The sequence below is a fragment of the Terriglobia bacterium genome (assembly GCA_036496425.1).
Lineage (GTDB): Bacteria > Acidobacteriota > Terriglobia > 20CM-2-55-15 > 20CM-2-55-15 > 20CM-2-55-15.
The window spans coordinates 1-57,671 of record DASXLG010000271.1 but is presented as its reverse complement, the minus strand read 5'-3'; the positions used below and the strand labels follow the sequence as shown (position 1 = coordinate 57,671).

Annotated in this window: 52 protein-coding genes and 1 tRNA gene (1 of these 53 running past the window's edge); 31 read left to right on the top strand and 22 right to left on the bottom strand. The window is 57.9% G+C overall.

Going from position 1 to position 57,671, the window contains the following annotated elements; all coding sequences use genetic code 11:
- Nucleotides 1-601 carry the 5' portion of a bifunctional DNA-formamidopyrimidine glycosylase/DNA-(apurinic or apyrimidinic site) lyase gene (mutM, locus tag VGK48_19820; protein ID HEY2383429.1) on the bottom strand. It extends 275 nt beyond the left edge of the window, so 601 of the gene's 876 nt are visible here — the first part of the coding sequence; its start codon is at nt 599-601; its stop codon lies beyond the left edge, outside the window.
- 208 nt (nt 602-809) lie between these two features.
- Here mutM and VGK48_19815 point away from each other — a divergent pair, with 208 nt between their 5' ends.
- The 8 genes from VGK48_19815 to VGK48_19780 all read left to right on the top strand — a co-directional run bounded on the left by VGK48_19815 (nt 810) and on the right by VGK48_19780 (nt 12,912).
- Nucleotides 810-1,331, top strand: coding sequence for a DUF2760 domain-containing protein (locus VGK48_19815; GenBank protein ID HEY2383428.1), 522 nt, complete (start codon nt 810-812; stop codon nt 1,329-1,331).
- Nucleotides 1,328-3,094, top strand: a complete 1,767-nt coding sequence (locus VGK48_19810; protein ID HEY2383427.1) for an Hsp70 family protein — start codon at nt 1,328-1,330, stop codon at nt 3,092-3,094. The genes VGK48_19815 and VGK48_19810 overlap by 4 nt, the downstream gene beginning before the upstream one ends.
- Entirely contained in the window at nt 3,084-5,792 is a 2,709-nt protein-coding gene (locus VGK48_19805; GenBank protein ID HEY2383426.1) for an Hsp70 family protein, read from the top strand. The genes VGK48_19810 and VGK48_19805 overlap by 11 nt, the downstream gene beginning before the upstream one ends.
- Before the next feature lie 108 nt (nt 5,793-5,900).
- A complete protein-coding gene (locus VGK48_19800; GenBank protein ID HEY2383425.1) occupies nt 5,901-7,103 on the top strand; it encodes an HlyD family efflux transporter periplasmic adaptor subunit in 1,203 nt (400 codons plus the stop codon).
- Nucleotides 7,100-9,052, top strand: a complete 1,953-nt coding sequence (locus tag VGK48_19795) for an ATP-binding cassette domain-containing protein (GenBank protein HEY2383424.1) — start codon at nt 7,100-7,102, stop codon at nt 9,050-9,052. Before VGK48_19800 ends, VGK48_19795 begins: the two co-directional genes overlap by 4 nt.
- A 12-nt stretch (nt 9,053-9,064) precedes the next feature.
- Nucleotides 9,065-10,171, top strand: a complete 1,107-nt coding sequence (locus tag VGK48_19790; protein HEY2383423.1) for an ABC transporter permease — start codon at nt 9,065-9,067, stop codon at nt 10,169-10,171.
- Nucleotides 10,172-10,179: 8 nt separating this feature from the next.
- Nucleotides 10,180-11,349, top strand: coding sequence for an ABC transporter permease (locus VGK48_19785; protein ID HEY2383422.1), 1,170 nt, complete (start codon nt 10,180-10,182; stop codon nt 11,347-11,349).
- Between the two features lie 12 nt (nt 11,350-11,361).
- Nucleotides 11,362-12,912 carry a TolC family protein gene (locus VGK48_19780; GenBank protein HEY2383421.1) on the top strand — a complete coding sequence of 517 codons (1,551 nt, stop codon included), beginning with the start codon at nt 11,362-11,364 and terminating at the stop codon, nt 12,910-12,912.
- A gap of 138 nt (nt 12,913-13,050) precedes the next feature.
- Here VGK48_19780 and VGK48_19775 read toward each other — a convergent pair whose 3' ends face one another.
- Nucleotides 13,051-13,578 carry a superoxide dismutase family protein gene (locus tag VGK48_19775; GenBank protein HEY2383420.1) on the bottom strand — a complete coding sequence of 176 codons (528 nt, stop codon included), beginning with the start codon at nt 13,576-13,578 and terminating at the stop codon, nt 13,051-13,053.
- A 143-nt stretch (nt 13,579-13,721) separates the two neighbouring features.
- Between VGK48_19775 and VGK48_19770 the strand changes: the two genes are divergently transcribed.
- A complete protein-coding gene (locus VGK48_19770) occupies nt 13,722-16,163 on the top strand; it encodes a hypothetical protein (protein ID HEY2383419.1) in 2,442 nt (813 codons plus the stop codon).
- Between the two features lie 95 nt (nt 16,164-16,258).
- Here VGK48_19770 and VGK48_19765 read toward each other — a convergent pair whose 3' ends face one another.
- Nucleotides 16,259-17,071, bottom strand: a complete 813-nt coding sequence (locus VGK48_19765; GenBank protein HEY2383418.1) for a polyphosphate kinase 2 family protein — start codon at nt 17,069-17,071, stop codon at nt 16,259-16,261.
- A gap of 137 nt (nt 17,072-17,208) precedes the next feature.
- On the opposite strand from VGK48_19765, the gene VGK48_19760 reads away from it, so the two are divergent.
- Nucleotides 17,209-17,733: a hypothetical protein gene (locus tag VGK48_19760; protein HEY2383417.1), complete on the top strand. Its 525-nt coding sequence runs from the start codon at nt 17,209-17,211 to the stop codon at nt 17,731-17,733.
- 45 nt (nt 17,734-17,778) lie between these two features.
- Here VGK48_19760 and hisS read toward each other — a convergent pair whose 3' ends face one another.
- Both hisS and VGK48_19750 read right to left on the bottom strand, forming a co-directional pair.
- Complete coding sequence (hisS, locus tag VGK48_19755) at nt 17,779-19,203, bottom strand: histidine--tRNA ligase (protein HEY2383416.1); 1,425 nt, start codon at nt 19,201-19,203, stop codon at nt 17,779-17,781.
- A 49-nt stretch (nt 19,204-19,252) separates the two neighbouring features.
- Nucleotides 19,253-19,325, bottom strand: a tRNA-His gene (locus VGK48_19750).
- A 163-nt stretch (nt 19,326-19,488) separates the two neighbouring features.
- Between VGK48_19750 and VGK48_19745 the strand changes: the two genes are divergently transcribed.
- Both VGK48_19745 and VGK48_19740 read left to right on the top strand, forming a co-directional pair.
- Nucleotides 19,489-20,472 (top strand): zinc-dependent alcohol dehydrogenase family protein, encoded by a 984-nt coding sequence (locus VGK48_19745; GenBank protein HEY2383415.1) that lies wholly within the window; start codon nt 19,489-19,491, stop codon nt 20,470-20,472.
- Between the two features lie 69 nt (nt 20,473-20,541).
- Nucleotides 20,542-21,468, top strand: coding sequence for a c-type cytochrome (locus tag VGK48_19740; protein HEY2383414.1), 927 nt, complete (start codon nt 20,542-20,544; stop codon nt 21,466-21,468).
- A 114-nt stretch (nt 21,469-21,582) separates the two neighbouring features.
- Here the strand turns inward: VGK48_19740 and VGK48_19735 are convergent, their stop codons facing one another.
- The 7 genes from VGK48_19735 to VGK48_19705 form a co-directional block, all read right to left on the bottom strand.
- Nucleotides 21,583-22,413, bottom strand: a complete 831-nt coding sequence (locus VGK48_19735) for a universal stress protein (protein ID HEY2383413.1) — start codon at nt 22,411-22,413, stop codon at nt 21,583-21,585.
- 100 nt (nt 22,414-22,513) lie between these two features.
- Nucleotides 22,514-23,431 carry a M28 family peptidase gene (locus VGK48_19730; protein ID HEY2383412.1) on the bottom strand — a complete coding sequence of 306 codons (918 nt, stop codon included), beginning with the start codon at nt 23,429-23,431 and terminating at the stop codon, nt 22,514-22,516.
- Nucleotides 23,432-23,588: 157 nt separating this feature from the next.
- Nucleotides 23,589-23,993 carry a hypothetical protein gene (locus VGK48_19725; protein ID HEY2383411.1) on the bottom strand — a complete coding sequence of 135 codons (405 nt, stop codon included), beginning with the start codon at nt 23,991-23,993 and terminating at the stop codon, nt 23,589-23,591.
- A gap of 4 nt (nt 23,994-23,997) precedes the next feature.
- Nucleotides 23,998-25,926: a CocE/NonD family hydrolase gene (locus tag VGK48_19720; GenBank protein ID HEY2383410.1), complete on the bottom strand. Its 1,929-nt coding sequence runs from the start codon at nt 25,924-25,926 to the stop codon at nt 23,998-24,000.
- 185 nt (nt 25,927-26,111) lie between these two features.
- Nucleotides 26,112-26,906: an SAM-dependent methyltransferase gene (locus tag VGK48_19715; protein HEY2383409.1), complete on the bottom strand. Its 795-nt coding sequence runs from the start codon at nt 26,904-26,906 to the stop codon at nt 26,112-26,114.
- 8 nt (nt 26,907-26,914) lie between these two features.
- Complete coding sequence (locus VGK48_19710; GenBank protein HEY2383408.1) at nt 26,915-27,241, bottom strand: hypothetical protein; 327 nt, start codon at nt 27,239-27,241, stop codon at nt 26,915-26,917.
- An 83-nt stretch (nt 27,242-27,324) separates the two neighbouring features.
- Nucleotides 27,325-29,934, bottom strand: coding sequence for a protein kinase (locus VGK48_19705; GenBank protein HEY2383407.1), 2,610 nt, complete (start codon nt 29,932-29,934; stop codon nt 27,325-27,327).
- Nucleotides 29,935-30,057: 123 nt separating this feature from the next.
- Here VGK48_19705 and VGK48_19700 point away from each other — a divergent pair, with 123 nt between their 5' ends.
- Both VGK48_19700 and VGK48_19695 read left to right on the top strand, forming a co-directional pair.
- On the top strand, nt 30,058-31,185 hold the full coding sequence (locus tag VGK48_19700) for a DUF6152 family protein (GenBank protein HEY2383406.1): 1,128 nt from the start codon (nt 30,058-30,060) through the stop codon (nt 31,183-31,185).
- A 17-nt stretch (nt 31,186-31,202) separates the two neighbouring features.
- Complete coding sequence (locus tag VGK48_19695; GenBank protein ID HEY2383405.1) at nt 31,203-32,120, top strand: hypothetical protein; 918 nt, start codon at nt 31,203-31,205, stop codon at nt 32,118-32,120.
- 64 nt (nt 32,121-32,184) lie between these two features.
- Here VGK48_19695 and VGK48_19690 read toward each other — a convergent pair whose 3' ends face one another.
- From VGK48_19690 to VGK48_19680, 3 genes are read right to left on the bottom strand one after another with little or no spacing between them, the layout of a single operon-like run.
- The gene (locus VGK48_19690) at nt 32,185-33,276 is read right to left on the bottom strand and encodes a hypothetical protein (protein ID HEY2383404.1); all 1,092 of its coding nucleotides are present in this window, start codon (nt 33,274-33,276) and stop codon (nt 32,185-32,187) included.
- Nucleotides 33,277-33,312: 36 nt separating this feature from the next.
- Nucleotides 33,313-35,199, bottom strand: coding sequence for an oligoendopeptidase F (pepF, locus tag VGK48_19685; GenBank protein ID HEY2383403.1), 1,887 nt, complete (start codon nt 35,197-35,199; stop codon nt 33,313-33,315).
- A complete protein-coding gene (locus VGK48_19680; GenBank protein ID HEY2383402.1) occupies nt 35,196-35,534 on the bottom strand; it encodes a hypothetical protein in 339 nt (112 codons plus the stop codon). The genes pepF and VGK48_19680 overlap by 4 nt, the downstream gene beginning before the upstream one ends.
- Before the next feature lie 181 nt (nt 35,535-35,715).
- Between VGK48_19680 and VGK48_19675 the strand changes: the two genes are divergently transcribed.
- The 5 genes from VGK48_19675 to VGK48_19655 all read left to right on the top strand — a co-directional run bounded on the left by VGK48_19675 (nt 35,716) and on the right by VGK48_19655 (nt 41,949).
- On the top strand, nt 35,716-36,762 hold the full coding sequence (locus VGK48_19675) for a hypothetical protein (GenBank protein HEY2383401.1): 1,047 nt from the start codon (nt 35,716-35,718) through the stop codon (nt 36,760-36,762).
- A gap of 36 nt (nt 36,763-36,798) precedes the next feature.
- Entirely contained in the window at nt 36,799-39,708 is a 2,910-nt protein-coding gene (locus tag VGK48_19670; protein HEY2383400.1) for a carboxypeptidase regulatory-like domain-containing protein, read from the top strand.
- A 9-nt stretch (nt 39,709-39,717) separates the two neighbouring features.
- Nucleotides 39,718-40,506 carry a hypothetical protein gene (locus tag VGK48_19665; GenBank protein ID HEY2383399.1) on the top strand — a complete coding sequence of 263 codons (789 nt, stop codon included), beginning with the start codon at nt 39,718-39,720 and terminating at the stop codon, nt 40,504-40,506.
- Between the two features lie 70 nt (nt 40,507-40,576).
- The gene (locus VGK48_19660; protein ID HEY2383398.1) at nt 40,577-41,410 is read left to right on the top strand and encodes an RluA family pseudouridine synthase; all 834 of its coding nucleotides are present in this window, start codon (nt 40,577-40,579) and stop codon (nt 41,408-41,410) included.
- Between the two features lie 125 nt (nt 41,411-41,535).
- A complete protein-coding gene (locus tag VGK48_19655) occupies nt 41,536-41,949 on the top strand; it encodes a septal ring lytic transglycosylase RlpA family protein (protein HEY2383397.1) in 414 nt (137 codons plus the stop codon).
- Nucleotides 41,950-41,958: 9 nt separating this feature from the next.
- Here the strand turns inward: VGK48_19655 and VGK48_19650 are convergent, their stop codons facing one another.
- Complete coding sequence (locus VGK48_19650) at nt 41,959-43,017, bottom strand: SMP-30/gluconolactonase/LRE family protein (protein ID HEY2383396.1); 1,059 nt, start codon at nt 43,015-43,017, stop codon at nt 41,959-41,961.
- Between the two features lie 35 nt (nt 43,018-43,052).
- Between VGK48_19650 and VGK48_19645 the strand changes: the two genes are divergently transcribed.
- Nucleotides 43,053-43,478 carry an OsmC family protein gene (locus tag VGK48_19645; protein HEY2383395.1) on the top strand — a complete coding sequence of 142 codons (426 nt, stop codon included), beginning with the start codon at nt 43,053-43,055 and terminating at the stop codon, nt 43,476-43,478.
- 79 nt (nt 43,479-43,557) lie between these two features.
- On the opposite strand, the gene VGK48_19640 is transcribed toward VGK48_19645, so the two are convergent.
- The 4 genes from VGK48_19640 to kdsB are packed head-to-tail and all read right to left on the bottom strand — an operon-like array spanning nt 43,558 to nt 47,223.
- Nucleotides 43,558-44,103, bottom strand: a complete 546-nt coding sequence (locus VGK48_19640) for an HAD hydrolase family protein (GenBank protein HEY2383394.1) — start codon at nt 44,101-44,103, stop codon at nt 43,558-43,560.
- The gene (gene kdsA, locus VGK48_19635) at nt 44,085-44,900 is read right to left on the bottom strand and encodes a 3-deoxy-8-phosphooctulonate synthase (GenBank protein HEY2383393.1); all 816 of its coding nucleotides are present in this window, start codon (nt 44,898-44,900) and stop codon (nt 44,085-44,087) included. Before kdsA ends, VGK48_19640 begins: the two co-directional genes overlap by 19 nt.
- A complete protein-coding gene (locus tag VGK48_19630) occupies nt 44,860-46,500 on the bottom strand; it encodes a CTP synthase (GenBank protein HEY2383392.1) in 1,641 nt (546 codons plus the stop codon). The genes kdsA and VGK48_19630 overlap by 41 nt, the downstream gene beginning before the upstream one ends.
- Nucleotides 46,501-46,503: 3 nt before the next feature.
- Nucleotides 46,504-47,223, bottom strand: a complete 720-nt coding sequence (gene kdsB, locus VGK48_19625) for a 3-deoxy-manno-octulosonate cytidylyltransferase (protein HEY2383391.1) — start codon at nt 47,221-47,223, stop codon at nt 46,504-46,506.
- A gap of 237 nt (nt 47,224-47,460) precedes the next feature.
- On the opposite strand from kdsB, the gene VGK48_19620 reads away from it, so the two are divergent.
- The 4 genes from VGK48_19620 (at nt 47,461) to mutY (ending at nt 51,554) form a co-directional block, all read left to right on the top strand.
- On the top strand, nt 47,461-48,447 hold the full coding sequence (locus tag VGK48_19620; protein ID HEY2383390.1) for a VWA domain-containing protein: 987 nt from the start codon (nt 47,461-47,463) through the stop codon (nt 48,445-48,447).
- An 18-nt stretch (nt 48,448-48,465) separates the two neighbouring features.
- Nucleotides 48,466-49,437 carry a VWA domain-containing protein gene (locus VGK48_19615; protein ID HEY2383389.1) on the top strand — a complete coding sequence of 324 codons (972 nt, stop codon included), beginning with the start codon at nt 48,466-48,468 and terminating at the stop codon, nt 49,435-49,437.
- Nucleotides 49,438-49,510: 73 nt separating this feature from the next.
- Nucleotides 49,511-50,644, top strand: coding sequence for a radical SAM protein (locus tag VGK48_19610; GenBank protein ID HEY2383388.1), 1,134 nt, complete (start codon nt 49,511-49,513; stop codon nt 50,642-50,644).
- A complete protein-coding gene (gene mutY, locus VGK48_19605) occupies nt 50,616-51,554 on the top strand; it encodes an A/G-specific adenine glycosylase (protein ID HEY2383387.1) in 939 nt (312 codons plus the stop codon). Before VGK48_19610 ends, mutY begins: the two co-directional genes overlap by 29 nt.
- Here the strand turns inward: mutY and VGK48_19600 are convergent.
- A complete protein-coding gene (locus VGK48_19600) occupies nt 51,519-52,031 on the bottom strand; it encodes a hypothetical protein (protein HEY2383386.1) in 513 nt (170 codons plus the stop codon). The two genes, mutY and VGK48_19600, sit on opposite strands and share 36 nt — an antisense overlap.
- Nucleotides 52,032-52,353: 322 nt before the next feature.
- Here VGK48_19600 and VGK48_19595 point away from each other — a divergent pair, with 322 nt between their 5' ends.
- Together VGK48_19595 and VGK48_19590 are read left to right on the top strand one after the other, a co-directional pair.
- Nucleotides 52,354-52,803: an SNF2-related protein gene (locus VGK48_19595; GenBank protein ID HEY2383385.1), complete on the top strand. Its 450-nt coding sequence runs from the start codon at nt 52,354-52,356 to the stop codon at nt 52,801-52,803.
- On the top strand, nt 52,727-53,074 hold the full coding sequence (locus VGK48_19590; protein HEY2383384.1) for a hypothetical protein: 348 nt from the start codon (nt 52,727-52,729) through the stop codon (nt 53,072-53,074). Before VGK48_19595 ends, VGK48_19590 begins: the two co-directional genes overlap by 77 nt.
- A 1,155-nt stretch (nt 53,075-54,229) precedes the next feature.
- Here VGK48_19590 and VGK48_19585 read toward each other — a convergent pair.
- A complete protein-coding gene (locus VGK48_19585; protein ID HEY2383383.1) occupies nt 54,230-54,652 on the bottom strand; it encodes a type II toxin-antitoxin system prevent-host-death family antitoxin in 423 nt (140 codons plus the stop codon).
- A gap of 202 nt (nt 54,653-54,854) precedes the next feature.
- On the opposite strand from VGK48_19585, the gene VGK48_19580 reads away from it, so the two are divergent.
- The 5 genes from VGK48_19580 to VGK48_19560 form a co-directional block, all read left to right on the top strand.
- Entirely contained in the window at nt 54,855-55,106 is a 252-nt protein-coding gene (locus VGK48_19580) for a cyclic nucleotide-binding domain-containing protein (protein HEY2383382.1), read from the top strand.
- Between the two features lie 38 nt (nt 55,107-55,144).
- Entirely contained in the window at nt 55,145-55,531 is a 387-nt protein-coding gene (locus VGK48_19575; protein ID HEY2383381.1) for a hypothetical protein, read from the top strand.
- Nucleotides 55,444-56,601: a patatin-like phospholipase family protein gene (locus tag VGK48_19570; protein ID HEY2383380.1), complete on the top strand. Its 1,158-nt coding sequence runs from the start codon at nt 55,444-55,446 to the stop codon at nt 56,599-56,601. The genes VGK48_19575 and VGK48_19570 overlap by 88 nt, the downstream gene beginning before the upstream one ends.
- A 16-nt stretch (nt 56,602-56,617) precedes the next feature.
- On the top strand, nt 56,618-56,890 hold the full coding sequence (locus VGK48_19565) for a phosphopantetheine-binding protein (protein HEY2383379.1): 273 nt from the start codon (nt 56,618-56,620) through the stop codon (nt 56,888-56,890).
- 46 nt (nt 56,891-56,936) lie between these two features.
- Nucleotides 56,937-57,671 (top strand): cytochrome P450 (locus tag VGK48_19560; GenBank protein HEY2383378.1); only part of this gene is annotated, 735 nt, incomplete at its 3' end.

The following is a 57,671-nucleotide window of genomic DNA, read 5'->3' as shown; positions in this document are numbered from 1 at the left end:
TGTGGGCCCGCCACAGCGACTCGCATACATAGATATTGCCGAGGCCGGCAATGACGCGCTGATCGAGCAGCGCGGACTTGATCGGCGTCTTCTTCCCTTTGAGCGCACCTTTCAAATATGCCGCGGTGAATTCCGCCGAAAGCGGTTCGCCGCCGAGTCCTTTGAATAAAGGATGGGCGTCGAGCTTCTGCGTCTCGATCAGCGTCATCAAGCCGAAGCGGCGATGATCGGTGAACACGATGCGGGCGGACGCATCCGTCTCGAACACCACGTGATCATGCTTGCCCTGCCCGGCGGCGGCCGGCGCGATCTCGTAGTAGAACCGGCCAGGTCTCTGCTCGCTGCCGGTCGCGTACACCGCCATGCGGCCGCTCATGCCAAGATGGACGACCAGGGTTTCGCCGTTATCGAGATCCGCCAGAATGTATTTCGCCCGCCGCCGCAGGTGCAACACACGGCGGCCGGTCAGGCGGCGCGCAAACCCGGAGGGAAACGGCGCGCGGAGATCGGCCCGCCGCGTTTCGACATGCGTAAAACGGTGTCCTTCGAGCACCGGCTGCAAACCCAGCCGGACCGTTTCAACTTCAGGTAATTCAGGCATTCCACAAAGAGATTAGCCACAAAGGGCACAAAAAGCATAGCGCGGCTATGCCGCCCAACCAGGCGTTTTTAGCCGCAGATGACGCGGATGACGCAGATGGGGCGCCTCCAAAGTTCGTTTTTGCGCCCCATCTGCGTCATCCGCGTCATCTGCGGCTAAAAACCTTGTCAAAAAAACTAAAACCTACGACCTTGTTACACTCTTTGTTATGGGCGAAAACATCCGTTTCCTGGACCGAATCAAGTTGGCCTGGCGGGTTCTTATTCATGGCAGCTATGCGAGCGATGTTGTCGAGGGGCTGAGCGAGCTTCAGGCAAAACGGGCAAAGGCAGCGATGCCGCCGGAACGCGCACATGCTTCCGCGCTGGTTCTGCTTTCGGCGCTGCAGCGGGAGGGCCGTTTTATCGATTTCATCCGTCAGGACGTCACAGGCTTCTCGGATGAAGACATTGGAGCGGCCGGGCGGATCGTGCATGCGGGCTGCCGGAAAGTGCTCGATCAGTTTTTCAAGTTTCAGCCGGCGTCCAGTGGCTCGGAGGGGCAGGCGCTGACAGTCCCAGCCGGTTTCGACGCACAACGGATTCGCCTTACCGGGAATGTGACGGGGCAGCCGCCGTTTCGAGGCACATTAAAGCACCACGGATGGGTCGTCACCGACATCCATGTGCCGGAAATCTCCGAGGCTCTCGACCCGCGCGTGGCCGCGCCCGCCGAAGTGGAACTCGCATGAACAGCGTCATCGGCATCGATCTCGGCACCACAAACTGCGCCGTCGCGCGGCGCGAGATTGCCGCGGCATCGACAGGAGCGGGCGTCACGATTCCCCAGCTTACTTCGCCCGGCACGCTGGAAGAGCGCGCGCTGCTTCCATCCTTCTTATATCTGCCTCAGGCTGACGAATTTGCCGAAGGAACGCTGGCCCTGCCGTGGCAGCCGGACAGTGAAGTCATCGCCGGCGAATTTGCCCGGGCGCATGGTATGAAAGTTCCAACGCGGCTGGTGGTGTCGGCCAAAAGCTGGCTGTCTCACTCGGGTGTGGATCGATCGGCGAAGATTCTCCCATGGGGAGCACCGGCCGACGTCGACAAGGTATCGCCGGTGGATGCGTCGGCCCGGTACCTGCGGCACATTGCGGGCGCACTGCGGCACGCGAACATCGACTACAGTGAAGTGATCCTGACCGTTCCCGCCAGCTTCGATGCGGCCGCGCGGGAGTTGACGATCGAAGCGGCGCGCGCGGCGCAACTCGAAAACGTAACGCTGCTCGAGGAACCGCAAGCGGCGTTGTATGCCTGGCTGGAAAAATCCGGCGACAGTTTCCGCAAACAGGTGGAACTTGGAGATGTGATCCTGGTTGTCGACGTCGGCGGAGGCACCACCGATCTTTCGCTGATCCGCGTCACCGAGGAAGGCGGCGATCTTCAGCTGACCCGCATGGCCGTCGGGGACCACATTCTGCTGGGCGGCGACAATATGGACCTGACGCTCGCGCACAATCTTGCGCGGGACCGCAAGCTCGACGCCTGGCAGTTCACCTCTTTGACCTACGGTTGCAGGCAGGCCAAAGAGCTGCTGTTCGCGGATCCGAAACTCGCAAAGGCGCCGATCTCCGTCGTCAGCCGCGGATCTGCGCTCGTCGGTGGAACTTTGAAATTCGAACTGACGCGCCAGGACCTCGCGCGCATCCTGGTCGACGGTTTCATGCCGCAGGTTCCGGTATCAGAAACGCCGCAGTCGGCCCGCCGCACGGGTTTGACTCAGGTCGCCTTGCCGTACGCGCAGGATCCTGCCATTACACGGCATCTCGCGGCGTTCCTCACACGCCAGTCCCGGATTGCCGAGGGGCGATCGTTTGTCCATCCCACAGCCATCCTGTTCAACGGAGGCGTTTTCAAAGCGGACGTCCTGAAAGCCCGGGTCATCGAGGTCGTCAACCAATGGCTGGCGGCCGACGGGGGCTCCGCCGTCAAAGAACTCGAAAGCGCAGGCCTCGACCTTGCCGTCGCGCGGGGCGCCGCTTATTACGGCTGGGTCCGCCATGGCCACGGAATCCGGATTCGGGGCGGAACGGCTCGCGCTTATTACGTGGGCGTCGAAGCCGCGATGCCCGCGGTCCCCGGCTTCGAACCGCCCGTTCGCGCGGTATGTGTAGCGCCGTTCGGAATGGAAGAAGGCACGCAGGCCGACATCCCACCGCAGGAATTTGCGCTGGTAGTCGGTGAACCCACAGTGTTCCGATTCTTCGCGTCATCCGTGCGGCGGGACGATCGCGTGGGCGACACGGTTGAAGACGCGGCGCGCAGCGACGAACTCGAAGAGGTGGCTCCGATCGAAACCTCTTTAAAAGGTGAATCCGGCCGATTGGTTCCGGTCAACCTGCAAGCGGCCGTCACGGAAGTCGGCACGCTCGAGCTGCGCTGTCTCGAAAAGGGCGGATCCGGCCACTGGAATCTCGAACTGAACGTACGAACCGGTGAACGGGATGTCGCGTGAATATCTTGTCGGCATCGATCTGGGCACTTCGAACTGTGCAGTAGCGTTTGTCGATCCTTCCGGCGGTGCGAATGCGCCGGTCGCCGATTTTCCGATCACACAGGTGCGTCACGCTGGGGATGCCGGTCCCAGTCCCCTTCTTCCTTCCGCGATCTATATAAAAGGAGAACATGAGCTGCCGCCGGAAGCCATCGCGCTACCCTGGGATCCCGCTCCACGCGACCTCGCCGGCGAGTTTGCCCGTGAGCAGGGAGCACGCGTCCCCGGCCGTCTCGTGATCTCCGCCAAAAGCTGGCTCTCTCACTCCGCGGTCGATCGTACCGCCGCTATTCTGCCGTGGGGAGCGCCGCCGGATGTTGCAAAGATCTCTCCCGTCGATGCTTCTGCCCGCCTGCTGCGGCACATCCTGCAGAGCTGGGATTCCGCGCATCCCGAAAGTCCGATCGCGAAGCAGGAGGTGGTGATCACGGTTCCGGCATCCTTTGATGAAATTGCCAGGGCACTGACCGTCAACGCCGCGCGCGAGGCCGGTTTCGACAAATTCACCCTGGTCGAAGAACCGCAGGCGGCCTTCTACGATTTCATCGCGAACCACCGGAATGACCTCGATACGCAGCTGGAAGGCGTCAAGCTCGTGCTGGTGGTCGATATCGGCGGCGGCACGTCGGATTTCACTCTCGTGGAGACGGGCGCCGCGCATACCTTGCGGCGAATCGCCGTCGGCGATCACCTGATGCTGGGCGGCGACAACATGGATGCCGCGATCGCCAGACGGGCCGAAGAAAAGATGAAAGCGGAAGGCAAGCTCAGGCCCTCTCAATGGAGCCAGCTCGTCCAGGTCAGCCGGCTTGCAAAGGAATCGCTGCTCGGCGAGCGGCCGCCGCAAAATTATCATCTCTCGGTCGTCAGCGAGGGGAGCCGCATGGTGGGCGGATCGCTTTCCACCCAGCTCGACGCGGAAGAAATTGCGCAGATCGTCCTGGACGGATTTTTTCCGCATTGCAGCGTCGATGATATGCCGCGCCGCGCAACGCGCATGGCATTGCAGGAATTCGGCCTGCCCTATGCGCAGGATCCGGCGATCACACGCCAGATCGCGGCATTCCTCCGGACGCACGGGCAGGCGGGACCTCCCGATGCGATTCTTCTGAATGGTGGCGTGTTCAACTCCGCTCGAATCGCGGCACGGCTCGTTGAAGTCGTCTCGTCGTGGTATTCCTCGATCGAGCGTATTCGAGTGCTCCAGCATGATTCCCTGGAATTGGCGGTTGCCCGCGGCGCGGCATACTACGCTCTCGTTCGCCGCGGAATGGGACGCAGGATCGGCGGCGGCACGGCGCACGCCTTCTATGTCGGGCTGGAAAGCAAACGCGAGCCGAAAGCGCTTTGCGTCATTCCGCGCGGCCAGGAAGAGGGCCGCATTGCCGAAATCAGCGATCGCACGTTCAACCTGACCCTCGGACGTCCCGTGCAATTTCCGCTGTTCACATCGACTTCCGACCGGATCGCCGCTTCGGGCGATATCGTCACGATCGAAGACGACCTGCACCCGCTGCCGCCGATTCATACGCTGCTCAAAAGCAGCGAAAACAAAACCGGGACGGTTCCGGTGCATCTTCGCGCCGTTCTGACCGAGATCGGCACGTTGCAACTATGGTGCGTCTCGGGCGTGACCGGCGAACAATGGCGGCTCGAATTCGAACTGCGCGGATCTTCCGCATCGCCTGGTGAAACGATCATCGAATCCATGCCGCCGCGTTTTTCCGAAGCACGCACTTCGATCGAACAGATATTCGGCGGACAACCGACGCCGGGCACGCCCATCACCACGGATATCAAACGGCTATGGCGCGGACTGGAACAAACGCTTGGCCCGCGCGAACAGTGGCGCGCGCCGGTCCTGCGGGAACTGTGGACAGCGCTGTTCGCCGGGGCGAAAAGGCGCCGCAAATCGCCCGATCACGAGCGGATATGGTTTCAGCTCGTGGGATACACGCTACGGCCGGGGTTCGGTTATCCGCTGGATGACTGGCGAGCGGAACAGACCGCCACGCTTTCGCCAGGTATACAGGCGCACAACGATAAACGTGTATGGACGGAATTCTGGATCATGTGGCGGCGGATCGCCGGGGGCCTGACCGATACTCGGCAGCAGGAAATCTGGAACTATCTCCGGCCTCACCTCCAGCGCCGGCTCGGCTCCCCGTCCGTAAAGAATATCCCGAAGCTCAAGGGCGTTCAGCCGGAAAGTCTGGATGAAATGGTTCGGCTGGCCGTTTCGCTGGAACACCTCAGTCCGGAAGATAAAGCGGAACTCGGAGACTGGATCGCGCCGCATGCCATGACACACGGCCCCTGGGCTTGGGCTCTCGGCCGCGTCGGCGCCCGCGTTCCGATGTACGGCAGCGCTCATCGGGCAGTCGATCCGGAAAAGGCTGCCTCCTGGCTCGATGTTCTTCTGCAGGCGCATTCCCAGAATGTGGAAGGTGCCCTGTTCGCAATCACGCAGATCGCGCGGCTCACTGGAGACCGCTCACGCGATCTGGATGAACCGTTACGCGACCGCGCCCTGGAAATTCTGAAAAGAGCGGGAGCGCCGCAATCGTGGCAACAGCTGCTCCTGCATGCGGTGCAAATGGAGGAGGCGGACAAAGCCCGGGCCTTCGGCGACACGCTTCCGGTGGGACTGGCGGCATAAAGCCGGGGAAGGAACACAAGAAGCACAAGAGGCACAAGAAAAAGCCGCGTTTTTCTTGTGCCTCTTGTGCTTCTTGTGTTCCTCCCCTTCAAAGTCGAAAATGTGACTGTGACTGAGAACCGCGCGACCCGCCGTAAGGTCCTTCCTTTTATTGCACTTTTCTTTATTGCAGGAATCGCCGTCCTGATCTGGCGGCTGTTCTTCGCGATGCCGGCCCTGCCTCCCAACGTGATCGCTTTGAGCGGACGCATCGAGGGCGACGACTCTGCGGTCGCTCCCAAAACGACTGGCCGCATTCTCGAAGTCCGTTTCCGCGAGGGCGACACGGTTGCCGGAGGAGACGTGATCGCCGTCCTCGACGACGAACAGATCCGCGCCCGGGAAGAGGCCGCGCGCGCCGCGCTTACCGAAGCGCAAGCCAAGGCGAAGGCGGCGCGTGATCAAATCAGCGTCTTTCAGGAACAGGAAAAGCAGAGCCAGCTTCAAACATCCCAGTCGAAGATGGACGCTCAGGGCCGCGTGCACCAGGCGGAAGCCGAACTGGCGGCATCCCAGGCGGAACTGGCGCAACAGGAGGCGGCCTATCAGATCGCGATGTTCGACAAGGAGGCCTACACCCGTCTGGCGAAGTCCGGAGCCGTCTCCGAACGCCAGGGCCTGCAGGCAAACGTCACTGCCGACCAGCAGGCCGCAACCGTCGCGGCGGCGAAACGGCGCGTGGAATCGTCACAAGGCGCCCTGACATCCGCTCAGGCGAACCTCACCAATCCCGACATTCACGAAGCTCAAACGCTGACCGTCCGGCGGCAAATCGCGCAGCAGGAATCGGAAATCGCCAGCGCAGCCGCGCAGACCGCGCAGGCCGAAGCGCAGCTTGCCGAGGCCAAGGCCAACCGGCAAGACCTGACTGTACGTGCTCCCTTTGCCGGCGTCATCGTCGTGCGCTCGGCCGAGCCCGGTGAAGTTGTGACGGCCGGAACGGCGATCGTTTCCATGGTGGATCTCTCGAAAGTCTATCTCCGCGGATTCATCTCCGAAGGTCAGATCGGCAACGTCAAACTCGGGCAACCCGCGCGTGTCTATCTGGATTCCAATCCAAAGCAGCCCATCGACGCCTATGTTTCCCGTATTGATCCGCAAGCCACGTTTACTCCCGAGAACACATATTTCCGTGAAGACCGGGTCAAACAGGTGGTCGGCGTGAAACTGCAGTTGAAAAGCGGGACAGGCTACGCGAAACCCGGCATGCCCGCCGACGGCGAAGTTCTCACGCAAGGGGAAAGCTGGCCCACAACAAAAACACCGGAATGACGGTCGAAAGCAAACCCGCCGATGCGGCGGCGATCCGGGTACAGGACCTTCGCAAATCCTACGGGACGCTCGAAGCCGTAAACCGGATCGCGTTCGAAGTCAGCAAAGGCGAAATTTTCGGGCTCATCGGCCCGGATGGCGCCGGAAAGACATCCACATTTCAGATCCTCGCCGGAGTCATGGAGGCGACCTCCGGTGTCGCCGATGTTTTCGGGCGTCCTGCCCGCGAAATGAGATCCCAGACCGGATACCTGACACAGTCGTTCAGCCTCTATCCCGATCTGAGCGTTTCGGAAAATATCCGGTACATCGGTGACCTGCGGCAGGTACCGCCTGCGGAAATCGCCAGACGAGGCCAGGAATATCTGCGCATGTTCGACATGGATCGCTTCGCCGCCCGTCTCGCCGGCCGCTTGAGCGGCGGGATGAAGCAGAAGCTTGCCCTGGCTTGCGCTCTGGTGCCGCAGCCTCAGGTGCTGCTGCTGGACGAACCGACGACCGGTGTCGATCCCGTATCGCGGCGTGAGTTCTGGGACACACTCGCGCATCTGGCGGCAAACGGTCTCACGATCCTCGTCGCAACGCCATATCTGGACGAAGCCGAACGCTGCCATCGCATCGGCCTGATCTTTCAGGGCCGCATTCAACAGATCGGCACGCCCCGCGAGTTGCGTGCCAGCCTGGGCTCCAAACGGCTGGAATTAAGAACGCCCGATCTCGGCAAAGCCGAGGCTGTCCTGTCTCCGATTGCCGGTCCGGATAGAACGATCATCGACGTCCAGCGCTTCGGGGATCGCCTCGATCTGCTGTCCCCGAATCCCGAGGCCGCGGAAAAGGAAATCGAGAGCAGGCTCCGCGAAGCGGGGATCACCAAAGATGAAATCCACACCGCGGAGCCCACGCTCGAAAATACATTCGTCGCAAAACTCCGCGCACTGGGACAGGAGCCCCACGCATTTCCCTTCCCTGCCAGGCGCGACTTCCGCGAACTTCGCAACCAGATCGCGATCGGCGCCACCAGCCTCACACGGCAGTTCGGAGCGTTTACGGCCGTTCATAACGTCAACCTCCAAATCCGCTACGGTGAGGTATTCGGGCTGTTGGGCGCGAACGGAGCCGGAAAAACAACCACGATCAAAATGTTGTGCGGACTGCTCGAACCGACACAGGGCTCGGTTGAACTGGCCGGAGAAACGGGGAATCTCCGTTCCGAGCGCGTCCGGCAACGCATCGGCTACATGTCGCAGAAGTTTTCTCTATATGACGACATGTCGGTGCGCGAAAACCTGGAATTTTTCGGGGGAGTCTACGGCGTCCCTGAAAAGGAACGCGACGAAAAGATCCGCTGGGTTCTTTCCTTCTCCGGGCTGGAAGGCAAAGAGGAACAAATGACCGGCAGCCTGCCGGGCGGCTGGAAACAGCGCGTCGCTTTCGGGGCCGCCATCATGCACGAACCCGGCGTGCTTTTTCTCGACGAGCCGACGTCCGGCGTCGATCCGCTCGCCCGCCGCGCATTCTGGAGAATGATCAACCGGCTGTCCGACAGCGGTACAGCCATCCTTGTGACGACACATTATCTGGAAGAAGCCGAACAATGTAATCGTATCGGCATGATGGTGGCCGGAGAACTGGTCGCGGAGGGCACTCCCACGGCGGTGCGCCAGCAGCAGAAAGGACATCTGCTCGAATTTGTCACGGACAAGCCGCAGCGCGCGGCGGACCTGCTGAAAACCGGAAAGGAACGATGGCGGGTGTCGCTTTTCGGCGACCGTCTTCACCTCATCACGGAAGGCGACGCCGGAGAAGCCATCGCCGAAACGTCCAGAACGCTCGAAGCCGCGGGTGTCCATGTTCTGAGCGCGATTGAAGGACGCTTCTCACTGGAAGACGTATTCATCGCTATTGTGGAAAAGGCTCGGGAGCAAGGCAAGATCGGCAGCGAGGACTGAGGAAGCACATTTATGAGAAGAATCCTGGCGCAGGCCCGAAAAGAACTGATTCAGATCGCGCGCGACTGGCGCACGCTGGGTCTGGCTCTGGCTCTTCCGCTCGTACTGCTGCTGCTGATGAGTACCGCCATTTCGTTTACCGTGAACGATCTTCCGCTGGTGGTGCAGGACTATGACAACTCGCCGTCATCGCGCGCCTTCATAGACGCGTTCCAGGCCTCAAATACATTTCGCATCGTCACCTGGCCGGTAGTGTCTCACGCCGAGGATCCTCTGATCGCGAACGCCGCCCGGGCGGTGCTGATCATACCGTTGCACTTCGGAAGGGATATGGATCGCGGCGTCGAAACTCCGGTGCAGCTGATCGTCGATGCATCGGACGCGAACACGGCCAAGATCGTGTCCGGTTACGCGGCGCGCATTACGGCCGCATACAACCAGCAGCTCTCGGGAGGCAGCGGCCAGGGCCCGGTGCTTTCTGCGATCCGTCTCTGGTACAACCCCGGGCTCTCATCCAAGAAGTTTTACGGACCAGGCGTTTTCGTGCTCGGTCTCTCGATGTTTCCACCGTTGCTCGCGGCGCTCGCCATGGCGAAGGAAGGTGAACAGAAGACGATTCTCCAGGTGTACGTGTCGAACGTTTCCGCGCACGAATTTCTGCTCGGAAAGATCCTGGCCTTTGTCGTCGTCGCCCTCGCCGAATGTGTGCTGATGTTGATATTGCTGTTCACCTACTTCGGCCTGACATTTGTGGGTGATCCGACACCCTTCCTGGTGTCGACGGTGCTGTATGCATTTTGCGTCGCAGCGTTCGGAACCATGGTGGGCGCCACGATCCCGAATCAGGCGGCCGCGATGCAGGCGGTCGCGCTCGGCGGATTCCTTCTGGTTTTCCTGCTTTCGGGCCTGATCTTCCCGATTGACAACATACCGCCTTCGATACGGTGGCTGTCGAATATCGTCTGGGGCCGGTATTACATCGAAGTTGTGCGCGACGCCCTGCTTCAAGGCGGCGGCTGGCCGGCGGTCTGGCTCAACGTCTGGATCATCGGCGGAATCGGAATGATCTTCTACCTCATCGGGTGGAAAAACATGCGCCGTATGCAACTCCGCGCGTAAGGAAGGTTATGAAAAAGTTCTTCGACCGCATATTCAACTACCGCGTCCGGGCGCTCATCCGGAAGGAGTTCAACCAGATCCGCCGGGACCGGCGCCTTGCCATCTCCCTGATCCTGCCGCCGGTCGTACAACTGACACTGTTCGGGTTCGCATTGAGCGCAAACGTTACCAACCTCCGCATGGGGATAGTTGATGAAAGTCACACGCCGGAAAGCCGCGAACTGGTCGCCAACCTGACGGAGAGCAAAAGCTTTCGTTTGTCGGGCTACTACTTCTCCGCCGATCAACTCGGCCAGGCGATCAGCGAAGGAAGAGTCGAGACCGGAGTGGTAATCCCATACGACTACGCGCGGGACTTGAGCCGCGGCCGCACGACGACCGTTCAAGTGTTGTTGAACGCGATGAACACCAACACGGCAACCATCGGCCAGGGTTATGCCGAGGGCGTGATTCAAAGTTATAACGCGACGCTGCGCAGCCAGGGAGTCGAGACGATTGTCCGCCCGGTTTCCGCGGCGAACGGCGGCCATCACGGCCGCATATCTCTTCAACCGGCCTTTCTCTACAATCCCGGCCTGGTGGATTCCTGGTTTACGGTGACCGGCGTCTTCGGCTTGCTGCTGATTCTGAACAGTTCGATCGTGTCGTCGGCGTCGATGGTCAAAGAGCGGGAAGCCGGTACGATCGAACAATTACTGATGTCGCCTGCAACGACCACGGAAATCATCATTGCCAAGATGAGCCCGCTGTTCGTGCTCCTGTCATTGATGATGGCTGCCGCACTTGTGGTCCTCAAAATCGTTTTCGATGTTCCCTTTCAAGGCAGCGTTCTCTACCTCCTGGCCGGCGGCGCGCTTTGTATCCTTTCCGGCATCAGCATGGGAACGGTGATCGCGACATTCAGCAAGTCCGCCATGCAGGCAATGCTGACCAGTTTCTTCGTTAATCCGCCGCTTTCCTCGCTTTCCGGCGCACTGAATCCCATCGAGGCGATGCCGGCATGGCTTCAACCGTTGACGGTTCTCAACCCTGTACATCATTTCGCCGCCATCGTGCGGGCCAGCATGATGAAGGGAAGCGGCATAACGAGCCTCTGGCCCAATTTCCTGGGGCTTGGCATTTTCACTTTCGTTCTGGTGTCGCTCAGCGTCTGGCGATTCCGGAAGCAGCTCAGTTAAAGGACACAACGTATGAGAAGAGGCATAGAGGCGGCCGCGGCAGTTTGCCTGGCGGCGTTCGGTTTCATCAACATTGCTTTCGGACAGCTCGGCGGCGGATCGTCGGCTCCGGCGGCGCAGCCGGCGATTTCCATTCCAATTTCCGGACGCTCCAACCAGAACGGAAGCGTCACGACGAGCCAGGCGCCGATGACCGGAACGACGACAACGGTCAACACCATCACGCCGACAGTACAGGTGCAGGGACCTTACTCGGGTAGCACGCCTGGCGTTGCAGCGAAACCATTTTCAGGCAGACTCGGGCTCCGGGAAGCGGTCGACCGCGGGCTCGCGTTCAACCTTGGGGAAATCGAGATGGCACAGGCCGTCCGTCAGACCGAAGGCCAGGCCCGGTCTGCGCGCAGCAATCTGCTGCCGAATGTGAACGGCTCGCTGGGTGAGACAGTCCAGCAGTCCGACCTTAAAGCTTTCGGTTTGCGCCTCAATTCTCCGATTCCTGGATTTAACATTCCGGCGGTTGTCGGGCCGTTCAATTACTTCGATCTCCGGGCCCGGCTGACTCAGACCGTCGTCGACATCACGGCGAAAAGCAACTATCGCGCGGCCGAAGAAATCCATCGCGCGGGATTGTTGTCCGCCGCCGATGCGCGGCAACTGATCGTCCTCGGCGTGGGCGGAGCATATCTTCAGGTCATCGCTGCGAAAGCCCGCATCGACTCGGTTCGCGTGCAATTGGAAACGGCCAGGGCCCTGTATCAGCAAACGCAGGAGAAGCGGAATGCGGGCGTGTCCGCGCAGCTTGATGTGGACCGGAGCGAGGTCGAAACGCTCACCCAGCAGCAGCGGCTGCTTTCCCTGCAGAACGACCTGGCTAAACAGAAAATCAATCTCGCGCGTATGACCGGTTTGCCGCCCACCGATCAATACGACGTCACCGACGATATCCCTTACGCCAGCGCGCCGGCGCTGACTGTCGATGACGCGCTGAAAGAGTCTTTCGAGAACCGCTCCGACTTGAAGGCCGCCGGCGCGCAGGTCCGCGCCGGCGAGCGCGCATTGTCGGCGGCGCGGGCGGAGCAACTGCCATCGCTTTCCCTGAGCGGCGATTACGGAGTTATAGGACTCAATCCGGCGCAGTCACACGGAACATTCACCGCGGCCGCAAGCCTGCGCTTTCCGATATGGCAAGGTGGACGGGCCGGAGGAGACATCGAACAGGCCAGAGCGGCGCTGGCCCAGCGCCAGGCGGAATTGCAGGACCTTCAGAACCAGATCGAAGCCGACCTCCGGAAAACCTATCTCGATCTGGAAACCGCAACCAGCCAGGTCGAGGTTGCGAGGAGGAATCAACAGGTGGCAGCGGAGGCGCTTGATCTCACGCGGCAACGGTTCGAAGCGGGAGTGACGGATAACGTTGAAGTCATCCAATCGCAGGAAAACGTGGCCGGCGCCCAACTGGACTACATCAACAGCGTATTCGCGCACAACCTGGCGAAGTTGACCCTGGCCCGCTCGATCGGACGCGCCGCGGAGGCGTTGCCGGATTTTTTGAAATTGCCGTGAGGCAGGCAACTTGACAAGGTTTTTAGCCGCAGATGACGCGGATGACGCAGATGAAGCGCAAAAACGAACTTTGGAGGCGCCCCATCTGCGTCATCCGCGTCATCTGCGGCTAAAAACGCTTGGTTGGCGGCATAGCCGCTACTTCGTGATCACCCCGCAGGCGATGCGATCTCCGGCGTTGCCGGCCGGATCGCTCTTCAGGTCATCCGCCTTGGCATGAATCATTAAAGCCGTGCCGCCGCCCGCGAACACGGAGTTGCTTCCATCGCCGAGCGTGACCATAGGATCCTCGGCCGTGAGTTTTGCAGTCCCGTTGGGTTTCACCGTGAAGTTCGCCATATCGCCGGCATGCGGCTTTGGCGTTTGAGGATTGTTGATCCCATGGTGCGCGTTCGTCGGATTGAAGTGGCCGCCGGCCGACGTGAAGGCAGGCGCTTCGCACTTCGCGGTCATATGGATGTGGAATGCGTGCTCCCCTGGGGGCAGATTCTTAAGATTGAGGGCGATTTTGACGCCCTTCCCGCCGTTCGCGTCGGACAGCATGGCCGTTCCGACGTCTTTTCCGTTCGCATCTTTCAGGTTTACGGTCACCGGTTTGTTCGCGGCCATCAAGACCGTGCTGACGAAGAGTGCTGCAGCAGCAAGACCAACCATTCTTTTAGTCAATTCGAACCTCCTTGAAAATCGTCAGAACATTAGAATTGTATCTCCAGGGGCCGCGAAACCGAAAAGAACCGCACCAGTATCGTGGTACGATATCCACGTCGTCTTAAGTCTTTTCGCGCCTGGCGCGCGTCTTTAATCTTGTAATGCGACGTGGAGTTCTCCTTATATTACTGGCCGCTGCCACCGCCGGGTTTTCCTTCGCAGACGGCTGTGCGACAGGAACGCCGATCGCAACCTTCAATGTAAAGATCCTGCCCTTGAAAGGCGGAAGCGCCATTCCGTTGAACTCGGTCAATGAGATAAGCCCGGGCGAAAAACTCCGCTACGAGCCGGTTAAACTGCCGGACGATCTGAAGGGCGCAGCCAGCGTATCCGTGATCCTGGTTCCCGCGAGCGATAGCGATGCCAGGCACTTCAAAATCCTCGACGCGGAGCCCATCAAAAATGCGGCGGAGTGGGTGATTCCCCAAACTCCATCCGCTATCGGATTGATTTTCGGTTCTTATGGCATCGACAACAAGAAAATCACGTCGATCGTACAGAAACATCCGGAAATTGTGACCAAGCTTACCGACTATGCTGAACAGAACACCCGCGTCGAAGCGCTGGTGCAGACATTGTCTACGTATGAAAAGTCGCCGCCGACCGGTAAGAGCTTGCAATCGGTTCTTCAGGGTTTCTCCACGCAGTACGGACTGCAGATGCCGGCATTGGATAACAAAACCGCGTCGAGTGAACAGGTGCTGGGTATGCTGAAGGCGATCGCTCCGGCCGCCGGCCCGCAGGATCCCCTGCTCGCCAGCGGATCGGCCGTCAAGGCGGGGGGCCTGGCCGAATCCGTGGCGGTGAGTTATTTCGGCGCTCCCGTTGCTCTTACCGTGGGTGGCGCGGCATTGTTGGAGACCCTGCACTCATCGCTGTTTCCTCCAACCAACTTCCGGTCGGCGTTTGCTCAGCCGGCGGCGGCCGACGCGACGAACTTATGTTCCGCGAAGAGCGACGACAAGGAAACGCGGGCCCACATCGACTATATCTGGATGTCCCGCATCCCGAATCTGGATCCTCCTACCATCTCGCTCACAGCCGAGGCGCATCTTCCGGCAGGCATGTCCTCGACCGTCGCCGTTTCCGCGGCCACAGTCGCGCAGCTCGGAAACCTGACACGCGCGCGGGACTGGCAGCTTGTTTCGGCGGCGACCGCGATCCCCATCCCCGTCAAGATCACTACCGGCGCTGCGAACGATACGATCGCTCTCGACCTGGGCAGGGCGAAGCCGATGCCCGGGGAATACCAGCTGGCGGCGAACTGGGACTGGACGCTGTTCAAAGTCAACGGAAAGGTCGAGGTTCATGCTCTGGGAAATATCGCCGGCGTTCATCTCGCACCGGATTCGTCGGATGCATTGATTGCCGGAACGGGGCCCGTCGATGTTCGGCTGACGGGAACGGACTTTGAGTTTGTCGATTCGGTTTCGCTTGTGCAGAAGGGCCGGTCGCGGAAACCCGTCGCGCTCGAATTCACGCTTCCCAAGGGGAAGGGGCTGGGGAATCAACCTGAGATGCAGGCTGAAATCGATACCGCCGGGCTGGCTCCCGGAGCGTACTCGCTCGCTATCCAACAGGTGAATGGAGCTACCGGCGAAGTGCCGATTACCGTTCATCCGGCGAATCCCGAAATGACGCAGATTCCGCTTCGCGTCAATACCGGTGAACCACAGCAACACATCATTCTTCATGGAACGCACCTGGAAAGGATTCAGAAGATAACCAGTTCGCGAGCGGAATGGATATTGGCAGACGTTCCGGAAGACGCGAAAGATCTCAATGAACGCTCCGCGACTGCAAAGCTCGGGACGTCTGCGAAGAAGGGCGAATTGATCAACGCGGAAATCTTCGTCAGCGGCCTGGAGAATCCGCTGAAAATCGACGGCATCGCCAGAGTCGCCGGCCCGCGGCCTCGGATAAGCCGGACGACGAAATCATTTGCCGGAGCATCCGGAGTGGAGCTGCGCGATGGTGAAATTCCGGCAGGTACTGCGGTGAGCTTCGCCCTCCAGGCGCAAAACCTCGATTCGCACCCGTCAGTTACCCTCGCCTGCAGCAGCGATGGCGATACACGGCACAAAATCTCGGTTATGCCGGGCGATAAAAAGGACTCGGCGGAACTGGATGTCACCGGGCATGGATCGTTGTTCCTTTCGGTCGATCCCGGCGTCGTCGGAGATTCCGGATGCCAGTTGATCGCAGAAGTGAATGAAGAAGAAACCGGCACATCCGATCCCTTTGTGCTGGGACAGGTCATCCGACTTCCCCATATCACCAGCTTCACGCCAACCGATGAAAAAGTCGGCGACACCAGTTACGCTGCCGTGGTGACCGGGCAGGGTTTGCAGTTGATCGAAAAGACCGGATGGGGCTCCGCCGGGTCCGAACCGGTTCAGGGAATTCCAACGCCCATGCCGGGCAATCCGGAGGAACAAACCCTCAAGATCGCCGTCCCATGGCCGCCGCCCTCGCCGAGGGCGCCCTTGTATGTCTGGCTTCGTGGAGAAGACCAGCCGAGGGAGACCAGCGCGCGGTATTGAGGAGAAATGCCAAACGTCAACATTTGACATTTTGGCGACTGCAGTCCCCCGAAGAGTCAGGAGCACCTTGCCCGCCTCAGTCGGCAACAGCACAATCACTTGATGGTAATTTTGGATAAGTCTTCCTTCGGCCTCGGATACTCCAGATCCATCGCTTCGAGCGTCTCTACGATCGTTCGCGCAACCATCCAGTTGCGATACCACTTGTGATTAGCCGGTATGAGGTACCAAGGGGCCCATTTCGTGCTGCACTTCGTGAGGACGTCTTCATAGGCATCCTGATAATCGTCCCACAACTTGCGTTCACGAACATCCGCAGCCGAAAATTTCCAGTTCTTTTGCGGGGAGGCGAGACGTTCTTCAAGCCTTCTTTTCTGCTCGTCTTTGCTGATGTGAAGGAAGAATTTCACAATCACGGTTCCGAGTTCTGTCTTCAGGCGCTCGAATCGATTGATCTGATCGTAGCGTTCTTTCCATATGTGAGCGGGCACCAGTTTGTGAACACGCGCCGCAAGAACGTCCTCGTACTGCGACCGGTTGAAGACTCCGATGTAGCCATGGCGCGGCATCGTCCGCTCGATGCGCCAGAGATAGTCGTGCTCCAGTTCCTCGCCGGCCGGAACTTTGAAGCTGGCAACCACGCATGCCTGCGGGTTGAGGCCGCTCATGACGTGTTTGATCGTGCCGTCTTTGCCGCCGGCATCCATTCCCTGAAGAATGACGAGGAGAGACCGCTGATGCTCCGCATAAAGACGTTGCTGCAATTCCTCCAGCTTGAGGATGTCTTTTGCGATCTCGGTCTCGGCAAGCGCTTTGTCCGGCATCAGTCTGGTATCGGCCGGATCGAATTTAGACAGGCGCGCTTTCTTTGAGGGCCGGATTCGGAAGCGGGATTCATGTGTGGTCATCGGTGTAAGAATACTCTATATGCTCTCAGTGCACCGGGACGGACGCGTAAAAACCACACGCCCGCCCCGCGCTTAGAGATCTCCGATCGCGAGCGCATCCCATCTCCGGGACGTCAAATCATTTATAGGAGTAAGTTATGCGCAGACATCGAACCTGGATGGGATCATTCATAATCGCATTGGCGGCCTCGGTCATCTTTCCCGCGTTGGCGGCCGCACAAGACTCGCCGCACATTTTCAAGTTGCTCCTGGAGGCCAAGCACCAGGCTTTTCAATTGAATAGAGATGCTTCGGAAATGGAGACGTTCAACTGGACGGCCGTCCCGATGAGCTTTCAAAGCCATACCGAGCAACTCATCAAGATGAAAGACGACGTCAATACTCTCGTGCGCCAGGTCATGAAACTCGATGAAGCCCGCGGTTCCGCCGCACCCTGGCAACAGGCGGCCATTGACCGGATAACTCCGGTGCTGAATGAATTGGCTTCAAATACAACCGGCGCGATTGAGCTTTTCAATGACAACCCGAAGAATCGAAGTAACGGTGAATACGAGGATTACATCGAAGCCAATGCCGCAGCCTCAGCGCGGCTTGCATCGATGGTTTCGGATTATGTCCACTATGGGAGGGAGCAGCGGCGGTTGGCGCGTCTTTCGGAGTGATCAGCCGCTTGTGGAACGCGGGCTGAAGCCCGCGACTACATCGGGTCAGATTCCGATCTTCGACAGCAGTTCTTTGACGGCGGCAGCCAGGTTCTCGCGAGGCACTTCGAACTGCCCGGGGCGCTCCTGTAGCCATTGATCCCGGCTGCCTGTCAGTTGCTGCGCTCGCGCGCGGCCAATCGACATGTCCTTGATCGTGACGACATTTTTCGCCTTTTCATCCGGTCCGTAGAGAAGCACCACCGGAATTTCCAGCTTGTCGGCGAACTTGATCTGCTTTCCGGCGCGATCTGTTCCGAAATACATTTCGGTCTGAATTCCGGCGCGGCGGAGTTCGTAAGTCATCGCGACGTAATCGTCATTCATCGCCGGATCAAACGTCGTCACGAGGACTTTTGCCGTCGACTTGCGAAGCTTGACTTTGTCGAGGAACCGCAGCGCGGCAAGCAGGCGATCGACTCCCATCGATGCGCCCGTGGCTGGAACGCGTTCGCCGAGGAAGCGCATGACCAGATCGTCATAGCGTCCCCCGCTGAAGACCGATCCGAACTGTGGCGCGTCCAGCAGAATCGTCTCGAAAACAGGCCCGTTGTAATAGGCCAGGCCCCTGGCAATCGTCAAATCAATAACCACCCGGTCGTCGTGGTATCCCGCGACGTCCAGATAGTGCGACATTTTTTCGAGGACCGCGATCTCCGGACCGGCTCCGGGTATGACGCCAAAGCTGTCGTGCAGTTGTTTGATGACTTCGGCTCTGCTGGCAGAGCGGATCTGGAGAAACTGTTCGATCTGCTGCACCTGGGAATCGGAAAGAGCAAGGCCCGCGATTTTGTCGCCGGATTCGTCCGTGTACCCCGTTGTCAGTTCCAGGCGAACCTTCGCAATGCCGATTTTTTCCAGTTTATCGATGACGCGAAACACATCCGCGGCGCGTTCCGGTGTGATGGAAGCATACGTCAACAGCAGGTTCAGAACACGGCGGCTGGAAAACCGAACCTGATAGTTGGAAACTTTCAGCGCTTCCAGGCTGTCGCAGATACCACCGATAATCTCCGCGTCGGCCATCTCCGACTGGACGCCGACGGCGTCGAGGTCGAATTGAAGGAACTCCCGAAATCGGCCTGGCCCTGGTTTGTCCGCCCGCCACACAGGCCCGACCGTGTATCTACGGAATGGTTTGGGCAGATCCTTGTACTGGGCGATGACGCGCGCGAGAGGAACGGTGTGATCGAACCTCAACCCGAGATCCTCTTCTTCGGGATTCCGGACCACGAAGATGGATTCCTGGATCTCTTTCCCGCCGGAACCGGAGAGCACGTCGAGATATTCGATCGCGGGCGTGGTCAGGGGTACGAATCCGTAAAGTTCGTAAACCCCTTTAACCACATCGATCATGGCCTGACGGGCCAGCGTGTCTTCCGGCAATAAATCCCGGAGCCCCCGTGACAGCCGGGGTTGGATCAGGTCCATGGATATTTCCCTCAAAAATGCGGAACCCGCGGAGGACCGCGGGGCGAAATACCGAGGAAGGGGCTCGAACCCTTGACCTATGGATCCACAATCCAGTGCTCTACCAACTGAGCTACCTCGGCATCGAACACAGACCCAAACGCTTTATTTTACGATACCGATAGGCTGAAGCAAAGGCCTAGCCGATCTGCAAGGGCTTTGCGAACCCCGATTCCTGTGCCTTTTGTGTCCTTTTTGTGCTTTTTGTGTTCCGTTCCCGATCCCGACAGATAATGTAGCTAAACAATGCGCGCAATGGTTCTTTCGCAGACGAAAACCCCGCTTGATGAGAGGCGCATGCCGGACCCCTTACCATCCAAGGGCGAAGTCGTGGTCCGCGTCGAAGCATGCGCGGTCTGCCGGACCGATCTTCACGAGGTCGACGGCGAACTGCCGAATCCGAAGCTTCCGATCATCCCGGGGCATGAAATTGTCGGCCGGGTTCTTGCCACGGGACCGCAGGCGTCGCGATTCCAACTCGGCGAGCGCGTCGGAATTCCGTGGCTGGCCCGAACCTGCGGCGTCTGTCCGTTTTGCAAAGCCGGCATGGAGAATCTCTGCGATCAACCGCAATTCACCGGCTATACACGCGACGGCGGCTACGCCGAGTTCACGACAGCCGACGAACGATTTTGCGTCCCGATACCGGAGCTCTATTCGGACACCGAAGCGGCTCCACTGCTGTGCGCGGGGCTGATCGGTTACCGGTCGTTCATCAAAACGGGCGACGCCCGCCGCCTGGGCCTCTACGGCTTTGGCGCGGCGGCCCAGCTGGTCGCGCAGGTTGCGGTATACCAGAGCCGCGAGGTTTACGCATTCACACGCGAAGGCGATAGCGATGGCCAGGAATTCGCCCGGTCGCTCGGCGCGACCTGGACCGGAAGCTCGTTAGAGCTGCCGCCGGACCATCTCGATGCCGCGATCATCTTCGCGCCGGCCGGCAGCCTCGTACCTCAGGCATTACGCGCCGTCCGCAAAGGCGGAATCGTCGTCTGCGGCGGCATTCATATGAGCGATATTCCTCAGTTTCCGTACGAGCTGTTGTGGGGAGAGCGGCAGGTTTGTTCGGTTGCGAACCTGACTCGAAAAGACGCCGATGAATTCATGGCCATCGCGCCGAAAGTCCCCGTGCGTACGCATATTGAGGTCTTCCCGCTCAGCGAAGCCAACGAAGCGCTCCAGCGTCTACGTTCAGGGCAGCTGCGCGGCGCAGCTGTCCTTGTTCCGTAGGATGCGCGGTCACAGACCGCGTTTACAGGCAGGCAGAAGCGCGGCCTGATACATATATAATGCGTGCTCATGACCCGCGCCTGTGCACTCATCACGCTCTGTCTGGCGTTTGCCGCCTGTTCACATGTTGCAGATGCGCCCCCTTCGCCACCCTCGCCGTACAAGTTGAGCGGACCGATCGTGTCATCGAAAACAACGATGGTGACGGCATGGTATTTTCCCAGGAACCCCCTCACGGATCCTTCGCTCGATAAATCGACACTTTCGAATGAGATCCGTTGGGGATTCCGCATCTTTACGAATACACCACAAGAGGCGCCGCAGTTCGCCCCCGGCAAGATGTCATGCAATAACTGTCATCTCAATGGAGGTCAGAGAGAGCGGTCCCTTCCTCTGGTGGGAGTGGCCGGCATGTTTCCGGAGTACAACAAACGGTCCGGCCGCTTGTACAGTCTCGGCGATCGCATCGTTGACTGCTTTGTCCGAAGCGAGAATGCGACCGGCGCGAGCCAGGAAAAGCTGCCCGCGACCACGTCGAAGGAAGTCCTGGCGGTCCAGGCCTATTTAACCTGGCTGGCACGCGGTTTCGAAATCGGAAAGAACCCGGCATGGCGTGGTCAAAACACAATTGCCTCATCGCACCTGATCCCCGTCGCAAAGCTGGATATACATAGGGGCGAAGCGCTCTTTATGGAACACTGCACGAATTGTCACGGTGAAAACGGCCAGGGCGTCGCCATCGGCGACAAGAAAGCCGGGCCCCTGTGGGGGCCGGACTCCTGGAACGACGGGGCCGGCGCGGCGCGCGTTTATACGCTGGCGGGCATCATTCGATATTCGATGCCCTATCTCGATCCAGGGAAGCTGTCGGATGAAGAAGCACAGCAAGTCGCTGCGTTCATCAATTCCAAACCGCGGCCTTCCTATCCATTCAAACAGCAGGACTATCGAACGGAGAAACTGCCCGTCGATAGCGTGTACTACGAAAGGCCCTGAAGCCTGTCAGGCCGTGCGCGCCAGGATGCGCGCGACCTGCACACGCCGGCCTTGCAGCTCCTGCCCGTTGAGAGAGCGTTCCGCCTCTTCGGTCTTTCCGTCATTCATCATTGGTTATCTGACCAACTCGACCGTGCACGGTGCGTGAGCGGCAACCGAGGTTGAAACACTGCCAAGAAAAAGGCGCTCCACCAGTCCGAGGCCGCGCGCACCGAGGAAAACGGTGTCCGCGTTCCAAAGCTGCGCTTCATGGACTAGCGTGTCTTTGGGATGCCCGTCAATCACCACGGATGAAGCGGCAAGCCCGGCCCGGGCGCATTTCCCTTCGGCTTCAGCCGCGAGATAGCTGAGCCATCGATGCTCCTCGGTATTGATATTGTGGACGGTATCGGCGATGCCCGCCATCTCGTCCGCACGTGTAGTCACCAGCGCTTCAATCACGCTGACTACTTTCACTTCGGCTGTGGCGGGCCAGCGCCGGCGGCAGACCGCATCGACAACACGGTCCGCTTCGGGCGAACCATCATGACCGATGAGGAGGTGCAGCGTGTTTTCACGCGGGCGCTCGCGTTTCCTCACGATTCGAACGGAGCAGCTGGCTTCCCTCGCCACGACTGCGGATACGCTCCCAAGAAGAACCCGGCCCAGGCCGGACCGCCCATGTGTACCAATCACAATCAGATCGGCATACCATTCCCTTGCGCGTCTGATGATCATGTCGGACGGGTTTCCGGTAGCAGTCTCAATCTGCACATTCCAGGAGCGAAACTGCTGCCGCAGCCGGGTGCAGGCGTCTTCCGACATGGATTCCGCCGCTCCATCAATCGGCCGTTCGACGGCGTGAAAGATCCGTGCCTCCGTGTTCTCGGGTAAGCCGGCATAAGGCAGGTCGGCAATTGCAGCTTCTGCAAACTGGGAACCGTCATAACCGATCAAAACTCTCATAAGACACTCCCAATTGTGTGCTGCACGTCGACCGCCACAGGGTGGTATGCACGCCCTGCTCCTCTTTGCGATAGGTAGCGATTGATGCAGCGGGGAGGTCTTAGCGGTCGAGCAATTCGATCGTCAGAAGAATGGTGCGGCCGACGATCCCGAGGCTGGCGGCCGATACTTTGTCCATGGTGTCGGTGTTGCCATGGTGAAATTCGCCCATTCCGTCGAACTTGGGACCCATCCGGCCGAATTCCGCGTCAACGACATCCACAGCAGGAATACCGACATTCAGAAACTCGACGTGGTCGTCGGTAATGGTCGAATCGTATTGAAAAAAGTACCGTCCATAGCCGAGCGACTTGGCGGCCGCGGCGATGACGTCCTGCAATTCGGGCGAGGACTGGGTCTCGCGGGCCACGCCCAGATCTTTATCGCCGATCATGTCGAGGAGGAAAAAGCCTTTGATCCGCGGCACCATACCGTTTGCCTTGAGTTTCATCGCCAGATGCCGGCTGCCGTAAAGCCCGTCGTTATCGACGAAAGTCCCTTCCTCCAGGTCGGTGAAGACCAGCCAGATCTGCATCTTCGTCTTGTGATGCGCAAGCGCGTCCGCGAAGGCAAGCAGAATCGCCGTACTCGAACCGCCGTCATTGGCGCCGATGAAACCCTGTTTGTGCAGGGTATCGTAATGGCCGGCGAGAATGAAAATCGGCTGCCGGGAATCAGCACTGACGTTGAACTTGCCGATGATGTTATGAACCGGCTGGCGGCCGAGCGGCGTCGAGGCGGTGAAATCATCGCCTTCGATCTGCGCGCCGTCTTTCTGGAGGACCTGATGGATGAGGCTTTCCGTCTTGGCGTGGGCGGGCAGGCCGGGCCACCGCTCGCCGAAGCCGGCCACTTGCGCCGTGTAGGCATACGCCTGTTTGGCATCAAACGCGTCGTGCAGCGCCGTCGAAGGAGACTGCGCCTGGACAACGGACAGGGTCGCGACGATCAGAATCAAAGGCGCCATCAGGTTGCGCATGACGAGATTCTACTACGCCAGCAACAAAGGGGAGGAACCACAAGAAGCAGAAAAGAAAATATTGGAAGTTGCAACATTAGAGGTTTCTGCATTTCAAATGTTAAATGCAGAAACCTCTAATGTTGCAACTTCCAATATATCTTTGTGGTCCTCCCCCTTATGGTTCCACAACTGTCTCCAGATCGACGGCCAGCGATAGTTGCCCGCACTGCGTGCAAACATTGACCCTGACGAAGCGTTCTTCCTGATTGTCCGAAAAGATGATGGTGAGTTCCTTCTCCGCCACGAGCGTCCCTGGGCGGAACCGTCCGCCGCAAAAAGGACAGCCCTGATCCGGAATCGCCGGGCGGACAATGCGAGTCGGATCGGTCGACACAGGCTCGACCGCCGATTCGTCTTCCTCCGGTTTCGGAATTTCAACACTTCGCCATTTGAGTTCGTTCCTGGCAATCTCCAGAGCGTCCTGGCGGTATTCGCCCTCCGTAGAAAGCGCGATCTCGATCAATTGCTCGTCGGAGAGCTTGACCAGGCTGTCCTTCAGTTCCTGATAATCGTTGGCCATGAGGTTACGGCACGACCGGAAGGTCGATATAACTGCTCTGGCCGGCGGCGTGATAGATCCGCTGAGTTGCCTTGATGTAGTCAGAAGGCTTCGTGAAGAAGATATTCGGCACGAATGTCTGCGGATTCCGGTCATAGAGCGGGAACCACGCCGATTGCACCTGAACCATGATGCGGTGGCCCGGCTTGAACTCATGATTTACAGTCGGCAAGGCAAACGTGAACGGCAGCGCTTTGTTCGGCGTGATGGCTTGAGCAAGCTCGAAGCTTTCGCGATAGCGGCCGCGAAAGATATCCATCGCGATGCTCAGTTCATAGCCGCCCAGTTCGGGCTGGCTGGGCACTTCGTCCGGATAGACGTCGATCAGTTTTACGATCCAATCGCTATCGGTTCCTGTTGTGGATGCGACGAGATGCACGATCGGAGCGCCACCGAGGCGGACGGTTTCGGTCAGCGGAGGAGTCACGTAACTCAGGACGTCCGGACGATCCACAAATGCGCGCTGGTCGGCGACAAGCCAGCGTCTCCAGGCGTCGGTATCGGCAAACCGGACAGGACGCGGCTGGTAAGGAACGGGTTTCGCGGGATCGGAAACGTACTCATCGTACGCCGTGCCCGGCTGGGAGGCGGCCGGCGCGGTGAACGACAACCCGAAGTTTGTCGTGAAGTACAGCGCTTTCGCTTTCCATCCGCAGCCCGATGCACAGGACCTGGGCCACGAACTGAATCGATCCCAATGGTTTTCAGCTGTGTTATAGATCAGAACCGGCGGCGTGTTGGCTTTTGGCGTCCCGTCCTTCAGATACTGGTCGAAAAACGGCTTCAGGATGTCGCGGCGGACTTCCAGCGTGGTGTCGCCATTCCACCGGAACGGGCCGAGCGAAAAGCCGTCTCTATTGATCTGGCTGTGATACCACGGCCCCATGATCAGGAAGTTTTTGTCGTTGTTCGTGTCTTTCGGCTCAACCGCGAGATAGCTGTGGATAGCGCCCCACATGTCTTCCTGGTCCCAAAGCCCCTGCAGCCAGATCGTCGGGACAGTCAACGGCTGCGCGGCCATGATCTTATCGAGCGCCTGATCCTGCCAGAACTCATCGTAGGCCGGATGCTCCCCCACCTTGTGCCACCAGGGGAGTTGGTCGAAACCGGCGGCTTTCGCCCAGTTTCCAACCGAGCCTGCGCGCAGGAAGTTTGCGTAATCGTCATAGCCCTCGCGCACGACGGAGGCGCCTTCGCCTTTGACGCTGGTTTGCTCGCTGAAATAATCGAGGTTGATCTGGCGGAACGCGCCGTAATGGAACCAGTCGTCGCCCATCCAGCCGTCGACCATGGGACTCTCGGGTACGGCCGCTTTGAGAGCGGGATGCGGATTTACCAGGGCCATGACAACGGTAAACCCTTCATAAGAACTGCCCACCATGCCGACGCGGCCGTTCGATTCGGGAACATTCTTCACCAGCCAGTCGATGGTGTCGTACGCGTCGGTGGAATGATCGACGCTGCTTTTGTTCAACGGGCCGCGCAGCGGACGTGTCATCACATACTCGCCTTCGGAGCCGTACTTGCCACGGACGTCCTGGTATACACGAATGTAACCATCGGCAACGAATAACTCATCGAAGAGGGGGAGAGCGGCGACAACATGCGGCGAATCGTTGCGCGACGAGCGAGCCGAGGCATTGTACGGCGTGCGTGTGAGAAGGATCGGCGACCGTTGGGCGCTTTTCGGCACGATAATGACGGTGTGGAGTTTTACGCCGTCTCGCATCGGAATCATGACATCGCGTTTGACGTAGTCGTAGGCGCCGGAAGGCACGTCGAACTTTTGCGGAATATCCGGGGTCAGTGGCGGCGTCTTTTGCTGCGCCAGCAGTGAGCCCACAAGCAAGGCAAGCGATCCAAACCCAACGAGGAAGATTTTACGGGATATCATGGCAATGAGGAGATTGTAACTGTTTTTGACGACGCGCACATCCCCGCGTTCAAACACCAAAACAGTTCTTTGTTGATGGAAATTACTAACCGCCCCGTCTGCGCCGCTCAGGAACGGGACCATTTTATTGATGGCTCAGCCACCCCGCCTTGGAAAGGCGGGGAATGGCCTGCCCATAAAGCCGGCTACAACCTGCCCCTCGAACCGTTGAACCCGAGCAGCATCCGCATGATGCGGTGATTGACGGGCGCCTCTTCCGCGGGCGGCACGAAAAGCGTTGAAGATGTCGTCACCCGGGCGTGGGGCAGGTCGCAGAGCGGACGGCGGTCAATCATGGGATCGCAAACCGGAAACGGCGACGCCTCATACACCGTGACTTCATGGCGCCGGGGATAGCTTTTGAGCAACGTCTTCGTCAGCAGCTTGAGGCCGGCTTCATTCGCCGGCGGCCCCTTCGGGTCGAAATCCATGGTACCCACGAGCGCGATCTGCCAGAGAAGGAGCGGCACAGTCGTGTCTGGAGCGCGCCTCCGGACGATGAAGCGGCTGGCCTCGAAGCTCTGGCAGCCTTTGGCGGGATCGAAACCGAGATCCGCGATTAAACAGTCTTCGGCGGAAATTCCAGGCAGCATGCTCGCTTCGAAGCCCTCGAGCCGGGCGCGCTTGATGGATTCGTGAGACGCATGGACGAACACGCCGGGATGCCCGTACAGTGCGAAGCAAACCCGATCCCCAGCGCGGACCGCGCTGAGGATGCGTTCGACCATTTCGCCGTATGTAACGAAACGAGGTTTTCCCGGCGCGTAGCAAATTGCGAGGGATTCGGCGGACGGATTGAGCTGTGTCAGCCACACCTCCGTCACCGCATCCACCACGTAAAAAAGCTTGTCTGCTTTCCGGCAGTGATCGACCGCTTCGGGCGTCATCTGAGCGGCGACCTGATAGCCGGTGCCTACAACCGTCAAACTTCCCTTTTTCACTCCGCCGGCTACTTCTTTTTCTTCTTCTTTTCCGCTTTGTCTTTCTTCTTGGACGGCTTCTTTTTCTTGGCCTTCTTGATTTCGTCGCGCACGATCTCGCGGATGAAATCTTCGTGGGCATCCAATCCGGCATGCCCGAGGCTGAGGCCAAATGCCTGCCTTACTGCCTGTGAATCCCTGCTCAGAAGCGCCTCAATCTCTTTCGGATTGAATTCATTGTTTGCAAGAAATGGAGACGGATTCCGGCGGAACTGTTCCCGCTTCTCGATATTTTGTGAAAGTTCGACCAACAGGTGCGCAAGATTTAAAGGTACCGGGTTCTCTTGTGTCGACATCGCAACCTCCTGCACGATTGAGTATGTGTGTAACGGTACTGCAGTGAGGCCCGGATACTACGCTATGCGCCGCAGCCGGTCAATCACTTCGACGTGCCGCGGGTCAGAAGCCAGATATCCGCTTCCCGCTGTTCTTCGCTGAAAACGACGATTTTGTTATCGTCCGGCAACTGTCCCAGGCTGGCAATCAGGTTCGGTTTGACATCAAGAACCTCGGATATTTTGAGGGACTGACGGTCGACGCTGTAAATTTTGCTCCTGTCTGTGAAGAGGAGCCGGCGGTTGTCCTTCAACCAGACAGGAAAGCTTCCGAGGCCGGCCAAAGTCTGAAACATTCCGGTTTGCAGGGAGTAGAGAGCGAGTCCCACCGATTGTCCCGTCGCGCGGGAGTTTCGATGACCCGCAAGCCAATTGCCGTCGGGCGACCAGTTCCAGACATCGAAGATCTCGGATGCATTCGGAGGCGATGGAATCGAACGCATCGATTCTCCTGAAAGCAGGCTGAGGATGAATGTTGTTCCGTCCTCATGACGGGCCGCAAGGTGATTGCCATCGGGAGCCCAGACGGCGCGAAGGACGCCGCTCGATCCGTCGTCGGAAAGCTGGCGCAAGCCGCTGCCGTCCGCGTTGATCGACCAGATTTGAAAGTGGCCGGTGCGATTGCTGTAGAAAGCGATCTGCTTCCCGCCGGGCGCCCAGCGTGGAATACGATCCTGAAACTCATCGTCGGTCAGTTGCCTCTCACCCGTGCCATCGATGCCCGCCACGTAAATGTCCATCTTCTTGCCGAGAGACTGAAACGCAATATGCTTTCCGTCCCGCGCCACATCGGGAGCGCTTACAGTACGTGCTCCAGTGGTGACCGCTTTTGGAGGTCCGGCTGTTCGGCCGGAGACGGGATCAAAGGCGACCTGGAAAATGTTCTCTGTAACGGTTTCCTCGACGTAGGCGATATTTTTCCCGTCAGTACTGATTGTCGGGTGCAGCCGCTGCGCTGTGCCTCCTTTTGTGACAGCCTGCGGAGCCCCAATGCTGCGGCCGGTCTTCTCTTCGACGGGCATTCGCCAGAGGTCCGTCGCTCCGCCGCGATCACTGGAGAAATACACAGCCTGTCCGTCGGCGGCCCACACCGGGCTCCAGTCCAATGACTTATCGTTCGTCAAGGCTACGGGATTGGTTCCATCGGCTCGAATGGTCCAGATGTCCCGTTGGCCTGCGTTTCTCGCCCAGTACACGATCCGATCGCCGTGAGGGGACCACTGCGGCTGGACGGCATCGCCGGGGAATAGCTTTTTCTTTTCTTCCGTCGCGACGGCAACTGTCCACAAACTGCTGTTCGTATACCTGTATTGCGGACTATCTTCCACAGTCTCTTCCGCAAAAACCAGCTGCTTGCCGTCCGGCGACCACGCCGGATTGAAACCAAAATCGGACACTCTCCGAACGGACTCGCCGGTGGCTCCCATGATGAAAATGCCGCCTCCATCACGTTCCGAACGGAAGGCGATCCACTCTCCGGCCGGTGAGAACGCCGGCTGCGTATCGTCAGCCGCAGAGTCCAGCGTGAGATTGATCGGATTGTGCCCGCCAACCCTTTGAATGTAGATATCCCAGTTTCCAGACGACCTGCCGGCATATGCCACTATTTTGCCGTCCGGAGAAAAGCTTGGAAACAGTTCGGGACCGGGCTGGCTGGTGAAGTGAGTGAATACCGATTCATCCGATGCGGGCTTCGGCGGATTGCTGTGAAAACCCAGCCAGACGACCACGCCGGACAGGAGAACGGCCGCACTCGCCAACATCCATGACCGCCGCAGGCGCGGCGCAGGGCCGGCCTGAACCGGCGGTTGTCCAATGCGAAGCCGCTCCAGGTCGCTTTTGAGCTGGCCGACCGACGAATAACGGCGCTCGCGATCCTTCTCGAGCAGACGATGGACAATCCGTTCGAGGTTCGGAGTGACAGCGGGATTGATTTCAGAAGGAGGCCTCGGATTTCCGCTCAATATCGCCTGAAACGTAAGCGCGATCGAACTGGAGGCAAATGCCGGCCGCCCCGTCAGCATTTCGTACAGCACCGCTCCAAAGGAGAAGAGGTCGGCGCGCCCATCCACCTCTTCGCAGCGGGCCTGTTCGGGCGCCATATATGCGATGGTACCGATGGCGGTGCCCGAGACCGTCAGCTCGTGAGCATCAATGGTGCGGCCGATCTCACCCGGCACATCGACAGGCTCGGTCTGCAGCGCGAGTCCGAAATCAAGAACCTTGATCCGGTTGTTGGCGCAAACAAACACATTCGAAGGTTTGATATCCCGATGAACGATACCGCCGGCATGTGACGCTTCAAGAGCATCCGTAATTTCGATCGCAATGGATATGGCTGCGTCGATGGCAAGAGGCTGGCCGTGAATAAAGTCCCGGAGAGAAACGCCGTTCAGCAACTCCATAACGATGAACGTCTGACCGGCGGCGTCATCGATATCATAGATCGTACAGATGTTCGGATGATTCAACGCGGAAGCGGCCCGCGCTTCGCGGCGGAATCGGGCGATCAGCCGCTTGTCGGTGGCCCGGTCCTCGGGTAGAAACTTGAGAGCCACAAAACGGCCGAGTTTCGTGTCGCGCGCCTTATAGACGACTCCCATACCGCCGCGGCCGATGGTATCGATGAGTTCGTAGTGCGCGAAAGTTTTCACAAGCGGCTACCATAAGCTACGCAAGGAAATGTATTCAACCCATTTCGCTTGCGGAAAAGATGCTATATCCTTCTCCCCGAAATTTGTTGTAGATGCGGTCATGCAATGTGTGGAGGAATTTGAATGTTACGAATGTCCGGCGGCTGTCTGGCCACCCTTGTGGTGTGCACCCTGGTTGCAACCCCCCTGCTGGCGCAGCAGCGCCCGATTTCAGCGAAATTCGACCCCGGTAAGACAGTCACTCTCAATGGGCAAGTGACGCGTGTGGATTGGGTTGACCCACACGTTCATGTGCTGATGAATGTCTCGAGCGGAGCGCAATCGGCAAACTGGGCTGTCGAACTGGAAAGCCCGCTGGATCTGGAGCGCAGTGGTTGGAACCGAAACACGCTCAAACCGGGAGACGCGATCAGCGTACAAGGGATGCGAGCCCGGGACGGCAGCCTCCAGGCATGGGGAAACACGATCACTTCCGGCGGTAAGAAGGTCCTCGCCATGTCCGCGGAAGCGCTTGCGGCGTTAAAGCCGGCGGTCAATCGCCAAACGGCCAGACCGGCTCCCCGCTGGCCCGACGGCAAACCGCGGCTGGGAGCCGCGCCCGGCGAAACCGGATATTGGGCAAGACCCAGTTCGACAGCCCTGGTGGAGACTGGCGTCAACGTCGAAATGGATTCCAGCGGCCTGCTCAAAAACATCAAGGACGCGGCCAAGGTCGCGCCGTTCCAGCGCTGGGCGCTGGACCTTTATGAATACCGCCAGCGGAATGATCTCAAAGACGATCCCGAATATCTGTATTGCAAGCCGCCTGGCGCAGTCCGGCAGTTTCAAATGCCACATGGAAATCAGTTTCTGGAAGACAAGACCTTCGGCCGGATCTATGTGATGGCCTCCGGCGGCAATCATGACTGGCATTTCATCTATACCGACGGACGGCCCCAGACGGGCGAACTGTCGGGCAACGATACGAATCCTCTCTATTATGGAAACGCGCGGGGCCGCTGGGAAGGCGACACGCTCGTCGTCGACTCCAAAGGATTCAATGAAAAATTCTGGTTCAGCAACGGCGGCCTGCCGCATACCGAACAGCTTCATCTGATCGAGCGCTTCACCCGCACGGATATGAACACTCTTAAATACGAAGTCACCATCGACGATCCCGGCGCCTACACGCGGACGTGGTCGACCGGCTGGACGTTGCAGTGGGTTCCCGAAGATCTGCCGGTATCTTATTGTCAGGACAACCGGCCGTAGGCCCAGGAGATAAATAAATGAGACATATACGACTAGCAGGACTCATTCTGATCTTTTCACTGGCCATGACGTCACCTTCGTTCGGACAAGGTCAGGGAGGTGGTCGAGGGGGTGGCGGCCGCGGTCAGGGAGGTCAGGGACGCGGACAACAACAGGCACCCCCGCGGCCGGCTCCGCGCTGGCCGGACGGGCAGATCAATCTGGGCCAGGTTGAAGGACAACCGCGCGGGCTGTGGGATATCGGACCGACGCAAATCCCGCTGGCAAGACCCGACGTTGCCTCGGACTTTGGACTTTTTGCCGCCGATACCCGGGAACCCACCGATCCGTTCCTGGCATCGAAACCAAAACTCAGCCAGATACCCTTCCAGCCCTGGGCCCGTGCGCTTTTTGCTTACCGCGTACAGATACGAAACGAACCTTACGTGCGGTGCAAGCCTTCGGCCGGGGCTCGCGAAGTCGCAACGGCATACGGCACGCAGCTGGTCGACGATCGGGAACACAAACGGTTCTACATTTTTGAAACGGGCGGAGCGCACAGCTTTAGAACCGTTTATATGGATGGCCGCCCACATCCGGCCAATCTGGAGCCCTCAGACCGTGGCCACTCCATCGGGCATTGGGAAGGCGACACCCTGGTGGTCGACACTGTCGGGTTCGGCGAACGGGTCTGGATCGACAATCTGGGAGTCCCCACGACAGATAAGCTCCACACCATCGAGAAATTCACGCGCACCGATTTCAATCAGATCAAATATGAAATGACGATCGACGACCCGGGCGCATATACGGCTCCGTGGAGCAGCGGTTTCTACATGCGGTGGGCCACCGGAGTGGAAAGCTTCGAATTCGTCTGCCAGGACAACAACCAGGCTCCGGGACTGATCGTGGGGGATGGAACGTTTATCATCACGCCGCCGCCCTACGTGCCTTGATCTGAAAAACGTAAGTTGAATGAAGCATTGAAGAAACCTGCGATGATGCAATGATCCAATATTCTTATCTTCCGGCGCAGGGCTTGATATCGCTGGTGATCTGGCCGAGGCTCGATACGAAACCCGGGCCGACGCGGCGGAAACTGCCGGCGAAGCCGGATTCGGAACGGATGAACGTGCTGGAACTGTCCAGCGGAAGAGCGGCGATATTGCGGCAGAACGCGTCCCACTTCCCGTCCTGACGGAGGTATTGTTCGACATTGGAAAGGTAGAAGGCGGCGACGGTTGCGCCGTTCGCTTTGAGATATTTCGCGACCGTTCGAATGGCCATCGGGCCGCCGAAGTCGCCGACCACAGGCACGACGAGATTCCTCGATTCGAGGTCCTTCATAAACCGGTAATTCTCTTCCGTAGCGAGGTAGCTTCGTTCGGCGCCACGCTCATCCGTGGCCGTCATGAGGTCGTCATACGACGGTGACGGACGCACTGCAAAGCCGGCTTCATAAAAGTTCCGGTAGATCTCGGCGATTCCATCCAGGTCACGCCGCAGCAGAGGAAGAGCGTGTGTCTTCGTCAAGCGGTCCTCAACAGCGGCCAGATTCCTGGAGAATGCCGTTTCATTCACTGCCGGCACGCGGTCAAAGGCATCGAACAACTGGGTGGCCGACACCGAGGGTGTGAGGCCGGACGGACGCTGCTTTGAAAACAGCATTGCAACGAAGTCCGCGCGATCCTTCGACAACTCGAAGAGCGCTTTGTACATCAGCTGCATATCGAGATTGCCGCGGCGGATATCGAAGATGATCGCGATTCGCGGCTTGAGCGCTGCAATGTACGTGTAATTCTGCTCCGGACCGACGCCGAGATATGCGCCTCCCGGCTTGACGCGCTTCAGGAGATCGCTCAGCACGTGTTCATACAACATCTCGTTCGAGGTGAGATTCGTGATGTCGGAGTTGCGGAAATACCCGCCGGGCTCGGATGAATCGGTCACCAGCTTCCAGAATTCCTGGTCCGCCAACCGTTCAGGCAGAGTCCACGCGCGGGCCGGCGGAGAATGAACAATCACTCCAAGCAGGACCGCGGCCAGGACGACGGCCGCCAAAGGCCATATCACTTTCGACATCATCGCCTTCAATGCTACAGGGCTTTGCATAAAAAGTCGTGCGCTTGTCGAAACATGATGCCCGGCTTATCTCCGGCGAGCCAGGATGGCATCCATCTCGTCCATGACGCGGTTCATCGCCTTCACGGTAAGGTCCAGCGGTTCATCCGTTGTCATGTCGACACCGGCGTCCTTCAACAGGTCGATCGGATACTTTGAGCCGCCGGCCGAAAGGAATGCCAGATAGCGTTTGAGCGCTGCGGGGTCGCCGCTCTGGACTTTTTCGGCCAGCGCCATCGAGGCGGTAAACGACGTCGCATACTGGTACACATAGAAGTCCCGGTAAAAGTGCGGAATATAGCTCCACTCGTTCGCGATGTAGTCGTCGACCACGCAGACGCCCTGATCATGGCCGTAATACTTCTTCGTGATGTCCAGATAGAGCTTTGACAGCGCCTGTCCCGTGATCGCCTGACCCTTGGCCGCCATTTCGTGCATTGCCAACTCGAACTCCGCAAATTGCGCCTGGCGAAATACGGTGCCTTTGATGTTTTCAAGGTAATTGCCGAGCAATGCGAGACGGGTGTCATCATCCTTCACGGTCTTGAGGACGTGATTGATCAGCAGCGTTTCATTGAACGTCGACGCCACTTCCGCAACGAAGATGGGGTAGTTCGCAAGCGGGTAAGGCTGATTCCTGTTCGAGAAGTAGCTTTGCATCGTGTGCCCCATCTCGTGGGCCAGCGTGCTGACATCCGCATACTTGCCGTTGTAGTTGATCAGCATGTAGGGATGAACGTCATAGGCGCCTCCATTGGAGTACGCCCCGGCGCGCTTGCCGTCGTTGGGGAAAAGGTCGATCCACCGGTTGTCATACGCGCGCTGCACGGTGCTTGTGTATTCCTTTCCGAGCGGCGCCACGGCCTCGAGGACAAGCTTCTGCGCAGCTTCCGGTGTGTACGTGAGATTCACCGAGCCGACAAGCGGCGCATAGAGGTCGTAATAATGAAGCTGATCCACGCCCAGCATGCGTTTACGCAATTTCAGATAGCGATGAAACGCGGGGAGGTTCTTGTTGACCCCGTCAATCAAGCGGTGGTAAACGCCGACAGGGACATTCGGTCCATCCAGCGAATACTGCAGCGCCGATTCGTACTTGCGGGCCTTCGCCATGAAAGCGACCTTCTGAACTTCGCCATTCGTGGTTGTTCCGAACGTCCCGGAGTATTTGCCGAGGGCGCCAAAGTAAGCGGACATGACTTTCTCGCGATCGGAACGATTCGGAAGCGCGCGCAGATCGGCGAAGGCGGACTGATCCAGACGCACGTCTTTGCCGTCGCTCAATGTGACCGTGGGAAAAGGAAAATCCGCATTCGAAAAAACGTTGTACACATTCGAAGACGCGCTCGCCATCGGGCCGGCGTCCGCCAGGAGCTTTTCCTCACCTTCGGTCAACGTGTGCGAAGCGCGACGCGCGGTGTCTTCAAGATAGAACCGGAAGACTTTGAGCCGCGGTTCGGCGGCAATGAACTGTTCGACTTTGCCTTTGTCGAAATGAAGAATCTCCGGCTCGATGTAGGCGGTTTCCGCGCCCGCGGCGGCCGCAAGCTGGGTCATCTCCTGTTTCATCCCGAGATGCGTGGCGTCCCGCGTGTCCTGGTCCGAAAGCATCGACGCATATGCATACAGACGCGACAATTCCTTGTCCTGGACCGAAGATTTTTCGAGGGCGTCCGCCAGTACGGTTGCAGACGAACCCAGCTTTCCCTTGTAGGCCTGCATCTGCGGCAGATCCTTTGCAAGCTTTTCTCTGGCCGCCCGCCACGCCGCTTCATTGGGATAAATGTCGGCCAGATTCCATTTAAACTTGTCCGGAATTTTCACGCGGTCGCGCTCCTGAGCCATAAGAGAAACGGTCAAACCCGTCACCACGAGGACGGCGGCAACATAACGCATTGTGGATTGCTTCTTCATTTTCTCCGCCCCTTTATCTTGATCCGGTTAGGATACATCGAAAAATCGGGTCCTCTACCGGAGATACCATGGAACATTGATGGTGACGATGCGCCGGTCGCCTTTCGAGACCCGCATCCCTCAGGATATGCGCCGATGGTTTGGCGATAACTGAAGTAAACAATCGTCAGAAGTGTAATAATAGCGAGGCTGATCGGCAGGATGTGCGGCAGGCCTGCAAGTCCAGCCGGTATCAGGATGGTCAGAGCCGCTTCAGGTCCGTAAGCAGCCGAATGCATCGAGGCCAAAGACGGAAACACCCCGTACGCTTCGATTACGTTGCTGTTCGCTTTCATCCAATGCAAGCGGCCGGCCAAAGATGAAGTCAAGGAATGACATGCCGAAATAAGTTCGCTTGTCCTGTTCGCAGAAATTCTGGAACCTTCCTTTTAGATTCTACGTCTATACAACGAGGCATTTGGGGATCAGCCTTGAAATTCTGACGTTTACGGTTCGTATTAAGTCGTGGAGAGCTACATGCGAAATGCTTCCCTCGCAGCATTAATTCTGATTTTCCTTAGCTATCTTTCTGCCGGCGCCCAAACATCCACATCGAAGTCTGTTCTTGGAACAGTCACATCCTTCAATAAGGATGCCAAAACCCTCGAGGTAAGGCCCGACAATGGCGTGCCGGTTCCGGTAAAACTTCTCGGAAATACAGTTGTTCAACGAATTGCGCCCGGACAGACCAATCTGGCTAACGCCGTCGCGATTCAACAGGCTGAAATTGCGGCAGGAGACCGTGTTCTGGTGACTGTGGCATCAAACGGTGCTGACGCGCTCCGCGTGGTCGTCATTTCCGCAAGTGATATTGCCCGGCGCGACGATGCGGACCGGCAGGATTGGGTCACACGCGGCATCAGCGGCGTGGTGGCTTCAAAGACGGGAGATCAAATCCTGCTTCAGAAATCCAAGAGTCCTGCCGGCGATGTGCAACCCGCAATCACCGTTTCGGCCAAGACAAAGTTTCGCCGGTACTCTCCGGATTCGGTCAAATTCGCCGACGCGAAGATCAGCAAATTGGACGAGATCAGCGCCGGCGATCAAATTCGTGCGCGGGGGCAAAAGAGTCCTGATGGACTGAAAGTCGACGCGGAGGAGATTCTGTTCGGGACTTTTCTTACGCAGGCGGGGTCGGTGGTATCGGTTGATGTTTCTGTTAAAGAGGTGACTCTGAAGGAACTCGGCAGCGGGAAAACGGTCATCATCAAGCTCACGCCGGACACCACCATTAAGCAGATGCCGTTGGCGCCCGCAGAGGGCCGCGGTACCGCTCCCGCAGGAGGCAACGTCGCGCAAATCGTCGACAAGCTGCCCGCCGGCAAAATCGAAGACATTAAACCCGGCACATCCATCGTCGTATCCAGTACAAAAGGGTCGCAGCCCGATAAGGTGACCGGAATTACCGTCGTCACCAACGCCGATCTCCTGATCCGCATGGCCAGTGCCCCTTCAGGCCGCGGCGGCGCGCTCGTCTTCGGCAGCGGCGACGGCGGCGGCCTCAGCGTCCTGGGATTGCAGTAATCCGAAACTAAATAGAACTTCATAGAAAGGGTCTCGATGAGGAGCGTCTATAGAATCGTCATTTTTTCTGCCCTGACCCTCTGTCTGTGTTTTGCGGCATTCGCGCAAAACAATCCACAACCTGCTCTTAAAGGCGTTGTTACAGATCCGTCCGGCGGCCGCATACCCGGCGCGACAATTCAGTTGCGCGCCGCGTCCGGCCAGCAACAGACACAGACGTCGAACGCGAACGGCGAGTACGTATTCACAAGCGTCCAGCCCGGGAACTACGACATTCAAGTGAGCGCGCCGGATTTCAAATCCGAGCAAAGGCAGGCGGTGAATCTCAGCGCCCCGGCGGCCCTGGATTTTCAGTTGGGTCTCGCGATTCAAGCGCAGGAAGTCACGGTCGAAGAGCAGGCCGCCACGGTCAGCCTCGACCCGGATTCAAACGCATCGGCGACCGTGCTGGACAAATCGGAACTGGAAGGCCTGTCGGACGACCCGGACGAACTCGCGCAACAGTTGCAGGCCCTTGCCGGTCCCGGCGTCGGTCCGGGGACGGGCGGCCAGATCTATACGGATGGCTTCAGTAACGGCACCATTCCGCCCAAAACGTCCATACGCGAGATCCGCATCAATTCGAATCCTTATTCGGCGGAATATGATTCGCCCGGCAACAACCGCATCGAAATCCTGACCAAGCCGGGCAGCGACGCCGTGCACGGACAGTTCTCCACGCAATTCAATAACGAGAACTTCAATACGCGAAGCCCGCTGTATGTCCAGTCGTCATCGCTGCCGCCTTACAAAAACCTGTTCTTTAACGGGAATATCTCCGGACCGATCCAGAAGAACAAGTCGTCGTTCACGTTCGACTTCGTCCGGCGCAACATTACGGAAAACGCATTCATCCTCGCGACAACTCTCAACAGCAGCCTGCAGCAGCAAAGCGTGAATCAGGCGCTCCTGTTACCTCAGACCTTCACAAGCTTCGTGCCACGCTTCGACTGGTCGATCAACGCAAATAACACGCTGACCGTCCGGTATGAAAACACCACGCAGGAACTCGACAATCAAGGGGCGAACGGGTTCAGCCTGCCGGAAACGGCCTATAACCAGACCATTGGCAGCCACATTTTGAGCGCGACGGAGACTGCCCTGGTCACGCCGATGCTCGTCAACGAAACCCGCTTCCAGTTTGCCCGATTCACACGCGCCGCGATTACACAGGGCACCGCGCCTGCGATTTCTGTCCAGGATGCCTTCACCAGCGGAAGCGCGACCATTGGCAACTCGCGGAACACCACAGACCGTTTCGAGCTCACGAACATATCCGTGCTGAATCGCGGAACGCACACTCTGAAATGGGGAGCCCGCCTCCGCCAATCCTTCAACGACGACGTGTCCGACAACAATTTCAAGGGTACATTCACATTCTTCGGCGGGACCGGCCCACAGCTCGACGCCAACAATCAACCGATTGCGGGAACGTCGGTCCAGCTTACCGGATTGGATGTTTACCAGCGAACGTTACTCCTTCAGCAACAGGGTTTCAGCGCATCGCAGATTCAAAAAGCAGGCGGCGGAGCGTCGCTGTTCAGCTTGAATACAGGAACCGCCCTGACCCGGGTGACGCAATTCGACATGGGCGCCTTCTTCAACGATGACTGGAAGCTCCGCCCGAACCTGACCTTGAGCTACGGCCTGCGGTATGAAATGCAGACAAACATCGCGGATAAAGCGGACTGGGGACCACGAATTGGTGTCGCATGGGGTATCGACGGCCAGGGGTCGACTCCGGCAAAAACCGTACTGCGGATCGGCGCGGGCCGCTTCTTCAATCGAGTGGGCGACTTCACGACCCTCAATGCCATCCGCTATAACGGATCAACACAACAATCGTACCTGCTGACCGACCCGAATTTCTTTCCCAATATTCCTTCGGCAGCTTCCCTGGCGGGATCGCTGCAGCCGCAGACGCTACAGCTGCTCGCACCCGATCTCAAAGGCGCGCAGCTCATTTTCGGAAATGTCGGGGTTGACCGGCAACTGGGCAAGTACCTCAAGGTCTCCGCGAACTTCAATATGCTGCACGGGCTGGATTTCATCCGCAGCCGCGATGTGAATGCTCCGCTGCCGGTTACGAACGCCTTTCCTTATGGAGACACGACGGTAAGGATGATGACGGAAAGCACCGGGGTTGCCGACCAGCGGCAATTCAACATCAACCCCACATTCAACTATAAGAAGATCTCGATATTCGCCAATTACGGCCTCAATTTCCTGAAGGCGGATTTCGACACGTTGCCTACGAACTATTACAACCTTCGCGCCGAATACGGACCGGCATTCGGCGATATCCGCCATCGGCTCACGCTTGGACCGACGTTCCCGCTGCCAGGAAAGCTGATCGCCAACACGATCTTTATCTATAACAGCGGCCGCGCCTACAACATCACAACGGGATTGCCGGACCCGTCAGGCGACGGATCCGCAGTTCAACGGCCGTCCCTGGTGGATCTGCCTGCTGCTTCATGCACCGGAGCAACGCTGGTGTACACCGCCCAATTCGGTTGTTTCAATTTGACCCCGGCGCCGGGGACTCCGGTCATCCCGAAGAATTACGGCCGAGGACCAAGCAATGCCAATATGAGCCTGCGGCTTTCTCGCACCTGGGATTTCGGCAAGAGCGAATCCGCGGGAGCGGCCGCCCTGGCTTCCACGCCCGGGCCGGCACAGGGCGCTGGTGTTCCGCCGGCTGCCAACCCTGGATCGTCGATGAGGTACCACATGACGCTCAGTGTCTACGCGATCAATCCGTTGAACCATCCGAATTTCGCGCAACCGGACGGGAACCTCACGTCCTCCTTCTTCGGAAAGCCATTGAGCCTCCAGGGCACGTTCACCCCAGGTAACGCAACGTACAACAGGAAGATGACGATGCAGGTTCAGCTGAGTTTCTAATGCCGCTCGATGAGCCTCCGAAACGTCGGCCTTGATGATCTGACAATCACCGATGAGACATCGTTCTCTCACGTTGCCGTTTATACACAACTCAAGCAAGCCCTGCGCAATTCCCGACACCAGTTTCGTGTTCCGACGGCAGGAACCGGAATGAGCTGGGACCGAACGATTTTCCTGAACCTCACGTTCTGGAGTGGTCACGAAGGGGCGGACGTGCTTTGCGACAACAGCGTGCACGCCGATGAGGTTGCGCACATGGCGTGGCACCACCTTGCCGCCAGGAATCTCGCAGGCGGCGCAAACCCGCCACTTGTCGAGTCGTGCGCCGATGCCCTTTTTTTTGCAGAATCCATTGCCAGCGCATTCGATCTTTACCTTGTCGGTCGACTTCTGCGCAACGTGCCCGACTCCACCTTCATCGCGACCCAGGTACCGATGATGTGGGAAGCAGCCGAGCAGAGCGGGGCCACGGAAACCGAGTTTGCCGCGTTGCTGGAGGAAGTGGTGAACGACCCGGAGCGCGCATTCGAAGATCTGCGCCGGCTGCTCTTCGACGTCACGATCGCGCTGCACGCTTGCCGGGACACAACCGGCGCTTATGACGTCCTTGAAAGCTTCGAGGGACACCGTTTCGGGTGTCTGCTGCATCACTATCAGCTATCGGCATGGGTGCTGTATGCAAAGGCCTACGGAGTTGCCGCAGTCGAACAACAATACGCCGTGCACGCGATCGACAGCACGTTACGCGCTACGCCCGTGGCGCTGGACTGGCTCATCGAACACTGGCTGCCGGCTTAATCTTGAGTTCATGTCTCAAAAACGCCCCCGACAAAACCGGATTCGCCACTTTGTCGCCAAAGAACAAATAATGCTGATCGACTGCCTCGCGCACCACTTCGGCTTGCCAATCGAGGAATGCGAACGGCTCATCGCTTTCGGAGCTGTCTACCAGGATCGGCAGCGGATTAACTCGAATCGGCTCCTTTCTCCGGGGCAATATATCCGAGTCCATTTGCACCCGAAGCGCTTTCCCGTGGATGGTATCGACTGGAGGAAGACGATCGTGCATGACGATAAGGAATTCGTCGTCATGAATAAGCCCGCCGGTATTCCTGTGCACGCGACGCTGGATAATCAAGTGGAGAACGCCCTTCATCAGCTGCGTCTGACCCTTGGCGGCTCCGTCTATGTGACGCACCGTCTGGATACCGAGGTGGGCGGCCTTATCGTGTTTGCAAAAACCGAAGAGTTCCAGCGGCAGTTCAATCGGCTTCTACTCGAGCGCAAGGTGAAGAAGCGGTATCGCGCGCTGGTGATCTCGGCTCCCGAAGTCGGTCGGCATATTCACTATATGGAGCCCACAGAGCGAAGCTCCAAAACTGTGAGCACGGAAAATCGTCCGAACTGGCTGGAGTGTGCGTTGCGTGTGGTGAAAGTAACACCTGGAACGTGCATTGTTCCCGCGCCGCAGACGTTCGACGTTGAGATCGATCTGGAAACGGGAAGAACACATCAGATTCGCGTTCAGCTGTCCGCCCTGGGCAGCCCGATCGTCGGCGACAAACTCTATGGTTCGCGAACTCGCTTTCAAGTCAATGGAACTCGCCTTCCCGGAATCGCGCTGTTCAGCGTCTCAACCACGTGGACGGGTCCTGACAGTAAGGAGTGGTCTTTCGTCGCCCTTCCACCATGGACGACGTAATCCCTAAGGACGGCTACACAGGTCAGGCCTGAAGAGCAATAAACGACCCGCTGCAGCGTGCTTGGAAGAAACATCCAGTTCCATTGGTACCTGAATTGTAGCTTCGATATGCAGGGGATCGTCTGATGGAATCCAGATTCCGTTTCCTTGCCGCAGCTTTGGCCGGTCTATCGCTATGTGCTTGCAGTACCGAAGCGAAAACCGAAGCCCAAGGAGAAACAGTCCTCGATACGCAATTTGGGGAAGCGACGTTCTATGCAAATTCTTTTCAGGGCGGAAAGACCGCGAGTGGAACGAAGTTCGACAATCGGAAGGCAACAGCCGCGCACCGGAACTATCCCTTCGGCACGGTCGTTCGTGTGACTAATCTTGAGAACGGCCGTTCGACAAATGTCGTCATCCTCGACCGCGGCCCTTATGGAAAAAATCACCGCGAAGGCGCCATCATCGATCTGTCTCGTGATGCGGCACGCGCGCTCGACGTGATCGAGAACGGCAAGGCGCGCGTGAAACTGGAAGTTCTCTCCTGGGGTAGTTGAACGGTGTGTCTACTTCGCGCGGCCCTTAAAGCCGGCGGCCACCATCTGAATTTTGTAGATGGTTTTTGCATTGTTGCGGACGCCTTCAGGAGTGGTGACCTCCTTGCCGTCCGGACCGAGGGCGCCGCTCCCGACCACATATAGCGTCCTCTTTTCCTTGCCGGAAAATGCGGCGCTGATGACGTTGCGGGGCGTGGGAATCGTCCCCAGGTAGTTACCTTGAGGACTGAATACCTGAACGCCAGGACCGGCCGTCACATATAGACGGCCGGCTTCATCGATGGCCATACCGTCGCCGTTACTGTCGTCCTGGAGCTTCGCGAACAGCCGGCGATTATTCACGTAGCCGTTCAGCTGGATGTCGAACTGCATGATTGTCTGACCGTTCGTGACGTAGAGTATTCTCTCGTCGGGACTGAGCATGATTCCATTGGTACGCAGGTCCGGGCCAAGACTGTTAATCTGGATCTCCTCCTTGCCCTTAACCAGCTTCAGCTTATTTCTTTTCGCCCGTGTCGTGACGTAGTACGCGGTACCGGATGTGAAATAGATTGTGTCATCCTTGTCCACGACCAGATCGTTGAGGCGTCCCAGCGACTTTCCCTCGAAATTGTCGATGATGGTTCTGCGGGCCTCTTCCGGGTAGATGACCGCTATCGCCGTCGGCTCCGAACACGCGGCACCCCCGCTGCCGGGATCGGTGCAGGTTCTCTCGACGGCCAGAACGCGTCCTTTGTCATCGATGGCCAGCGCGCCGGCGCCGTGCGTATTCTCCACGTAAACCGAATCCTTATCGTTCTTATCCAGCTTGCGGACAGTGCTTGGCTGTTCCTGGGCGAAGAGCAGTCCGCCGTCCTTCGTTCCGACAATGCCGTCGGCGTTGTCCGTTCCCTGCCAGACCAGTCCCCACTTGGCGTCCGCGTCGATAACATCCGGAATCGCGGTGACGGTGACCTCGCGAGCTGTTCTTTCCTGAGCGGGCCGAACCTGCCCCTGCTGTGCATAAATCAAACCGGCGGCAACGCTCCATATGGAGAGCGCGCCCACCGCAACGAACTTCGTATCCATAACAGTACAAGTGTATCTTACGTAGAGGAGGACAAATGAAACGAAAAGCTTCTGCGGTGTGGCAAGGCGGGCTCAAAGACGGCAAGGGAACGATATCCACGGACAGCGGTGTACTGATCAATACACCGTACTCGTTTTCAAAGCGTTTCGAAGAAGAGAAAGGCACGAATCCTGAGGAGTTGATCGCCGCGGCTCATTCGAGCTGCTTCGCAATGGCGACTTCGGCACAGTTGGATGCCGCCGGCATCAAAGCTCAGAGCATTGCGGCGTCGGCAACGGTCACTCTGGAGAAAGTCGGTGACGGGTTCTCCGTCACGGCCAGCCATCTGGAAGTCACGATCAAAGCGCCCGGCGCGGATCGCGCCAAGGTTCAGACTGCAGCGGATAATGCCAAGGCCGGCTGCCCGATCTCGAAGCTGTTGAATGCGAAGGTCAGCATGGAAGCGAAGATCGAAGTTTAGCCGCAGATGACGCGGATGACGCAGATGGGTGCACCAAGGTCTTTTATGCACCCATCTGCGTCATCCGCGTCATCTGCGGCTAATCCTCAAACTCCTTCAATGCGGCTTCCCACTTACCTTGAGCGCGCAGGATCAGCTCCACCACTTCCCGGATAGCGCCTTCCCCGCCCCGCACACGCGTGACGTAGGCAGCGCGGGAAGCGACATCTTGAGAGGCGTTGGCGACGGCAATAGGCAGGCCGACGCGGGAAAACAGCGGCAGATCCTGGACATCATCTCCGACATAACAGACGCGGTCTTTCGTAAGGTTGGTTTTCTTGAAAATCTCCTCGATCGCGGAGGTCTTGGTCCGTCCGAGGCCGTGATAAAAGAATTCCACCTTCAACTCTTCGGCGCGGCGTGACAGCGCGGCCGAACTGCGGCCGGAAATGATGCCGGTCCTCATGCCGGCGCGGCGCGCCATGGCGAGAGCCGCTCCGTCATTGACGTTGAATGCTTTTGCTTCAACGACGCTGCCGTCCGGCATCGGAACCAGGAGGAGTTTGCCGTCCGTGAGGACACCGTCGACGTCCATCAACACGAGCTCGATTTTCCACGCCAGCGGCGTTATGTCTTTTTCAGGCATGTCCGTATCTTAATCACTTCTTCGAGAAGCGGCGCCAATAATGACAAGCGCAACGCGTTGGGGCCGTCCGACAAAGCCTTCGCCGGATCATCGTGGACTTCCATGAACAGACCGTCCACGCCGGCGGCCACGCCGGCGCGAGCGAAGTGGGGAATGTACTGAGGCTGGCCGCCGGAACTCTGGCCTTGAGCGCCCGGCAGCTGCAGGCTGTGCGTGACATCGAAAATGACGGGACAACCGAAACTCTGCATGATAGGAAAACTGCGGAAATCGACGACCAGGTTGTTATAACCGAAAGACGCGCCGCGCTCGGTCAGCAGAACCTGGGAATTCCCGGATTCGCGCAGCTTGTCGACGACGTTCTTCATCTCCCATGGGGCGAGGAACTGTCCCTTTTTAACGTTGACCATCTTCCCGGTTTCCGCCGCCGCCACAAGCAGATCGGTTTGACGCGATAGAAATGCCGGAATCTGAAGCACGTCCAGAACTTCGCCGGCCGGCCCGCAGTGGGAAGCTTCATGTACATCGGAAAGAACAGGGACGTTTATCTGCTCGCGAATGTCGCCGAGAATCTTCAGGCCTTCCTTCATGCCGGCGCCTCGAAACGACTTGATCGAGCTGCGATTCGCCTTGTCGTACGAAGCCTTGAAGATAAAGGAAACGCCGGCCGCGGAAGTAATCTTCTTCAGCTCCGAGGCCATGAAGAATGCGTGATCACGGCTCTCGATCACGCAGGGACCGGCGATCAGGAATAGTTCACGCCCGAGTTCGGCGTACTTCAGCGGAAGTTGTTGCATGGCTCAGGCGATGTTCATACGACGCATTAATAAATGATGCGAAGAGCGGATGCGGAGCCAGCGGCTTCGACTTGAACTCCGGATGGAACTGGCATCCGAGGAACCACGGATGGTCGGCGATCTCCACAATCTCCACAAAGTTTTTGTCGGGCGAGACTCCCGAAATGATCAGGCCGTTATCGGTCAGGGCCTTCTCGAACTGCCGGTTGAATTCATAACGATGGCGATGCCGCTCGGAAATCACTGCCGATCCGTAGATCCGGTTCGCGAGCGAACCGGGCTGCAGGTCCGCCGGATAAGCTCCGAGACGCATGGTCCCGCCGATGGTATCGATGCCGAGCAGATCGCGCAATTTGTAAATAACCGGGTATGGCGTGTTGGCGTCGAATTCGGTGCTGTTCGCGGCTTTCAAGCCGCAGACATTGAGCGCATATTCGATCGTGGCGCATTGCATGCCGAGACAAATTCCGAAATACGGGACCTTCTCCTCGCGCGCGAACTGAATGGCGCGAATCATTCCGGGAATGCCCCGCTTGCCGAAACCTCCGGGAACCAGGATGCCGTCGAACTGGCGCAGCGTGGCGGGTTCTTTACCGTCTTCCAGGCTTTCGGCTTCGATCCAATGAATTCGTGTTCTCAGGTTATGAACCAGCCCGCCGTGAATCAGCGCCTCGCGAAGGCTCTTATATGCGTCCTCCAGTTCGACGTATTTGCCGACGACGCCGATATGGACCTCGTCCATCGGATTGTGCACACGTTCGATCAACGCTTTCCAGTCGTCCATCCTGCGTTCGGAGTTCGGAAGGTGCAGCTGCCGGACAATCTCATCGTCGAGTCCTTCGGCGGCAAGCACAAGCGGCACTTCATAAACACTTTCGACATCTTTCGCGGTGATGACGGCGTGCTCCGACAGGTTGCAGAAAAGAGCGATCTTGGATTTCATATCCGGCGACAGGAACCGGTCTGTACGGCACAAAAGGATGTCGGCCTGAATTCCGATTTCAAGCAGTTCCTTGACGCTGTGCTGGGTCGGCTTGGTCTTCAATTCACCGGCGGTAGGAATGAAAGGCACCAGAGTCAGGTGGATAAATAAGGAGTGTTCGCGCCCGACTTCCTGGCGCAGCTGCCGGATCGCCTCAAGGAAAGGAAGGGATTCGATATCGCCGACGGTGCCGCCGATTTCGACGATCGTGATGTCCACGTCCTCCGACACACGACGAGCGGCAGCTTTGATTTCGTTCGTCACGTGAGGAATGACCTGGACCGTCTTCCCCAGATAATCCCCGCGCCGCTCCTTCTGAATGATGGTTTCGTAGATGCGGCCGGTGGTGAGGTTATTCTTGCGGGTCAGTTCCGCGTGCGTATAGCGTTCGTAGTGGCCGAGGTCGAGATCGGTCTCCGCACCGTCGTCGGTGACGTAGACTTCGCCGTGCTGGTACGGGCTCATCGTGCCCGGATCCACATTTAAATAAGGGTCGAATTTCAGCAGGTTGACCGTGAACCCGCGGCTTTCCAGCAAACAACCGATTGAAGCGGACGCGAGGCCTTTCCCCAGCGATGAAACCACTCCGCCCGTCACGAAGATGAATTTCTTTTCCATTTATCAGTCCCGGCTCCCAACTAATTCTTTATACCTTTCAAGGTCGGCAGGCGTATCGATGCCCCACGATTCGTTTGCGACCTCAACCACGCGAATCCGATATCCGTGCTCCAGCGCCCTCAACTGTTCCAGCCTTTCGGCGATCTCGAGAGGCGTGCGCTCGAGTTTCGAAAATTTTCTGAGAAAATCCACCCGGTAAACGTAAAGGCCGAGGTGGAGAAAACAGGTCCCTCCCGATGGAATTTTCGCGCGGGAAAAATATAGCGCGATTCCATTCCGGTCCGTTACGACCTTGACCCGGTTCGGATCATCGGCTGCGGCAGGCTCCAATTTTGTCATCAGGGTTACAATTTCGGCGTCTCCGAGTGCGGCCGCGGCAATGGCCTGGTCGATGTCGGAGGGCTCGATCATCGGCTCGTCCCCCTGGACGTTCACCACTAGCGCCTGGGAATCGAGGGTTTCGGCAGCCTCGGCCAAACGGTCTGTGCCACTTGGATGGTCATTCCGGGTCATAATAACGGTCCCGCCGAACCGCTCGACTGCGTCGGCAATCCTCTGATCATCCGTCGCCACAAGAATCCGGGTCACCAGCGAAGCCTGCTGGACTCGCCTGTAAACGTGCTCTATCAACGTTTTTCCGTCTATTTGGGCTACGGGTTTTCCAGGGAAACGAGTGGAGTTGAACCTTGCCGGGATGATCGCGATGGCGGCATCGAGCTGCATCAAAATACCGCACTTCATCCTATCATGACGCTACCGGACAGGGCAGGTCATCTTTTGGCAGAAGATTTGCAAGGCATTGGGCTAGATGACTGGGCTAACGCCGCCCGGCCGTTCTCTGGAGGTCTGGTGGAGATTTTAAAAAAGGTGAACCGATCAAGTTGCATTCAACCGGAGCACGTTCATATAATGGCGCTAATTTATTGAATGGATCGGCAGTCACCCCCAGGAGATAGGGCAATGACTCGGAAAAAGTGGACTCTGATTTTGGCGGCGCTCCTGCTTGCAGCGCTCCCCGTCGCTATCATCGCACGAACGGCTCGGAGTCAGGCTTCCCTGCAAAACGCTGCCGACAAGAAGCCTTCGCAGACCCTTAAGGTTGACGTCGATCTGGTGCTCGTCAATGCGACAGTCACCGATCAACTCAATAGATACGTCAGCGGATTGGAATCGCAGCACTTCCAGATCTGGGAAGACAAAGTCGAACAAAAGGTTGAATATTTCAACGCCGAAGATGTACCGATCAGCGTTGGCATCATTTTCGATGTCAGCGGCAGCATGAAAGAGAAGATCGGAACTTCCACACAGGCTGCTGCGACATTTTTGAAAACCGGCAATCCAGATGATGAGTACTTTCTCGTGACCTTCGCGAATCGGCCCGAAGTGGTCGCCGATTTCACGACAGACGTCACGAGGCTTCAGAGCAAGCTGCTCATGACCAACGCCAAGGGCATGACGGCCATGTACGATTCGGTCTACCTGGGCCTCGAGAAGCTCAAGGAAGGCAGCAATCCGAAAAAGGCGCTCCTTCTGATTACCGACGGCGAGGACAATCGCAGCCGGTACACCTTCCAAAACGTCAAAGACTTCGTCAAAGAACAGGACGTGCAGATCTATGGGATCGGCATCGTCGATGACTTTAATTCACAGTTGAACGCCGGGCGTAGCGGCCGCGCGATGATCGAAGAATTAGCGGACCTCACCGGAGGACGCGCATTCTTCCCGGATTCCGTACAGGAACTGGACGATATCTGCACGAAGATCGCGGTCGAGCTGAAAAATCAGTACGTACTCGGCTATCATTCAACGAATGGAGCGAAGGACGGGAAGTGGCGCAAGCTCAAAGTGAAAGTGAATCCTCCCAAAGGAATCCAGCACCTGAACGTGCGGGCCAAGTCGGGCTACTTTGCCGCGATGGCCGACGCAGCGCCTGCGACCAAAGACTAACGTCTTTCAATAGGAGACATGCGTAAATTCCTTTTCATTGCAGTTGTGTGTCTGTCGAGTTTTGCGCTCGCCGCGCAGGATAAACCGCAGCCGCAGAAAGGTCAGAACGACAAGGATTTCAGCCTGAAAGTCGAGACCGTTGAAGTCCAACTCCCGGTTTCCGTGCAGGATAAGGAAGGACGGCCGGTCGACGGCCTGAAACAGGAAAACTTCCAGGTCTTCGAAGACAAAGTCCAGCAGACGATCAAAACCTTCCGCCACGAAGACATTCCCCTGAGCCTCGGTCTGGTCATCGACAACAGCGGCAGCATGCGCAACAAACGCGAACGTGTGAACAGCGCGGCTTTGGCTTTCGTGCGGGAGAGCAATCCGGACGACGAGACCTTCATCGTCAATTTCGACGACTCCGCCTATCTCGAGCAGGATTTCACCGGCAGTATCGGCGATCTGGTCGATGCCCTCGACAACATCGATGCGCGCGGGGAGACCGCGCTGTACGACGCGATCTACCTGTCGTCGGATCATCTCAAGGCCGGCAAGAAAGACAAGAAGGCCATCCTGCTGATCACCGACGGCGAAGATAATGTCAGCAAATACAACTTCAACAAAGTCATCGACGCGTTGCGCCAGTCGAAAGTGACTCTATACGCGATCGGCCTGCTCGAAGAAGACGACACACGCGGCGGACTGTTTCACGATGCGCCTTCCAAGAAAGCCAAGGGCGACCTGGTCAAATTCGCCGAAATCACCGGCGGCCAGGCGTTCTTCCCGAAGAGCCTCGATGAAGTCGAGGACATCACAAAGCGCATCGCCCACGATATCCGGAATCACTACACCATTACCTACACGCCGACAAACGCGAATCTCGACGGCACGTACCGTGAAATCAGCGTAAAAATCACCACTCCGAAGAATGCGGGTAAGATCACGTGGCGGGCAAAACCCGGGTATTACGCGCCGAAAGCCCAGGCCGTATCCAGCAATCAGTAAGAAACTATTGCAGGTTGCATCTGCAATAAGCCCTTTTTATAGCCAAAATTGCTATACTCCCTCTTTACTCTGAATGGATTTCCACCACAAAGAAATACTCAAGCGCTACGCCAGAATGGCAACCGGGCGCCCGTTCGCGCCCATCCTGCTGAACATACTGATCACCTCGGTGTGCGACATGCGGTGCGTCCACTGTTTCTTCACCGACGAACTGGACGATAAGCCCCGCAAGAAACTGCAGATGACGACTGAAAATGTCGTCCGGATCAGCGAGACCCTGGGCGCCAATCTCGGCGTATTGATCATCGCGGGCGGCGAGCCCTTCACCCGCAAAGACCTCCCCGAGATTGCGCGCGCGTTCTACGAGAACAACAAGCTCGAATCGATCTACCTGATGTCCAATGGACAGATTCAGCAGCGAATCATCCCCGACGTTTCGCGGATTCTGCAGGAATGCCCGAATCTCAATGTTACCGTGGCCCTCGGAATCGACGGACTGAAGGAAGACCACGAATCGATCCGGCAAAAGACGGGCAGCTGGGACATTGCAATTGACACCGCTCGCAAGCTCCAGGCCATCAAACGCGAGAAGCCGCAGCTCGATATTCAAACCTGCACGTGCTTCATGAACAGCAACCAGGACCGGATTTTCGACTGGTATGACTTTTTGAAATTCGAGCTGAAGCCGGATAAGGTCAATTTCAATTACATTCGCCCGCCGTCCGCCCGGCCGAAAGAATTGATCATCGACAAGAGCCGGTATGACCGGCTTTCCCACATGATCAACGCCGATTCCCGTCACGCCGCGATCAAGAACAATTACTCGGGCGATGCCGGATTCTTCAAGGCGGCGGTCGACGTTTACATGCACGACCTGATCGCCAGAACCGCGTTCGAGGGAAGGCCGCAGCTGCAATGCTGGGCCGGAACGGCCGGCGCCGTCATTTATGACGAAGGCACGGTTTCGAGCTGCGAAATTCTCGATTCGGTCGCTAACCTGCGCGAATACAACTGGGACTTCTCGAAACTCTGGTACTCGCCGGCCATGGACGGACGCCGCGAAAGCGTCGCGAATGGCTGCTTCTGCACTCACGAGAGCAACTGCTACTACCCTTCGCTTCCGTTCAATCCGACTCATCTCGTCGAGATCAAAAAAATCGAAAACGAGATGAAAGAAAGTGCTGCCGCCGCTCGTCAGCTGGTTTAAAGAAAACCAGCGGCCGCTGCCGTGGCGCGCGACATACGATCCCTACCATGTCTGGGTGTCGGAGGTCATGCTCCAGCAGACCCAGGTCGAAACCGCGCTTCCCTATTACGAACGTTTCATCCGCGAGTTTCCCACGGTCGAATTGCTGGCTCGTGCCGACGAGCAGAGGGTCCTCACCCTCTGGGCCGGACTCGGATACTACCGGCGCGCAAAGAACTTCATGGCGGCCGCCAAAAATGTCGTCGAGAACCATGGCGGGAAAATTCCTGCCGATTACGATGCGCTGCTCGCCCTCCCCGGCATCGGCCAATACATGGCAGGCGCAATCCTGAGCATCGCCTTCAACAAGCCCTATCCCGTTGTCGACGGGAATGTGCGGCGTGTGCTCTCGCGTGTCTTCGGATGGACGGAGGAGAATCCCAAAGCCTTGTGGGAAGCGGCCACACGCCTGGTTCAGGAAGCCGAACCTCGACTGGTCAATCAGGCCGTCATGGAATTGGGCGCCAAGGTCTGCTCCTTCAAGTCTCCCCGCTGTCTGATCTGTCCTTTGCAATCGTCATGCGCCGCGTTTCGAACGGGCATGCAGGACAAGATCCCTGCAGTGAAGAAACGGCCGGCAACCGTCCATGTGCACCTTAGTGCGGTAATCTGTAAGAAAGATGATCGCTACCTGATGCGGAACGTGAACGGGATGTGGGAATTTCCGATGTTGAACGAGTTGCCCGAAGGGTCGTTTGAAAATGTCGGGGAATGCAAACACACCATTACGCATCATCGGCTGGATGTGAGTGTTTACAGCGGCAAAATCGAGCAAAGTGGGTTCGAATGGACGGACATTGATGCAGTACCGATGTCTTCCCTGACCCGGAAAATATTAATCAGCCACAAAAAGCACAAAAGCACTTCTTAGCTTTTGATGCTTTTTCAGAATTGTAAGAAAAACAAACGGGGTGTGAGAGATATGGGTAGCTTGTAACGGCCCTGTCAACTTCGGCCAAGCCTGACGCCGACGGGCACGATGCGGCACTTTTACCTGATGCGGATCACAGTTGCAACCAGCCTCGGAGTTTATCGTCCAGGGAGTCGCGGTCCATTGCGGTGATACTGCCGATGATCGCGTTTTCACGCCCGATGGAACATTCAGCCCGGCTGCTTGCCACTCCTGCAGCGGAAAATCGGTGTTGGATAAAACGGATGAGACTGGGACGACAAAGACATCTGGTGTTTTGCCGCCGATAACAATTGCCGGACGAACCTTTCGACTGGTCAGATCCGTAAATGGGATCGGTAGGAGAACGACGTCATTTCTGGAGCAGGTCATTGAAAACATCCGGCGGCGTCGTTGTCCCAAACCTTTTTGAGCGATTCCTCGGAAAGCTTCAGCCATGCCTCTCGCTCCAGATCAGAGTCGATAGTCACGCGAACATGAGCATGTCCGGCAACGGAAGCGGTTGCTGAAGTACCAGTCTCCCATTCTCGTAAATCGCATCAACGGTTTGATCATCACCAAAAAATAGCACCGTTGCGCATTGCCGCGGAATTCTTGGAATTCCAGCCAGATCAATAAATTCGGTGTCTGTCCCCGGAACTCCTTCAATTGTAGAGGACTTCTGATTTCACAAGGCCAGCTGTTTTCCTTATACTCGCGATGGTATTAATCTGTGTCTAAACCCCATTTGCTTCACCGCCGCTTGTTGGCCGAAGATCTCATGCGTCGTCGACGGCCCGACGAGCAGCAGCGATATGTGGCGTCACAGCGGCTTGCCCGAATCGATCCTAACCCGCACCAGGTTGATGCGGTGGTGTTTGCGTTGCGCCGAATCCCCGAGGGCGGATGCATTCTTGCCGACGAGGTTGGTCTTGGGAAAACGATCGAAGCCGGCCTCATCATGGCGCAGATGCTCGCCGAGGGAGCACGTCGTATTCTCCTCATTGTGCCCAAATCGCTACTGGGACAATGGCAATCGGAACTCTATGCCCTCTTCCGGATCGAGGCGCGGGAAGGCAGGGCCAATCCCGAAGCATTCATAGGAGAAGGCGTTTGTAGCACACTGGAAATGGCGGGAAGAACTCGTCAGAGATATGGCCGATTTACGCAAGCTGGCCGACGACGAACTGGCGTCTACTGTCCTGCGAATCCGATTAGACATCACTGTTAACCTTCAGGAATTCAGAGAAGTCGAAGCCATACTTGCGGAATTGAAAGGCACGTCGGCTACCCACGGAAAGGCAGGAGTTCTTGCCATTGAACGCTCTGGATTAAAACTCGAAATTGATGCGGGCGACCCGTTCGTCAACCAGGCACTGCCGGAAGTCGTGAACCTGACAGCCGCAGCCTTGCGGGAGATGGCGCGAACGAGGCCGGAAGCGAAGCATGCCCTTGTTGTACTGCAGAAGCTGCTGCATGAAGCGCACGCAGGTGGTTGCTGAGATGCGACTCCGCTTTCTAGCTGTTGAACACTTCCGTTGCATCAGGTCGGCTCAAATTACATTCGGGCCCGGTCTCAACGTTTTGCACGGTCGAAACGATCTGGGCAAGTCGAGTCTTGCTGAGGCGATCCGTGCGGCACTTCTACTCCCGCCCACTTCGGTCGATCACAAACCCTTCATTCCGGCAGGCACCGATCACGTACCGAAAGTCATACTTGAATTTGAAAAAGGCGACGACTGCTTCCGTATTACGAAGACCTTCGGCACGGGAGCCCGAGGTACCGCTACGTTGGAGAAATCCCGCGACGGTCAACGCTGGCATCCTCTTGCGTCAGCCAGAGATGTGGATGGCAAAGTTCGCGAGATGCTCTCCTGGGGAATCCCTTCTCCAGGCGGTAGGAGAAGCCCTCACGGCGGCGCGCCGCCGCGGCAGCTATAAATCTTCAGGTCGAAATCCGCTTATCGGAACTAAAATTCGAATCTCGGAGAGAGAATCCGGATTTCGGAGCTCGAATTCGACTCTCGGAAATAGAGTTCGGGTTTCGGAGCTCGAATTCGTTTTTCGGAACCAGAATTCGGATTTCGGAGTTCAAATTCGATTTTTGGAACTAGAGTCCGAATTTCGGAGCTCAAATTCGATTTTCGGAATCAGAATCCTGATTTCGGAGCTCGAATTCGATTTTCGGAACTAGAATTCGGTTTTTGGAGCTCACATTCGATTTTCGGACCTAGAATCCGGATTTCGGAGTTCACATTCGACTTTCGGAACTGGAATCCGGATTTCGGAGTTCGCATTCGACTTTCGGAACTGGAATCCGGATTTCGGAGCTCACATTCGATTTTCGGACCTAGAATCCGGATTTCGGAGTTCACATTCGACTTTCGGAACTAGAATCCGGATTTCGGAGTTCACATTCGATTTTCGGAACTGGAATCGGTAAGTTTCCCAAACGGAAGCATCGAAATTCAATCTACCCCTTTGAAATCAATATAATAGAGAGTTCTGCCCACCGTGCAGAGGGTTTAGCGATTCGAAAGAATGGCGATACCCTGGCTTTTAAGATCCCAGCAGACGAGGATCGCCGGTCACCAGGGTCAAATCAAAGACTCTCGCGAAAGCTGCAATGAAGTGGTCGGCGGGATCAGCATGAAGCTTCATTTCTTGAGCACTTCCCAATCACCGGTGCTGCTTGCCGGTGAAATGATGTCTCCTTTGATCTTGATCGTTCCCGTCATGGAACCAGGTTTTCGTCCCTTACTCGAGGAAAATGAGGGTGGGGTTACCTCTGCGATAGGTTGACCGAAACGCGTTACAAGGATCGGTTTCCGAGTGCGCTTGACGCGCTCAAGAACCTCAAGGCAGGTGGCCTTGAATTTGGATATCGCAATTTGTTCCATGGGTTCCGCTTCACATCCAGCATACCATCCACCATGGTCAACAACTATGGTCACACCATCCCCCCGAGCTATTGGAAGAAAGCCGCCGCGTTGACTTTGGTAGTCGTAAGATTCATCCGGATTTTTGTGCGGCAAAGACTCCCGCGCCGCACCGCGACGGCGTGCCGCAGGATTACGCATACCCTGCGATTCCCCTCGCTAGTCGAGTGAAACGATACTCAGTGCCGCAATCGTGAGGGACCCCCAACAATTGGATCTCGTAAGCGGAGCCCGCAACTCTCGCGAAGGCGTTCGCCGAAGCATGTTTCACATTGGAATTTTCAATTCCTTGTTTTTTTTAATCCCTACTGTCATAGGCTCTCATCGCACTTTGGTGGTAAGTGTGGTTTCCAGCATCATGATGAACCTGGGCGCGATCGGCATCTTCGCAGGGCTTGACGACGACGCATTAGCGCAAATCGCTTTGCGGTTGAAGGTGCGTCATCTAGAGCGCAATCAGATGCTGTTCAGGCACGGTGAGCAGGGCTCAAGCCTCTTCGTGATCCGGCAGGGCGTGTTACAGGTGTTTCTCCAGCACGCCGACGGCACGACGCCGCTGGCCCGCCTGCACGGCGGCGATGTCATACGGCGCTGATTGCCGGGGGCGCACGCACCGCCAGCGCGATCGCGATTATGCCTTCCGAGGTGCTTGAACTGACCCAGGACGCATTCACGGAACTCTACAGCCGTTATCCACAGGTTCTCATCAATCTCGTGCGGATTCTCAGCCAGCGCCTGACTCGCACGAACAGCCGGACGGGTGAACGCCATCATTGGGGCGAGACTATCGCTCTGGTCCTGTGTCCGCCGCAGCGGCTGGCCGCCGAAGCACTTTTCGCCGAAACGCGCGACGCAAGTCCAGGTGCCGTCACGGCGCTCGACCTCACCGGCGTCCTGGCAGGGGGGGCCCCGGTGTGCAACAACACACGAGCGTGGAAGCGGTGCTGGCCTCGGTTGACGAGCTACGCTTCGATCATGCGACGCTCCTGGTGTTCACCAGTCCCCAACAAACGGACCTGACTGCGCTGCTGAACAACATGGAGCGCGTGTTTTTGGTCGGGAACCCTTTTGCGATCAGCCAGGCCGCAGCCCGGTGCGCGGGCGAGCGTCCCACTGCGGCGATCCCGCTCACAGCCAGCGCGGACAATAACCAGACGCTCGCCGGTCTGCCCGTCCCGCGCGCCATCCGTCCGAGTCACCCGGATGATCTCGAATGGCTGGGGCGGCATCTGGCGCGCACCAAGCTGGGCGTCGCGCTCGGCGGCGGTGGAGCGAAGGGTTTTGCCCATATCGGGGTGATGCAAGTCCTGGAAGAAACCGGGCATCCCGTTGACTACCTGGCAGGGAGCAGTGCTGGAACGCTCGTAGGCGCGCTGCTGGCGATGGGCTTGAGCGCAGCCGAAGCGGCAGTGTCCATCCGTAGGCACATGAACCCGGAAAACGTCGCAATCTTGATGAAGGGCATGTTGGGCGGCGCCGAACCGCTGCAACTCATGATCCGGCTGCTGCGGGAGATGACTCAAGACTGCACGTTCGCCGACTTGAAGATCCCCATGGTCATTTTGACCGTCGACCTTGACACCCGGCGCCCGTACCCCATCCGCAGCGGCCTGGTCTGGGAGGCGGTGCTGGCATCGTCGGTTCTCCCCGGCATGTTTCCCCCGTATATCCTGGACGGCCGGCGGCTGATTGACGGGGCGGTCATGGCGCCAGTGCCCACGAGCTATGTGATGGAAGCCGGGGCCGACGTTACTCTCGGCATCGATATCCTGAGCGGCAATTTGCCCGCGTGGCCCGGCGATGATCCGCCGAACCCTGACGCTTCGCGGCGCACCATGAACATCATCGAGGCGCTCGTAGACACCATGGTGCTGGGATATGCGGACGCCAGCGCGCGTCACGCTGCTATGGCGGACGTGGCCGTGACGCCACAGTTCGGCCCCAGCAGTTACAAGGATTTCGATATGGCAGACCGCTTTGTGGCGGCGGGCCGGGAAGCGGCGCACGCCAGGTTATCGATGTTGGAGCGTTATGCGCCTTCCCTGACCCGGAGGGCGGAACACAGACTGGCAGAACACACACGTATCTGAAGGAGGAACGAGAATCATGGTTATGGAACAAAAAGAGCAAAAACGGTTCACTTTCTCCGACATGAAAGACATTTTGATCGCAGCGATGGCGCTGCAGGGACGGCAGATCCAAGTGCCGGAAGACCGCAACTTCGTGATCACCGATCTAGGAGTGGACTCGCTGGCGATGGTGCAGATTCTGCTGGATGTCCAATCGCGTTTTGGCGTAGTGATCCCGCAGGAGGATATCGGCCAGTTGCAAACCATCGGCGGAGCCATTGACTACATGGACCGGCGCTTGCAGCAGTGAACGCCCGGCGCTTCCGGTATGGGCCCGGACGAGCAACGGAGTAACCATGCTGCCGGACAGTCCTCCCCGACCGACGATCCTTGCCAACCCCTGGCCGGAAACCTTCCGTGGCCAATGGGTGATCTATTCTTACGACCTCGCGATGGAAATGCTGCGAGCCGATGGACGAGGGTTTGAACAGGGCGATCTGTATGACGGTGAGGGGGGCTGCCGCTATCCGAATGCCGCGGTGGTTGCGGCTTCCGGGGAAGCGCATCGCCGATTGCGGATGCAGATCATCGATCACTTCAGCAGAGAGCGGGTGGAACACTATACAAAGACCTTGATCGAGCGAGAGGCCGACTCGGTGCGGGAACGGCTGCTGCGCGCAGGCGGCGGCGACCTGCAGCACGAGGCGGTGGAGTTCACCTGGGCTGTCAGCGCAGCACTGCTGGGGGTTGACGGCGTAACGGCGGCGGAGATCTTCCCGGCGATGGAACAATGGATTTACCACAAGTCCTTGCAGAACGGGCCGCCGGCAGAACAGGCGTTCCAAACGATGAAAGATCTCGTGGCACCGTCGATAGCGAGACGCCGAACGGACCCACAGAGCGACCTTTACACCGCTCAGGTACAAGTCAGCGACGACGATGAGGTTGTGTTGGAACGCGCCGCGATGATCGTTTACGCTTCACTGCACTTTACCCCGATGGCCGTTTGCCGCACCGCCTATTTGATTGATGAGCATCAGCTTGAGAAAACGACCGGCCATGATGCATTGGTGGCGGCGTTCTATGAGACC

Excerpts from the sequence above, each read along its gene's own strand:
- VGK48_19815 (HEY2383428.1), top strand. The coding sequence starts at position 810 with ATGGGCGAAAACATCCGTTTCCTGGACCGAATCAAGTTGGCCTGGCGG.
- VGK48_19810 (HEY2383427.1), top strand. The coding sequence starts at position 1,328 with ATGAACAGCGTCATCGGCATCGATCTCGGCACCACAAACTGCGCCGTC.
- VGK48_19805 (HEY2383426.1), top strand. The coding sequence starts at position 3,084 with ATGTCGCGTGAATATCTTGTCGGCATCGATCTGGGCACTTCGAACTGT.
- VGK48_19795 (HEY2383424.1), top strand. The coding sequence starts at position 7,100 with ATGACGGTCGAAAGCAAACCCGCCGATGCGGCGGCGATCCGGGTACAG.
- VGK48_19790 (HEY2383423.1), top strand. The coding sequence starts at position 9,065 with ATGAGAAGAATCCTGGCGCAGGCCCGAAAAGAACTGATTCAGATCGCG.
- VGK48_19785 (HEY2383422.1), top strand. The coding sequence starts at position 10,180 with ATGAAAAAGTTCTTCGACCGCATATTCAACTACCGCGTCCGGGCGCTC.
- VGK48_19780 (HEY2383421.1), top strand. The coding sequence starts at position 11,362 with ATGAGAAGAGGCATAGAGGCGGCCGCGGCAGTTTGCCTGGCGGCGTTC.
- VGK48_19770 (HEY2383419.1), top strand. The coding sequence starts at position 13,722 with ATGCGACGTGGAGTTCTCCTTATATTACTGGCCGCTGCCACCGCCGGG.
- VGK48_19765 (HEY2383418.1), bottom strand. The coding sequence starts at position 17,071 with ATGACCACACATGAATCCCGCTTCCGAATCCGGCCCTCAAAGAAAGCG.
- VGK48_19760 (HEY2383417.1), top strand. The coding sequence starts at position 17,209 with ATGCGCAGACATCGAACCTGGATGGGATCATTCATAATCGCATTGGCG.
- hisS (HEY2383416.1), bottom strand. The coding sequence starts at position 19,203 with ATGGACCTGATCCAACCCCGGCTGTCACGGGGGCTCCGGGATTTATTG.
- VGK48_19745 (HEY2383415.1), top strand. The coding sequence starts at position 19,489 with ATGCGCGCAATGGTTCTTTCGCAGACGAAAACCCCGCTTGATGAGAGG.
- VGK48_19740 (HEY2383414.1), top strand. The coding sequence starts at position 20,542 with ATGACCCGCGCCTGTGCACTCATCACGCTCTGTCTGGCGTTTGCCGCC.
- VGK48_19735 (HEY2383413.1), bottom strand. The coding sequence starts at position 22,413 with ATGAGAGTTTTGATCGGTTATGACGGTTCCCAGTTTGCAGAAGCTGCA.
- VGK48_19730 (HEY2383412.1), bottom strand. The coding sequence starts at position 23,431 with ATGCGCAACCTGATGGCGCCTTTGATTCTGATCGTCGCGACCCTGTCC.
- VGK48_19725 (HEY2383411.1), bottom strand. The coding sequence starts at position 23,993 with ATGGCCAACGATTATCAGGAACTGAAGGACAGCCTGGTCAAGCTCTCC.
- VGK48_19720 (HEY2383410.1), bottom strand. The coding sequence starts at position 25,926 with ATGATATCCCGTAAAATCTTCCTCGTTGGGTTTGGATCGCTTGCCTTG.
- VGK48_19710 (HEY2383408.1), bottom strand. The coding sequence starts at position 27,241 with ATGTCGACACAAGAGAACCCGGTACCTTTAAATCTTGCGCACCTGTTG.
- VGK48_19700 (HEY2383406.1), top strand. The coding sequence starts at position 30,058 with ATGTTACGAATGTCCGGCGGCTGTCTGGCCACCCTTGTGGTGTGCACC.
- VGK48_19695 (HEY2383405.1), top strand. The coding sequence starts at position 31,203 with ATGAGACATATACGACTAGCAGGACTCATTCTGATCTTTTCACTGGCC.
- VGK48_19690 (HEY2383404.1), bottom strand. The coding sequence starts at position 33,276 with ATGCAAAGCCCTGTAGCATTGAAGGCGATGATGTCGAAAGTGATATGG.
- pepF (HEY2383403.1), bottom strand. The coding sequence starts at position 35,199 with ATGAAGAAGCAATCCACAATGCGTTATGTTGCCGCCGTCCTCGTGGTG.
- VGK48_19680 (HEY2383402.1), bottom strand. The coding sequence starts at position 35,534 with ATGAAAGCGAACAGCAACGTAATCGAAGCGTACGGGGTGTTTCCGTCT.
- VGK48_19675 (HEY2383401.1), top strand. The coding sequence starts at position 35,716 with ATGCGAAATGCTTCCCTCGCAGCATTAATTCTGATTTTCCTTAGCTAT.
- VGK48_19670 (HEY2383400.1), top strand. The coding sequence starts at position 36,799 with ATGAGGAGCGTCTATAGAATCGTCATTTTTTCTGCCCTGACCCTCTGT.
- VGK48_19665 (HEY2383399.1), top strand. The coding sequence starts at position 39,718 with ATGAGCCTCCGAAACGTCGGCCTTGATGATCTGACAATCACCGATGAG.
- VGK48_19660 (HEY2383398.1), top strand. The coding sequence starts at position 40,577 with ATGCTGATCGACTGCCTCGCGCACCACTTCGGCTTGCCAATCGAGGAA.
- VGK48_19655 (HEY2383397.1), top strand. The coding sequence starts at position 41,536 with ATGGAATCCAGATTCCGTTTCCTTGCCGCAGCTTTGGCCGGTCTATCG.
- VGK48_19650 (HEY2383396.1), bottom strand. The coding sequence starts at position 43,017 with ATGGATACGAAGTTCGTTGCGGTGGGCGCGCTCTCCATATGGAGCGTT.
- VGK48_19645 (HEY2383395.1), top strand. The coding sequence starts at position 43,053 with ATGAAACGAAAAGCTTCTGCGGTGTGGCAAGGCGGGCTCAAAGACGGC.
- VGK48_19640 (HEY2383394.1), bottom strand. The coding sequence starts at position 44,103 with ATGCCTGAAAAAGACATAACGCCGCTGGCGTGGAAAATCGAGCTCGTG.
- kdsA (HEY2383393.1), bottom strand. The coding sequence starts at position 44,900 with ATGCAACAACTTCCGCTGAAGTACGCCGAACTCGGGCGTGAACTATTC.
- VGK48_19630 (HEY2383392.1), bottom strand. The coding sequence starts at position 46,500 with ATGGAAAAGAAATTCATCTTCGTGACGGGCGGAGTGGTTTCATCGCTG.
- kdsB (HEY2383391.1), bottom strand. The coding sequence starts at position 47,223 with ATGCAGCTCGATGCCGCCATCGCGATCATCCCGGCAAGGTTCAACTCC.
- VGK48_19620 (HEY2383390.1), top strand. The coding sequence starts at position 47,461 with ATGACTCGGAAAAAGTGGACTCTGATTTTGGCGGCGCTCCTGCTTGCA.
- VGK48_19615 (HEY2383389.1), top strand. The coding sequence starts at position 48,466 with ATGCGTAAATTCCTTTTCATTGCAGTTGTGTGTCTGTCGAGTTTTGCG.
- VGK48_19610 (HEY2383388.1), top strand. The coding sequence starts at position 49,511 with ATGGATTTCCACCACAAAGAAATACTCAAGCGCTACGCCAGAATGGCA.
- VGK48_19600 (HEY2383386.1), bottom strand. The coding sequence starts at position 52,031 with ATGGCTGAAGCTTTCCGAGGAATCGCTCAAAAAGGTTTGGGACAACGA.
- VGK48_19595 (HEY2383385.1), top strand. The coding sequence starts at position 52,354 with ATGCGTCGTCGACGGCCCGACGAGCAGCAGCGATATGTGGCGTCACAG.
- VGK48_19590 (HEY2383384.1), top strand. The coding sequence starts at position 52,727 with ATGGCCGATTTACGCAAGCTGGCCGACGACGAACTGGCGTCTACTGTC.
- VGK48_19585 (HEY2383383.1), bottom strand. The coding sequence starts at position 54,652 with ATGCGTAATCCTGCGGCACGCCGTCGCGGTGCGGCGCGGGAGTCTTTG.
- VGK48_19575 (HEY2383381.1), top strand. The coding sequence starts at position 55,145 with ATGCCTTCCGAGGTGCTTGAACTGACCCAGGACGCATTCACGGAACTC.
- VGK48_19565 (HEY2383379.1), top strand. The coding sequence starts at position 56,618 with ATGGTTATGGAACAAAAAGAGCAAAAACGGTTCACTTTCTCCGACATG.